Raw genomic sequence first — 56,058 nt, forward strand, 5'->3', positions numbered from 1 at the left:
CCGGGCGACGTGCGTCGCACGGCGCAACCCCTCGAAAGTGTCGATTTTGATATCAGGGTTGCCCGGCCGTGGCGGCCGGGTCTAGCATGGGTGCCACGACAACTGGGAGGCGTGGCGATGGCTGGCGGCTGGGCAAAGGATGGCGCGGTAAGCGAACAGATCGAGGCATCGATCTCGGACGAGCTGGCGCGTCTCAAGACGCGTCGTGCCCCGGTCGGCGAGAGCCTGACCCATTGTGCTGATTGCGAGGAGGAGATCCCCGAAGCCCGGCGACGCGCCATCCCCGGCGTGAAACTCTGCATCGATTGTCAGCAAGAGCGCGATGGGTCTCAGCAGCTTCGGGGCGGCGTCAACCGGCGTGGCAGCAAGGACAGCCAGTTGAAGTGATCTCGATGACGTGAGGTGAGGGGCTGCGGCTGGATGTGCCGAGCCCGATCAGGCGGGACGCAGCGGCAGCCGCATGACGTGTTGGGGGCCGGCAAGACCCCCGTCATGGATGTCACCGGTGTCGACAAATCCGGCCTGCAAATAGCTGCGCACCGCAATCTGGTTGCGGATGTTCACGGTCAGCACCAACGCCCGCGCGCCCGGGTAGAGGTGGCGCAGCGCATTCGGCAGCGCTGCCAATGTGGCGCGCCCGATGCCGCGCCCCTGATGGTGGTAGTCGATCATGAAGGCGCGCAGGCCGAGGTCGCCGTAATGGGCGAAGCCATAGGTTTGCGGATATTTCAGGTCGATCTTGAAAAACCCAACGGCCGCGCCCGCAGCGCGGATGGCGTAAAGGTCAATCCGGTCCTCCTGCGAGGCGAAGGCCATGTCGATGGTACCACAATAGACGATCTGCTCCGGAGCCACCTCGATGTGGCGGACCAGATCATGGTCGGACTTTTCAAGTCGCTGAAATTCGATTCCGGGTCGCGTCGTCATGGTGCGGTAAAGATGCATAAAAAAGACCCGCCGTCACGATGCGGCGGGCCTTGAGGGATCAATTTTAGAGTGTTTTCAGCATCGTTGCCATCGAATGGCTTCTATGCGGAAAGCCTTACTCTTCCATGGCTTCCAGCTCGTCGATCATCCCGGAGATCATCGACAGCCCCTTGTCCCAGAACTTGGGATCTGAGGCGTCCAGGCCAAAGGGCGCCAGAAGTTCCTTGTGGTGCTTGGAGCCGCCGGCTTTCAGCATATCGAAATACTTGTCCTCGAAGCCCTCGGCGCCCTCGGCGTAGACCGAGTAGAGCGCGTTCACCAGCCCGTCGCCGAAGGCATAGGCATAGACGTAGAAGGGCGAATGCACGAAATGCGGGATATAGGCCCAGAAAGTCTCGTATCCTTCCATGAAGTCGAACGCGTCGCCAAGGCTTTCGGCCTGAACGCTCATCCACAGGGCGTTGATGTCCTCGGGTGTGAGTTCGCCCTCGGCGCGGGCGGCGTGCAGTTTGCATTCAAAGTCATAGAAGGCGATCTGGCGCACGACCGTGTTGATCATGTCCTCGACCTTGCCGGCGAGGAGCACCTTGCGCTCTTCCTTGGTCTTGGCCTTTTCCAGCATCTTGCGGAAGGTCAGCATCTCGCCAAACACCGACGCGGTTTCTGCCAGCGTCAGCGGGGTGGAGGAGAGCATTTCGCCCTGATCGGCGGCCAGCACCTGATGCACGCCGTGGCCCAGCTCATGCGCCAGGGTCATCACGTCGCGCGGTTTGCCGAGATAGTTCAGCATCACATAGGGGTGCACATTGGTGACGGTGGGATGGGCAAAGGCGCCGGGGGCCTTGCCGGGTTTCACGCCCGCGTCGATCCAGCCCTTGTCGAAGAACGGCTCTGCCAACTCGCCCATGCGCGGATCAAAGGCGGCATAGGCCTCCATCACCGTGTCGCGGGCTTCGTCCCAGTCGACGATGCGGGTGGCCTCCATCGGCAGCGGCGCGTTGCGGTCCCAGACCTGCATACGATCCAGACCGAGCCATTTGCGCTTCAGCTCGTAATAGCGGTGGGAGAGCTTGGGGTAGGCGGCCACGACCGCCTCGCGCAGGGCCTCGACCACCTCGGGTTCCACATCGTTGGACAGGTGACGGCCCGTCTGCGGGCTGGGCATGCCGCGCCAGCGGTCGATGATCTCTTTCTCTTTGGCCTGGGTGTTGTGGACGCGGGCAAAGGTCTTGATGTTGTCGGCAAAGACGCGGGCCAATTCGCGGGAGGCGGCCTCGCGCTTGGCGCGGTCCTGCTCGGTCAGATGGTTGAGCGTCGCCTCGATGCCCAGTTCCTCGCCGTCGATCTCAAACGTGAGGCCGGCGATGGTTTCGTCGAAGAGTTTCTCCCAAGCGTCGCCGACGATGCCGAGGTCATGCATGAAGCGTTCCAGCTCGTCGGAGAGCTGATAGGGCTTCATGGCGCGGATACGGTCGAACACAGGCTTGTAGCGCGCCAGATCGGCATTGGCGGCAAACAGCGCGTCCAGCTTGCCGTCCTCGATGCGGTTGATCTCCAGCGTGAAGAACACCAGCGGGGTGGTGAAGACGGTCACCTTCTCCTGCACATCGGACAGGAACTTGGCGCGCCCCGCATCGGTGGTCAGCTGGTAGTAGCGCAGTCCGGCGTAGGACATGATGCGCCCGGCGATATTGTTGATCTTCTCGTTGCGCAGCACGCAGGCCAGCAGGCCGTCGGCGTCCAGATCGGCCAGCTTGCCCTCATAGTCGGCGGCGAAGGAGGCGCATTCCCCTTGCAGCCAGTCGAGGTCGCGGCTGAGTTCGGGGGCCTCTTCGGAGGTGTAGAGATCGCTGAGATCCCATTCGGGCAGCTTGCCCAGGCCATCAGCGCCGGAAGAGGCATTGGCATCGCGCACGGGGAAGGGGAGTTGGAACATGGGACCTCCGTCTGGTGTCTGGCAGGGGTGGGCATGCCCGCGAGGATGCGCGGCAGCGGCCTGAGCCTGAAAATCGGTTCCCGAAACACTTAGGTCTCTGTATCGGCAGGCACAAGCGCCGAGCGGAAGATGCCTGCTGAAACCACCGAACAGAGGGGGTTCGTTTCGGGCAAGGCCCGAAACGACCCGCGCCGCGCGCGCCCTGATCGGGCGCGCGCGGCGCGGGGGTGGCAAAGTCAGCGTCGCAGCACCAACTTGCCCTATCGAAAACGGATCAGCGGTGCGCGCGGAAATGTGCGGCGATGGCATCAAAAACGCGCGTCCGGGTGTCCGGTCGCTCCATCAGGATTTCGTGCTGGGCATCTGCGACCACATCCAGTTTGCCGCCGGGCCAGCGTGCCATGCGGTCATGCACGGCGTCGGTGGAGACGATCTGCTCGCTGTCGCCCAGGAAGGTGATGCAGGGCACATTCGGCGAGGCCTCCGCCCGAAGCGCCGCGCATTCCACCATAGCCTGTCCGAGCCACTGGACGGTCGGGCCGCCGAGAACAAGATCCGGCTGTTTTTCCATCTGCATCTGCAGGAAGGCGTACATCTCGGGGTCATTGGTCAGACTGTTGCCCTCGAACGGCGTGACTTGCACATATTGTTCGATGGTGGTGGTGGGCACCAAGCTCTCGCTCAGCCCCAGTCGAGCGCCAAAGCGGGTCAGGATCCGGGCCAGCGGACGCAGGGCAAAGGGAATGCGTATGCCCCACATCGGCGCGGTGAAGACACAGGCCGAAACGGGCAGGCCCTGATGCAGGGCGCGCAGGCCGATGGCGCCGCCCATGGAGTGGCCAATCATGTACCAGGGCTTTGGCAGATCGAGGGCCGTGGCATGGGCGAGCAGCGCGGCGACGTCCTCGTGAAAATCGGCAAAGCGGTCGACATGGCCCAGACGACGGTCCGCAAGGGCGCGATCCGCCAAGCCCTGACCCCGCCAGTCCACCGCGATCACGGCAAACCCGCGTGCGGTCATCTCGGTCGCAAAGGGGCCGTATTTTTCGATGTATTCGGTGCGCCCCGGGAACATGAGAATGGTTCCCGCAGCGTCCGATTGGGGCCGCCAATGGCCTGCGCGGATCCGCAGGCCATCACGTGTCGTCAGCCAATGGGCTGCGCCATCGTCGGGACCGCGCGCGATCTCGGCGAAGTATGGCGCGGGTGAGGTCTCTGCCATCGGCTGATCTTTCATGGCGGTCAGGACAGCGCTTGTGCCAGCTGCATCGCCACGCCCATGTCGCCGTCGATGGTCAGCTTGCCCCCCATGAAGGCGGCCGTCGGGTTCAGCTCACCGGAGAGGATTTCCTGAAAGGTCTCCGCATCGGCCGTCATGGTCACCTCGGCGTCGTCATCGGAGACGCGGGCGCCATTGGCATCCAGAATGATCGAGCCCATGTCGGTGATCTCGAACTTGGCAGTGCTGTCAAAGCCGCCGTCCATCTTTTCGTTCAGCGTCGCGGCTGCCTGTTCCAGAGTGTCGCTCATGTCGTCTTTCCTAAATCGGGTTCTGCGCCTCTGCACAAAACTGTGAAACTGATGGTCGGGGCACTGGTATTTGCACCCTGGACCGTTACCTTTCAAAGTATGGGCAGAACTTGCGCGAATCTCAAAGCTATCGTGGCGGCAATCTCGTTGTCCGTCATCCCCTCTCTATCATCTGTTGTCGCCGCACAGACAGCGGCGCCGGTGAACCTGTCGTCCTTGGGCGAAGATGCGCTGCTGGAACGGCTGCGGGATGCCGATCCCAATGATGCCGCCGCGCTGGAGCGCGAACTGCAGGCTGTCTGGAGCAGCAGCGGCTCGCCGTCGATGGATCTGTTGCTGCGCCGGGGGCGGGACGCGATGGAGCGGCAGGACTGGGCGGCGGCCATCGAACATCTGACCGCACTGACCGACCATGCGCCGCAGTTCGCCGAGGGCTGGTCGGAGCGCGCCCGGGCCTTCTTTAACGCAGAGCGTTACGGGCCGGCGGTTGCGGATCTGGAACAGGCGTTGGCCTTGAACCCGAATGATTACAACGCCATCTTTGCGCTTGGGCAGGTGTTTGAGTTCTTTGGCGATGCCAAGCGCGCCTATGCTGCCTATGAGCGCGCCAAGGCTATACATCCCAATCACGAGGAAGTAACCAAGGCGATGGATCGACTGTCCGTCGAAGTGGAGGGGCGGGCTCTGTGATGAGCGCGCTCTGAGCAGTGATCCCTGAATTTGATCCCCTGATGCCGGCGGTTGCCGGAGGACAGGGCGCGTGGAGTTTGATGCAATGACAGCTGCATCCCGGGTCATGGCCGTCCTTGGTCCGACCAATACAGGCAAGACCCACTACGCGATTGATCGCATGCTAGGCTATCGGACCGGGATCATGGGCTTCCCGCTGCGCCTGCTGGCACGCGAGGTTTATGACAAGATCGTAGGCTTGCGCGGTCCCTCGGTGGTGGCGCTGGTCACCGGCGAAGAGCGGATCGTGCCGCCGCGCGCGAAATACTGGATCTGTACCGTTGAGGCGATGCCCGAGGGCATGGGCTGTGATTTCCTTGCCATCGACGAAATCCAGCTTTGTGCCGATCCGGAACGCGGCCATGTGTTCACCAACCGGCTGCTGCATGCACGCGGCACGACGGAGACGCTGTTTCTGGGCGCGGATACCATGCGCGGGCCGATTTCTGCGCTGGTGCCGGGGGTGGAGTTCGTACGGCGCGAGCGGTTGTCGGAACTGGTCTATGCGGGCTCCAAGAAAATCAGCCGGATGCCGCCGCGCACCGCCATCGTCGGCTTCAGCGTCGACAATGTCTATGCCATTGCCGAACTGCTGCGCCGTCAGAAGGGGGGTGCGGCGGTGGTGATGGGGGCGCTCAGCCCGCGCACCCGCAATGCGCAGGTCGAGCTCTACCAGAATGGCGAGGTGGACTACCTCGTGGCCACCGATGCCATCGGCATGGGGCTGAACCTTGATGTGGATCACGTGGCCTTCGCCTCTACCTCGAAATTTGATGGCCGCCGCATGCGGGAGCTCGCGCCGAATGAGCTGGCGCAGATCGCCGGTCGCGCGGGGCGCGGCATGAGCCATGGCAGCTTTGGTGTCACCGGCGATGCCCGACCTCTGGATGAGGGCGTGGCCGAGGCGATCATGGAGCATCGCTTCACGCCGCTGAAGAAGCTCAACTGGCGGTCGGCGGACCTGCGGTTTGGCTCCATCGACGCGCTGATTGCCTCGCTCGAATCAAGCCCCGACCATGAGGTGCTGCTGAAGGCCCGCGAGGCCGATGACCTGATGGTGCTGAAGAGTTTTGCGCAAGATGCGACAATCCGCGACAGGGTGCGCGAGGCTCCGGCGGTGCGTCTGTTGTGGGATGTGTGCCGGATTCCCGACTTCCGCGGCATTAGCCATGCAGAGCATTCTTCTTTGCTTAGCGGCATTTTCGGCTATCTTCAGGATGGCGGTGTGGTGCCGGATGACTGGTTTGCCCGTCAAATTCGTCGGATTGACCGTACGGAAGGCGATATTGACACATTGTCGAAACGCTTGGCGTTTATCCGCACATGGACGTATGTGGCACAGCGAAAGGGCTGGCTGCGTGACGAAAGTCATTGGCGGGAGGAAACCCGCACTGTAGAAGACAGGTTGTCCGACGCCCTGCATATGCGTCTGACGCAACGATTTGTGGACCGGCGCACATCTGTTTTGATGCGCCGGCTCAAACAGAAGGAGGCCCTTTTGGCCGAAGTAAATGACCAGGGTGAAGTGACCGTCGAAGGCGAATTCGTCGGTAAGCTCGAAGGCTTCCGGTTCTCGCCGGACAAGACCGCACAAGGAGCGGAGGCAAAGGCGCTGAAATCAGCGTCGGTGCAGGCGCTCGCGCCGCAGTATCATCTGCGTGCGGACCGGTTCTACAACGCACCCGATACCGAAATTGATTACACCGATCAGGGCGGCCTGATGTGGGGTGAACACGCTGTCGGCAAATTGGTGGCCGGCGCAGATGCGCTGTCCCCGCAGATCGAGGTTTTTGTCGATGATGCCGCGGGTCCGGATGTGGCCCAGAAGGTTGAACGCCGCCTGCAGCATTTCATCTCGCGCAAGATCCAGGCTTTGTTCGAGCCGCTGATCAACCTGCAGAAGGATGAGGCCCTCTCCGGTTTGGCCCGTGGCTTTGCCTTCCGCATGGTGGAATCGCTGGGCATTCTGCCGCGCGCTGGCGTGGCGCAGGAGGTGAAGGATCTGGACCAGGACGCCCGTGGTGCATTGCGCAAGCATGGCATCCGGTTTGGCCAGTTCACCATCTTCATGCCGCTGCTGCTGAAACCGGCGCCGACCCGTCTGCGTCTGCTGTTGTGGTCGCTGGCCAATGGCTTGCAGGAATTCCCCGAAGCGCCGCCTCCGGGTCTGGTGACGGTTCCGTCGATGCCGGAAGCGCCCGAAGGCTACGATACCATGGCAGGCTATCGTGCTGCCGGGCAGCGCATGATCCGGATCGACATGCTGGAACGTCTCGCAGATCTGCTGCGGGCCGAGGACAGCCGGGGTGGCTTTGAAGCCAAGCCCGACATGCTGTCGATCACCGGCATGACGCTGGAGCAATTCTCCGATCTGATGCAGGGCCTTGGCTACCGCGCAGAGAAGGGCGAACGCACCAAGGTCAAGGCGGTCGATGCCGTGGTGACCGAAGGCGGGACACCTGCGGCGGATCAGCCGGTGATGGATGCGGCCGCCGAAGCGGAAGCCACACCAGCCGCAGCACCTGTCGACGCAGATGCAGCCGAAGCGGCTGCGGATGTGCCAGCCGGTACCGAAGAGATTGCGGATGAAGGCGTGGCGCCCGTCGCGGCAGAGCCTTCCGATGCTGATGTTGCGGAACCGATCGCGGAGACGGCAGATGCCGAAACCCCGGTGGGTGAGGCTGCTGATGCTGCGATCGAGGAGCCCGAGATCGAGGTGTTCTACACCTTCACCTGGGGGCGTACTCCGCGTCAGGGCGGCAATCAACGCGGTCAGCGTCGCGGCGAAGGTCGCGGTCAGAAAGCTGACGGCGCAGGCCGTGGCAATGCACGCGGTGGTGGCAAGCCACAGGGCAAGCCCGGTGGCAAGAAAGGCGGCCGTCCGGACCGTGGTGGTGACAAGGGGGCCAAGACCTATTCCTCCCGTCCTCCGCGCAAGGAAAAGCAAATCGACCCCGACAACCCCTTTGCCGCAGCGCTGATGGGGCTGAAACAGGACGACTGATTGCGTCATGAGTGATCACGCGGGCAAGATCCGGATCGACAAGTGGCTGTGGCATGCGCGGTTTTACAAAACCCGCTCGCTGGCAGCCAAACAGGTCGGGGCGGGTCATGTCCGCGTGAATGGCGCAAAAGTTTCAAAGCCTTCTCAGAACGTCTCCGTTGGGGACGTTCTGACTTTTCCCCAAGGGTATCTGGTGCGCGTTGTACGCATCGCCGCCCTGTCGGAGCGACGTGGCCCGGCCTCCGAGGCGCAGACACTTTACCTTGATATGACCGAGCCGCAGGACAAACCGCCTGCCAATCCCAAATTTGAGGGAAAAGGTCGCCCGGATAAGAAGCAGCGCAGGGCGCTTGGTCTTACTCGTGTCTGGGACGATCATTGACGGCTTGAAGCCTGCACGCTTGTGGATTAGCTAAACGTCCAGACACTGGAACGGGATCCAAGCCAAAATGACCTACGTCGTTACGGACAATTGTATTGCCTGCAAGTACACCGATTGCGTCGAGGTATGCCCGGTTGACTGTTTCTACGAGGGTGAGAACACGTTGGTGATCCATCCCGATGAATGCATCGACTGTGGTGTATGCGAGCCAGAGTGCCCCGCCGACGCGATCCGTCCGGACACCGAGCCGGATATGGACAAATGGGTGGAATTCAACCGCAAGTACTCCGAGCTTTGGCCGGTCATTGTCTCCAAGAAGGACCCGCTGCCGGGTCATGAGGAGAAAGACGGCGAAGAGGGCAAGCTGGAGAAATACTTCTCCGAAGCGCCCGGTGAAGGCGGCTGAGACAGCGCTGTTTCGGGGCATTTCGCGCGAAATAGGCGTTAAAGATTGACCCATACGTCATATTGACGTGCCCTGCCGCTTTCGGAGGGCGCGTTTTTGTGCTATATTTAACGGATGTAACGAAATACGTAGAATATCGCCCGCCGTGATGATCACATGATTCGTGTGTCTCTTGGTGGGCTGTCTGCGCCAATTCGATGCCCAGCGGCCCATGTTTCATGTGCCGCGCAGGTGAGTCGTGGCGTGGGCCAAGTCGGCATGGTTGCCGTGTCATCGCGAGGAAAGACCTGTATGACCAAATCGAAGAAGCTCGAGTTCCGCCCTAACGATTATATTGTCTATCCGGCCCATGGGGTTGGTCAGATTATGTCGATCGAGGAGCAGGAAGTGGCCGGCTACAAGCTGGAGCTATTCGTGATCACCTTTGAGAAAGACAAGATGACCCTGCGGGTTCCGACCCACAAGGCAGTCGACATTGGCATGCGCTCGCTGTCCTCTCCGGACGTGATCGCGCAGGCGATGAAGACGCTGAAGGGCAAGGCCAAGGTCAAGCGGGCCATGTGGTCGCGCCGGGCGCAGGAATACGAACAGAAGATCAACTCTGGCGATCTGATCTCGATCGCCGAAGTGGTCCGCGATCTGCACCGGACCGACGATCAGCGCGAGCAGAGTTATTCCGAGCGTCAGCTTTATGAAGCGGCGCTGGAACGTATGACGCGCGAAGTTGCTGCGGTCTCCGGTGGCGATGAAATCGCAGCTGCCAAACAAGTGGATGAGGTTCTGACCTCGCGCGCGGCAGCCTGATTTATTCAGTTCTGTGAACACAAAGGGCCGTCCCGGTGGGGCGGTCTTTTTTGTTGTCTGTACGCTGGACTGCGATCTGCTGCGTCAGAGCAGTGCCAAGAGCGCAAGCCCGGCAGCGATTTCGCAGAGCTGCTGTGTGGCGCCGAGGATATCGCCGGTCTGACCGCCGATCTTCGCCCGGGCAAGGGCACGCAGGCCGAGCACCACTGGCACCAGCAACAGGCCAACAGCCACCGCAGTCACGCCGATGCAGACAATGCCCAGACCTAGCGCAAGGACAACGCCGGCGACCACATGCGCGCCGTTTGGGCGGCCAACGCTGTGCGACAGGCCGGTGTCCCGCGCATGGGGCAGGCTGGCCATCATCACCGGCATCGCAGCGCGGCTGAGGACGGCCATGACCACCAGCGCCCAGATCATGCCAGCGCTCAGCAGTGCGGTCAGCGTCACCCAGCGCAGCCCGCAGCCCAGACCCAGTGCCAGCACCCCATAGGTGCCTATGTGGCTGTCTTTCATGATCTCAAGGCGTCTTGCCCGGTCAAAGCCACCCCAAAGCCCGTCCGCCGTATCCGCCAGCCCGTCTTCATGCATGGCGCCGGTGATCAGCACTTGCACCGCCAATGCGAGACCGGCGGTGATGGCAGGTGACCACCATCCCAGCGCCAGCTGTGCGGTCGCAAGCGCCAGAAGTCCGACGATCAGCCCCGCCAGCGGGAAGGCCCAGACCGCATGGGCCTGGCGGCCAAAGCGGCTTTTATGCAAATGCGGCAGGGGCAGGCGGGTCAGCAGCACCAGCGCAAGCAGTATATCCATTGCCTTGAAGTCGTTTTTTCGCATGGTGATGCCTCTGGCAGGTCTTCTCGGCGCGCGGCGCGGGGGGTAAACAGGTCAGACACCGCTTTACCTGCGCGGTGCGGTCCGACGCAACGAGGCTTTTCATGCTGCCAGAATTTAGCTCACTCTCCGCCTTTCGCGCGGCGCTTTCCAAGGCGCCTGTCGCCGATGCCACCGCGCGTGCAGGCTGCGAAGCCCGCAATGGTCAACTGACAAAACCACCGGGCGCATTGGGACAGCTCGAAGACGTCGCGATCTGGTACGGCAGCTGGCGCGGAACCGACAAGCCGGACATCTCGGCGCCACAGGTGATTGTTTTTGCGGGCAATCACGGCGTCACCGCACGGGGGGTTTCAGCCTTTCCGGCAGAGGTTACGGTGCAGATGGTTGCCAATTTCAAGGCTGGCGGGGCGGCGATCAACCAGCTTGCGAAACTCGCAGGCGCGCGCATGGATGTGCATGCGCTGGATCTTGATCGCCCGACGAGCGATTTCACCGCAGCTCCTGCAATGACCGAAGCGGAGTTCCTGTCGGCGCTACAAACCGGCTGGGCGGCAGTGGATCCGGCCTGTGACGTGCTGGTGGTTGGTGAGATGGGCATCGGCAACACCACCTCTGCCGCGGCCATCTGCCATGCGCTCTATGGGGGAGAGGCCGCCGACTGGACCGGTCGTGGGACGGGAGTGGATGATGCCGGGCTTGCGCTGAAGGCGCAGGTGGTTGCTGAGGGCGTGGCGCTTCACCAATCCGCAGACGGGCTGGATATTCTGCGCTGCCTGGGCGGTCGTGAAGTTGCAGCAATGGCGGGTGCGATCGCGGCGGCCCGCATGCTGCGCATCCCGGTGATCCTGGATGGGTTCATCTGTTGTGCGGCGGCGGCCTGTCTGGCGTGCGTGGCCGATGGGGCGCTGGATCACACCATCGCCGGCCATCAAAGCGCAGAGGGCGCCCATGCGGCCCTGCTGCAAAATCTCGGCAAGGCACCGCTGCTGTCGCTTGGGCTGCGCCTGGGAGAAGGCTCTGGTGCGGCATTGGCGATACAGGTGCTAAAGGGCGCAGTGGCCTGCCACACCGGCATGGCAACCTTTGCCGAGGCAGGCGTCTCCGACGGCTGAGTGCCGCACATCCGGGCAGCGCGGTTCAGCCTGAGAAGCTCATCGTGACCGTTTGACGTGTTCCTCCGCGAGGGACAGGAGCGCGGTTTCCAGATCTTTCTCCAGTTCCCGTGCGCGCTTGATGTAGGCGGGGTTTTCGCTGGCAGGGGTGCCGGGGATCCAGTGCCCCGCCAGCTCCCGGACAGTGTGCCGGTCATGTGCGTAGAAGGTCTGCTCTGCCTGTGCGGCCTCGTACTCGCTGAGGCCGATGTTCTCCAGAACATAGCGACCTGCGCGCAGCGAACTATCGAACATCTCGCGCACGATATCGTTGGCGCCCGCCTTGTAGAGTTCAAACACGTGGTTGCGATCATAGGCGCGGGCCACGATGTGAATATGCGGGTAGTTCCGCCGGGCATCGGCGACAAGCTTGGTGGCATTGTCCTGATCGTCCAGGGCAACCACCAGAACCTTTGCCTTGGCAATTCCGGCGGCCTTCAGCAGTTCCGGGCGGGTGGGGTCGCCAAGGAAACTCTTGACCCCGAAGCGGCGCATCAGCTGCACGGCCTGCATGTCACTGTCCAGAAGAACAGTCTTGAAGCCGCTGGCATTCACCAGGCGGTGCACAATCTGGCCGAAGCGACCAATCCCGGCGATGATGACGGTGCCTTCCTCGTCGATCTCATCAGGCGTGTGTTCCACATGCGCGTCCTTCATCCGGTTGGAGAGGATCTCGTAGAGGATGAACAGAAGCGGCGTGATCAGCATCGACAGCGCGATCACCAGCAACAATTTCTCGGACAGGTCCGGCGTCACCACGTTCAGTTGCAGTGAGAACGCCAGCAGGACAAAGCCGAATTCGCCTGCTTGTGCCAATCCGAGCGTGAAGAGCCAGTGATTGCGCCCTTTCAGGCCAAACGCCTTGCCGACGAAGTACAGCACAGTGCCTTTGGTCAGGATCACCAGAAGCGCCAGACCGATCACGTCACCCGGTTCGGCCAGAAATAGGCGGTAGTTGATGCCCGCGCCGACGGTGATGAAGAACAACCCCAACAGCAGGCCCTTGAACGGCTCAAGGTCACTTTCCAGTTCATGTCGAAATTCGCTGTTGGCCAGAACCACACCGGCGAGAAACGCACCAAGCGCCGGGGAGAGGCCGACCAGTGTCATCAAAAAGGAAATCCCGACAACGATCAGCAGCGCCAGCGCCGTGTACATCTCGCGCAGGTTGGAGGCATGGATGAAGCGAAACACCGGCCGGGTCAGATAGACGCCCGCGAGGATGACAAAGGCCACCGCCCCGATCGTCATCAGGGTCACCGCCCAGCCTGGCATGCCCTCGACCAGTGACAGGGAGTGATGTGCCGCATCTGCCGCACTATCGCCGCGTTGGATCGAGCCATCATGCGACAGAGATGTCAGTGGCGCTGTGGCGAGCAAAGGCAGGAGTGCGAGAATCGGGATCACCGCGATGTCCTGTGTCAGCAGAACGGAGAATGTCGCCCGACCGCCGCCGGTTCTGGTCAAACCTTTCTCGGACAGGGTTTGCAGCACGATCGCGGTGGAGGACAGCGACAGCGCGAGGCCTACGGCAAGTCCGACCTGCCAAGTGTGACCAAATGCGATGGCCGCCCCGGCCAGCAGACCCGTCGAGGCAAAGATCTGCAGACCTCCAAGCCCGATCAGATGGTGTCGCATCGCCCAGAGCGCGCGCGGCTCAAGCTCCAGACCGATCAGGAACAGCATCATCACAACGCCGAATTCGGCAAAGTGCTGCAAGTCCTCCGCTTCGGATCCAACAAGTCCGAGGATGGGGCCAATGATGATGCCGGCTGCGAGATAACCGAGAACCGATCCTAGGCCGAGGCGCGCGGCGATCGGTACGGCAATCACGGCGGCGGCGAGATAAATTGACGCTTGAGAGAGAAAACTGTCCATAAGATAATATTGCCAGATTTTGGAGACTTGGCATAGAGATAGGCGCGTTTCGTCGGTTCTTATCTCCCCGTGCGACAAAAAGAAATCAGCGTGGCTGATGTGCAGCATGTTGCAGGGCTGGATGAGGCGCCCGCGCGTCAATGCAATCTGCCCCCGAAGCGGCAGGCTCCGAGGGCAAATGTGTCAACCTAAGTCAGCGGGGGTTATTGCGCTTCGATCGAGCGGATTTCCTCGCCAAGCTTGGCGATATGTTCCAGCCGCTCCGAGATGCGTTCCTGAAAGGCCCCCAACTGGTCGATGATATCCGAGAGTGTTTCGCCGGAGGAGGGAAGGCGAGCGCTCTCGATCTTGCACAGCACACGGGTCGAGCTGAGGCCGAGGAAATGACGGTGCATGACCTGACAGGCGTTGATGATACGGTCTGCCTCGATATCCACCTCGGCCATACCCGACTGGGCAAAACTCGATTGCTGCTCTGCAAGGTCGGTGAGCAACCGGCGCTCAGTATCCATTTCGGTGTCGCCAAGGTTGCGCCGCTCGATTTTCAACTGGGCGTCGCATTCCGTCAGTATGCGCGTCAAACCAGCGATGAAGAGGCTGGAGTTCACGGAGTGTTTGACGGTGGCGAAGTTGGTGTTCTCGCCCATCACGTTGCGCTCGAACCAGTCTGACATTTCCCGCGACATTGCACCGTAGTTCTGGGAGAGAACGGTCACCGGCCCGCCCGATGGTTCGATGCGCGAGGCAATGACGCGCAGGTTATGCGGGATCGTGTGCATCGCCTCGAAGTCTTTTACGAGGCCGTGTGTCTCATCCAGCAGCTTCTCTGCATTGCGCAGCATATCGCGCAGATCGGAAATCTGCTGGTCAGGTTTGCGGCCCAGTCCTTCGTCACGGGCGATGAGTTCTTCGGCCAGCGCGTGGGATGCAAAGTGCTGATAGTCGTCAAACCCCCTCGAATGGACCCAGTCGAGCATGATTTGCATGCTTTCGGTGGGGGACAGCCCGCCCTCGGTCTCAGCTTTGACCATCTTGGCATAGAGTGCCTGAATATCGCTGAACAATTTGCTGGAGGGTTTGATGCGAGCAGAGAGATAGCCACCTTCACAGGGAACAACAGCCGCAAACACCCAATAATGCAGGCCGTCCTTCGCCTTGTTCTTTACATATGCACCGATGGTATTGCCGGATTTCAGCGTGTCCCAGAAGATCTGAAACAGGCCTTTTGGCGTGTCCGCGTGGCGAATGATCTTGTGTGGCGCGCCCAGGACCTCGTCCCATTCGTAGTGAGATACGCGCTGAAACACGTAGTTGCAGGCTTGGATAACACCACGCTCATCGGTCCTGGAGAAGAACACTTCATCCAACTCGAAGGGAGCTGCTCCGCTTTTTGGGCGGGTTTCAATGCGACGGTCGACAAAAGACACGAGGGCGATTCCATCTAATGATCAATTTGGACCCACCATAGCCCGCCAGAAGTTCACGTATTCTTAAACTGGTAGCGGGCTGTCGCCCTTTAACTGTGCCATTACGATTTGGCTGTGCACGCGTCCGACAGCGGGATGTGGCAAAACAACCTCGTGCAGCAAGGTGTTGAGCTCCTGCAGATCGTGACAATAGACGCGCAGCAGGTAATCCGCCTCGCCGGTCATGGTCCAGGCTGAGGTGATCTCGGGCCGACCGGCCACCAAGCGGGCAAAGCTGGCGGCATTGTCCGGCCCATGGCTGTGCAGGTGAACCTGCACGAAACACTGCACCGCAAGACCGAGTTTTCCGGGGTCGAGGCGGGCCACATAGCTCTGGATATAGCCCTCGGTCTCCAGGCGTTGGCGCCGCCGCCCCGCCTGGCTGGAGGAGAGGTGCAGAGCTTCGCCAAGCTCTTGCGCGGTGGCCTGGGCGTCCTTTTGCAAATGTGCGAGCAATTTAATGTCGATGGCGTCAAGCATGCGTGAATTCCCCGAATGTCTGCTTCATGGTGCGCGATTTGCGCGAAATGTAAAAGGGTTCAGTGCGAGATTGCGCAAAATATGCACCTCAGATGCGGTAATATGAGGCCAACGTAGCAAGCAACGCAGGAGATACGCATGGGACCCTTCCCCCACGACGCGCCGAAGTCCGTGATCAGCGACGAGAACCCCGCCGGCACCGACGGGTTTGAGTTTGTCGAGTTTGCCAGCCCCAACCCGGAGGAACTGCGCGAGCTGTTCACCAAAATGGGCTATGAGCTGGTCGGCCGCCACAAGACCAAACCGGGCATCGAGCTATGGCAGCAGGGCGATATCACCTATATCCTGAACGCCGAAAAAGGCACCTTTGCAGAGAAGTTCGTCGAGCTGCACGGCCCCTGCGCGCCGGCCATGGGCTGGCGTGTGGTGGATGCGCAGAAGGCCTTTGAGCATGCGGTTGCCAAGGGTGCGGAGCCTTATGAGAGCGCCGACAAGACCATGGATGTGCCCGCGATCAAGGGCATCGGCGGCTCGCTGATCTACTTCATCGACCAGTATTACGAGACCTCGCCCTATAATACGGAGTTCGAGTGGCTGAAGCAGTCCAAGCCGCGCGGCGTGGGGTTCTACTACCTCGATCACCTGACCCACAACGTGTTCAAGGGCAACATGGACAAGTGGTTCAACTTTTACGGTGATCTGTTCAACTTCAAGGAAATCCGCTTTTTCGACATCCAGGGCAAGTTCACCGGCCTCTTCAGCCGCGCGCTGACCTCGCCCTGTGGCCGCATCCGCATCCCGATCAACGAGGACCGCGGCGAGACCGGCCAGATCGTAGCCTATCTGAAGAAGTACAACGGCGAGGGCATCCAGCATATCGCCGTCGGCGCGCGCGACATCTATGATGCGACGGACGAGATTTCCGAGCGCGGCATCCAGTTCATGCCGGCCCCGCCAGAGACCTATTACGCCATGAGCCAGGACCGGGTGAAAGGCCATGAAGAGCCGCTCGACCGGATGCAGAAACACGGTATCCTGATCGACGGCGAGGGTGTGGTGGACGGCGGCGAAACCCGCATCCTGCTGCAGATCTTCTCCAAGACCGTGATCGGGCCGATCTTCTTTGAGTTCATCCAGCGCAAGGGCGATGACGGCTTTGGCGAGGGCAACTTCAAGGCGCTGTTCGAGTCGATCGAACAGGAGCAGATCAACAATGGCGAAATCGAAGCTGCAGAATAATCTGCCCGGTCGGTCCCCGAGGCGACCCACCCACAGGTAAACAAGAAAGCCGGGCAAGATGCCCGGCTTTTTTATGCAGTTCAGACCGTTGTCTCTTCCGGCCCGTTGTCCGCGACGTGCCAGTCAGACGAGATCTGGTTTAGCTGTTGGGCAGGTTGAGCGTCCTGTTGCGGCCGCCTTTCTGATATTGCAGCTGGCTGTCGCCGATTGCCACGATCCGCCCACCATCAATCCGGTCGCCGACCTTGACCTTCACGTAGCGTCCAGACGGCAACCGGACCAGCGCGCGGCGGGCCGAGGGTTTGCCATAGACCCCGATCAGGTTCACGCGCCGCAGGTTGAGCGCGCGTTGCACGGTGGCCTGTCGTGCCACAGAGGCGGAGGAGGGGATGGAGGGCGTAACCACCGCCGCAGGGGCCGAGACTGCGGCTGTCTGTTGTTGCTGCTGACGCCGCTTTGCGCGGTCCACGAGGTTGGCGAAGTTCGCAGGGCGTGCCCGGGGTTGCGGCGCGCGCGCAACGGCCAAGGCTGTGGCGGGTTGGCTTTCCTGTTCCTCGGTCTTCAGCGAGGCGGGCCGGGTTGGTGGGCGCTTGGACAGAAGCTCTGCACGTACAACGCCGCCGTGTTGCGCGCGTTCGGCCTGTTCCACCAGGTCATTTGGCCGTGTCCGGGGGCGCAGCTTTTGCAGCAGCGCAATGCGTGCGGTCGTGTCTGCCGCTTCCTGCTCTCGTGCAGAGGGGCGGTCCGGTGTCGCGGGCGGTGTGATCTCGGGGCGGCCGGAAAACACCATGATGCCGTCCGGATTCAACGTGCCCTCGGGCGTGGCTTCGACCAGCCCGCGCGCGTCGAGGTCAAAGGCGCGACCGGCTTCGGTCGGATTGGACACGGCGCCAAACGGGGTGTCGGTGTTGAGCGCGGTTCGTGCGGGCAGGGCGATGGCGTCCTGAGACAGTTCGGTATTGTCGATCGAGGCGACATACATGCTGTCGAGATCAATCAGCGGCGGCAATTCCGCGATATCCGGCACGCGTTGCCAGATCCCGGTTGCTGCATACTGGGCCGCTGCCTCAAGATCGGCGACCGTACCGTCCAACCCTTCGCCCGCATCGCCGGCGTCATCTGGCACCACACCATCTGCCAGCGCTTCAGGGTCGATGTCGGCCCCTTCATTGCTCGGGCCGTCTTGTGATATCTCCTGCGCCTGGCCGCTCTCGTCGCCAGTGCCGGAGATGTCGCGCGGCGCGGGCAGGGAGGCAATGACAAGATCCTGGCCGTCAATTGGCGCGACCTCATCGACCACGGGCGTTCCGAGGGCTTCAAGAACGGCGGCGTCGGTGACGGTCAAACCATCAGGATCGGCCTGCGGTGCCGCGACCTGACCGGTGTCGAAGTCCGCAGGCAGGGAAGCGTCATCGGACGGCAGGAATGGCGCATCGCTGGCGGACAGGCCCGGTGCGACAAGGCCTGCGGCCCGTTCGGAATCCTCGGCGGTGGCAAGTACCGGGGTGGCGACCGGGTCCTCGGTCTGGACCAGGTCCGCACGTCTGAGATCGGACCAGAGCTCGGGCAGTTCCTGAACCAAGGCCCAGGCGCCGAGCGCCGAGACGGTGGCCAGGGTGACCGCGACCAGACCGATGCGACCCGAGCGGGAGCGCAGAGATCGCGCCTGTGGCATCTGGCTGATGTCGTTCTGGGGCGGCGACACGGGTCTGGCGGCAGCGGGTGCCGTATCCGCCGCAGGTCTGGGCGGCGCGGAGGTCGTATGCGCCAGAACCGGTGTCGGCATGGACAGGCTCGGGGCGGGCGGAACGGAGGCGGTCGGCGACGATTCGGAGGCGTCTCGCTGCGGCCCGGTGGTAAGCGGTGCCTTTGAGCGGAGGTCTGCGCTTGCCGTTTCGGCGGTCTCCGGCCTCAGCACGACAGCCGCGGTTGGGCCTTCGGTTGGCGCGCGGCGCTGTGCGCTCAGCGGTGCTGTTTCGCCACGCGCACGGCGTGAGCTGAAACTCAGCGCCGCTGCGGCGTCTTGATCCTGCGCATCCTGGTTTTCGTCAGGCTGGGGCGACGAGAGGTCGTCCGGTGTGTTGGGGGGGCTGTCCAGCTCAGTGGCCTCCGCGCCGCTGCTCTGCGTCGGCTCTGCGGAGGGCGGTGCCGCAGGCAGAATGATGGGGCCGCCGGAATGCGGGGCAAGCGCGTCTTCGCCTCTGCCCATCGCGTCCACTTCGGGTTTTTTGAACAGGTCTGCCTGCGCATCTGTCTCGGCCTCACCGGCCTTGGCCGCGGGTTGATCGTCTTCAACAGATGCGTCTGCGGCATCGGTGGTCTGCGTGTCTGCGGAGTGGGCCACATCCGCGCTGCCTGCCGAGAGCTCCGAGGCTGGCGCCGCGCTTATGGAGGCCGCGTCGCTGTCCTCGAGGCTCAGGGGGTCAATCTCGACCACCGCGATATCATCTGGCTCAATCTCCAGCCCGCGCGCGGCGCGGGGGGTGCCAAAGAAAGGTTCGCCCAAGAACACATGGCCTTCTGGTGCGGCAACGAAGCTTACGGGGTCAAACCCATGTGCGAGCGCAAAGCTCTCGGCTTCCTCGAGGGTTTCGATCGCCACGGCTGCCACATGGGTCTCGGCACCATCCGGGCTGATATCAAAGGCGAGTTCTGACACGCTGTAGGGCGTTGCGCCTTCAAGTGCCTTGCGTGCCGACGTGATCCGCGCGTCGTTCGACCGCTCACCTGTCTGGATGGTCAGGTAGCGGATCTGCGCATCGGGCAGGATCAGCTTGCAGTGCAGGGACTTGCCGGGCAGGGCAGCGGTGGCCTTCGCACGCAGGGCCGCCAGGGCGGCGGGCATGTCCGGCGTGTCGGTCGGAATTTCGCCGACACGTTGCCATCCGCCCGCGCCACGCACCAGCAGCGCGATGCCGTCGAAAGAAAGAGAGAGCGCAAACTCTGGTTTCATCAGGTCATCAGTGTCTTTTGTCTGCGTGCCTCGCCCCTCAGGGAACCGTTGCATCCCGAAAGGCGAGCGCCATGAAAGACGGCCAACCAATCCGGGAAGCCCGTGCCGGGGCGCCGTTATTGTTGCGCAAACCATAGAGCAGTAACCCGCCGAGGGGAAGCAAAAGCACGAAAGCTCCCCTTGCGCGCGGGGATCTGCCACTCCCATGTAGACCTCAGATCGACACTAGCGGAGGATCCCAGATGTTGAACCAGAAAACCATGGCCCTGATGTTGGCAGGCGCTGTTGCGTTTGCCCCCCTGTCCCTGAGCGCGGAAGAGCTGCGCCAGTTGCATGTGACAGGAGAAGCGAGCATGGATGTCGCGCCGGATCAGGCCGTGATTACCCTTGGCGTGCGTGAACAGGCCGAAGAGGCCGGTGCCGCGATGGAGCAGGTCTCCGTGCGGATGAACGAGGTCATGACCAGCCTGGGCAACAGCGGTATCGCGGGCGAGGACATGCAGACACAGCACGTGTCGATGCATCCGGTCTGGAGCCAAGTCCGCCGCGACGGGCAGGACGAACGCAGCATCACCGGCTTTGAGGCCTCCAATATGCTGACGGTGACCCTGCATGACATTGATGGCATCGGTGGGGTGCTGGATGATGTGTTGCGCGCGGGCGCGAATGAGTTCCGCGGGCTGTCGTTCTCCTACAGCGAGCGGGACACCGCGCAGGATCTTCTGCGTACGCAGGCGGTTGAAAATGCGTTTCACAAGGCGCGCCAGCTGGCCGAGGCCTCAGGCATGGCGCTGGGACCAGTGCGCGAGATCCGCGATGGTGGATCTGCGGGTGGTGCGCCGATGATGGCGATGGAAATGGCGCGCTCTTCCGATATGCCGATCTCTGCCGGCACCGTGAGTTTGGAGCACAACGTCTCCGTCACATTTGACATCATGGAGCCGTCTGGCCCCAACTGATTTTGCGCCTAATGCGGTGTTGCAAAATGGAAAAAGGCCGGGATTTCCCGGCCTTTGCAGTTTTTTCGTCAAAGCGGCCTGGGCCCTGTGACGTTTCAGCCGGAGGCTTTCGCAAGCGCTTGATCGAGATCCCGGATCAGGTCGTCGGCGTCTTCGATCCCGATGGAAATCCGCACCACATTGGGACCGGCACCGGCCGCCTCCTGCTGTTCAGCCGTCAGCTGGCGATGGGTGGTCGAGGCCGAGTGGATCACCAGCGAGCGCGTATCGCCAAGGTTGGCCACATGGGAGAAGATCTCGAGACTGTCCACCAATTTGATGCAGGCATCGTAGCCGCCCTTCAGTGCCACGGTGAACAGGCCGCCGGTGCCCTTGGGGTAGCAGCGTTTGGCGCGCTCGGCATAGGGCGAGGAGGGCAGGCCCGCATAGGTCACGTGATCCACGCGCGGGTCGTTTTCGAGCCAAGCTGCCACCTTCTCGGCGTTTTCCACATGGCGCTGCATACGCAGGGACAGGGTTTCGATCCCCATCAACGTGTAATGCGCCGCCTGCGGGTTCATGGTCATTCCCAGATCGCGCAGCCCGATGGCGATGCCATGGAAGGTGAAGGCGAGGTTGCCGAAGGTCTCGTGGAACTTCAGCCCGTGATAGGCGGGTTCGGGCGCCGACAGGGCTGGGAACTTGTCCGAGGCCGACCAGTCGAACGTGCCGGAATCAACGATGCAGCCGCCGGTGACGGTGCCGTTGCCTGTCAGGTATTTGGTGGTGGAATGCACCACCAGCGTCGCGCCATGCTTGATCGGCTGGCAGAGGTAAGGCGTGGCGGAAGTATTGTCGACGATCAGCGGCAGACCAGCGGCGTCGCTGACATCGGCCACCGCGCGAATATCGGTGACATAGCCGCCGGGGTTGGCCACGGATTCGCAGAACACCGCGCGGGTGTCATCGTCGATGGCATCGCGCACGGCGTCGAGGTCGTCGAAATCGACGAATTTCGCCGACCAGCCAAAGCGCTTGATGGTCTGGCTGAACTGGGTGACGGTGCCGCCATAAAGCCGGGTGGAGGCCACCACGTTCTTGCCCGGGCTCATCAGGGCAAACAGGGCCATGATCTGGGCCGCATGACCGGAGGAGCAGCAGACCGCGCCGACACCGCCCTCAAGCGTGGCCAGCCGTTCCTGCAGCACCGCGACGGTGGGGTTGGTGAGGCGGGAATAGATGTAACCCACTTCCTGCAGGTTGAAGAGCGCGGCCGCGTGATCGGCGTCCCGGAACACATAGGAGGTGGTCTGGTAGATCGGAGTCTGGCGGGCACCGGTGGCCGGGTCGGGGCGGGCGCCTGCGTGAATTTGCAGCGTGTCAAAGCCGTAGGTGGGGCTGTCGGACATCTCGATTATCTCCCTTATGTCGCACTCAATATCAAGCTGGCGACAGAACACACCGGGCGCGGCCTTTGTGCAAGGGAAAGCGAGCAGGTTTCATCTGCAATTGTGACCTATGGATCGGCGCGGCGGCGCGATCTGAGGGTCAGCGCATCCAGAGGCCTTCGGATTTGATCCGGTTGCGGATCGCCTGTTCGCGGCGGGGCAGGTTGTCCTGATCGAACAGGGCGCGCACGCGGTGTCCCTTGCCCTGATAGACGAGACGTTTGATCGGCTCGTAGGTCTTCAGGACCTTCTTGATCTTGTTGGGCGCGCAGACCTCTTCCAAGGTGGCAACCACATGATCGCTCTCGCGCGCATAAAGCAGCGGGAAGGTGCGGTAGTGACAGCTGGTGTGCCCGTCCAGATAACCGTCGGGCAGGGTGTCGCGGCCGCCGCCAAAGGAATGGATGACCAGCGGCAGGGCCACCTGATCGAGCCAGGGATCGAGGGACTGGCCCACGATTTCCACGGGCGGGTCATCCCGGATGGATCGTGCATAGTCCAGGAAGCGTCTGCCAAAGGCGCGCGGGCAGGCACCGAAGAAATACCCGGCGTTGAAATAGAGATACCGCTTCCAGTATTCGTCCGGCTGGTCCAGGTCGAGGCTGCTGTCAAAGTCGAGGTTGAAGCGCCCGTACAGCGCACGCCAGATGTCGGCGTAGCCCGGTCCGTAGAGTGTGGGTGTGGGCCAGGTGCCTTCACGCCGCAGACTGGCGGAGGGGCGCGAGAAGTCGAACGGAACGTCGCCCAGGTCGCCAGTAATCAGCGTGTCGGTGTCAAAAAAGACAAACGGCTCGCCTTCTGGCAACACGGACAGGGCTTCGATCTTGTTGCCATAGGGGTAGGATTGGCCGAAGTGCTGTGACTCAAACGGCAAGATCTCTGCGTCCAGTCGTGACAGCGCCTCAAGCACCGGCTCATTGCGGATGGACGGGTCGCGGGCCCAGAGCGGACCGGGCCGCGGGACGGCGACGCACAACCGTCCGCGAAAGCTGGGGTTTGTCTGGCGCAATGATGCGGCGAAGAGCACGGCCTCGAACATCAGCCGACCGGACTGGCCTACGATCATGATGTTGTAGTTTTGCCCGGACATGGAACCGCTCGTGTCATTCTGGAAATGCTGACCTCTTCCTAACCACCGGGGCAGGGACGGTAAACACTCTTGCGTCCGATGTGTTGCCGGTCGGCGGTCTTAGGGCGTCAGCAGTCTGACGTCGGGAATACGGCTCAGCTGGTCGACATCGGCGTCATAGGCCTCTTCGATCCGGGCGATGAGCTCTGGCGTCCACTCTTCGATGTCCAGTTCCTCTTCAAGCGCCTCTTCGATGGCATATTTGTCGAGAAAGGCGGCGAAGATGCGACGTTTGTACATCTCTGTTATTTCGGGACGGTCATGCAGATAGGCGCGCATGCGTCGCATGCCTTCGCGCGTCATGATGGTGCCCAGCAGGTCCATGCCGCCCTTGACCTTGCTGTCGGCCTCCAAATTGCCCAGCTCGCGCAGGATTTGCGCCCAGATCATGGGCAGATCCTCGTAACACCAGAGCGTGATCGGAACATCCGGCACAGCGGCACGAATGCGGGCAATCATCGCCGACCAGCGCAGCTCTGCCGGGTTGGTGGTGCTCAGGACGTCCTGTCGGCGCCCGGGGCCCGCCTTTTCCAACAGTTTTGGTAAAAAACCGGTCGGGCTGCGGATTGCCATATAAAGCTCAAGATCGTCATTGGGAAAGAGCGCCTTGAGCGCTCGCATACGGTCCTCCGCCTCCGGATAGAGACGCTGACCGTCAAGCGCATCGCGCTGTGAGCCAAAGAAATGCGGGTTGGACAGCACCACGCGATCGGCGTGCTCTTCCTCCAGGATGGCGTCCCACAAGAGATCCTGCGCATCCTCCGACGGTGCGTGGTCCTTTGAGGCCGCCATGCACTCCTTCAACAGGGGGCGATACTTGGCAGGTCCCGGCACCGAAGTTCCACGCGCCAGAAAGCCCTCCTTGTTGCGCAGGAGGGTCTTCATCAGGCGATCTTCTTCTGTGCCATGCGCGCCGGCATGTATTATGACCTGCATTCTACTGACCTGTCTGTCGCGTTCTATCGCGTCTGAAGAATGCTATGCATAAATTGCGTCGAGTTTGCGGTCAAATCGCAACTTATCGATGGCCCAGCTGCAAAATGAGGAGCCCGTCCCGCCGGTGCAAATCCATCTCCGGTCTCGTTCATTTTGTCTCTTGCCAAGCCGCGCCAAAGTGATTATCCCGCCGCGAAAGGCCCCTATAGCTCAGCTGGTAGAGCAACTGATTTGTAATCAGTAGGTCCGCGGTTCGAGTCCGTGTGGGGGCACCATTTTACATTTCGATGTAAATCTCGACAAATCTGAAATGTTATAGTGGCTTTTGGAGCTTGCTAGCCGTTTTCGCAGTCGCATGCCGATGGGAATGGCCATTTTGCGTGTCGCACACACCCGTGCTCCGCTATAGTTGGACTTCATCAGGCACCCTCCTGCTTGCGCAGCTGGATCCTGTTTACGGCCAACCTCGTCTTCGGTGAATGTCCAGGCGTCTTCGTCGACGCCAAGAGGGCGACCGCGCGGTTCGACCGCCTTGTCCACCATTGCGTTGTTGTCGAAACTGGCACACGGAACTGGTGCTTCAGAGCCCGCGGTGAGACGGTATCGCGCTTGCCCGATAGGGTGAAGGCGACACCGGTTCGGGCCATCTGCGGGTGTGTACGAGAGTGAGGGATGCCCAAAGCGGCCAAGAGCCGTGGTCAGAGCGGATGTTCCACATGTCGTCCTGCGTGATGGCGAAAGAGCACCGGGTGGGCGTTGGGAGGACGCTCTCCCACACTGCCGAGACACGCGAGCAGGCGTGTCGCCCTGATCACACCGGAATGGCATACCAGAACCGGCAAGGTGGGCCCGGCGGAGGCGCAACAGTCACTGATCGCTGCATGGACGCGCAGGATCATGTCGTTCCATCCATCGCCGCCGTCGGGCGTTTCGTCTCGGGGGGGCAACCGGGTAAGCGGGCGTCCTTCGAAGACTCCCCAGTCGCGTTCTCGTAGCCCCGCATGCGGCGTTGTGACACGATCAGGAAAGCCAAGCTGGGCGGTTTCCTTAGCGCGCGCCATCGGGCTGCAGAACACTGTAATCGGTTGCTCCCAGGTCAACGTGGCCAGGCTGCGGGCCTGACTGCGGCCATGGTCTGTCAGCGCGACGTCCAGGCGGCCGGCGATGATGCTGTCGCGGTTGGCCGTCGTCTCGCCATGGCGGATCAGGCAGATCGTGCGCGGCGGGAGGGGGGGCAGATCTTCCATCACAATGTCACCGTCTCATGCAGGAAAACCTGCGCCTCAAAGCCATTTTCCACCAGGTATTCCTCTGGCAAGGTGCAGAAGGCCGGTGCAAACCGCGTCGCACCAAGGCGCCGGATCATGGCGATCTGATCCGACAACGGCGGGTGGACGTTCCAGCGGCGGAAATAGCCGCCCTCAACGGTTTCGACACCACGGGCATGGGCGGTCATATGTCCGGTGAAAACCACATGCGCGTCGCGACCCAACCGCCCGCTTTCACGCCACGCACGGACATAGGCCCAGGCGGCCCCGCCGTCGGCATTGGGCGTGTCGCAGATCAGAAACCGTGCCTCGTCCAGTGGGCCGCGCTCCAGCAACGGAGCGATTTCCTGTGCGCGATCCGCGACACCGCCAGAGGCAAGTGCGGCGCGCAATGTCATGCAGCATTCCGGGTCCAGCAAAACCGCCTCTGGTCCGAAGCGGCGCATCAGATGCAGCGCGAGTTCGCCGGCGCGCCCCGAGGGCGGCACGGGAAACAGGACCTGACCGGGCAATGTGTCGATCAGCGCGTCAAGGTCGGCGAGGCGTTGGGATTGAGTCACATTGCTCAGGTGATAGGAGCAGTCGATGATCGCGGTGGCCGCCTTGGGTGGCAGATCAAAGGCGAACCATGCGCTTTCCTCCGACCAATCACCCGAATAGAACAGCCCTTCACCCAGATCAAAATGGAACCACACGCCGCCAAGCGCGTGCCCATTGAGGCCGGTGGTCAGGCGAATGCCGTCGATCAGCGTCTCGCCGCGTTCTGGCAGCTCGATCACCTGCGCCGATGGGGGAAGGGCCTGTGCGGTACGGCGGGTGGCGTAGATCGGCAGGCCTGCCTCTACCGCGTAGGCCGCGCCGCCGATGTGGTCGATATGGTCGTGTGTTACAAAGACCGCATCGACGCCGTCGAGCCAGCTGGGGTCGAATTTCGCATTGGCCTCGGGACCAAACCCGCAATCCAGCAACCAGCGCTGACGCCCGGTGTTCAGGCGCATGGCGGCGGGGCCCTTGTCTCCGATGCCGGAGAGAACGGTAATGGTGCTCATGTGTGTCTCCGGATCAGGCGGCGGCAAAGGCCCAGGGGGCCGTCAGCGCGAGGCCGATGTGTTCGCCCGGCGCGTAGCGGGTGTTTGACTGGGTGACGAGAGGCTCGCCGCTTGCAGCCACCAGATCGAGCCGGTAGCGCCCGCCCAGATAGGTCACACGTTCCACGCGGGCGCGGATGTCGCCGGTCTCGGCAATCGTCAGGTTTTCCGGGCGTAGACAGGCCATCTCCGGGGTTGGGGTGTCCGTTTCAACCCTCAGCCGCGTGCCGAGCAAGGTGGCCTCACAGGCGCTGTCAGAATGGCTGGTCCCAGTCAGGGGCACAACGGCGCCATCGCCGATGAATTCGGCGACAAAGCGACTTCGGGGGCGGGCATAAAGCGCCTCGGGCGTGTCCAGCTGCATGATGCGCCCCTCATTCATCACCGCGATCCGGTCCGCCATCGCCATGGCTTCGGCCTGATCGTGAGTGACATACACCATGGTCGCGCCCGTGCGCTGGTGAAAGTCGCAGAACACGCCCTGCATGGAGGCCCGGAGTGCGACGTCGAGGTTGGCGAGCGGCTCATCCAGCAGCACGGCAGTGGGATCAGACACAAGGCAGCGCGCCAGGGCAACGCGCTGTCGTTGCCCGCCAGAGAGGTCGGAGGGCATGCGGTCGCCATAGGGACCGAGGGCCGTGGCCTCCAGAGCGGCATCGATACGGGCCTCGCGATCAGACTTTGACAGTTTTCTGATTTCCAGCGGGTAGCCCACGTTACGGCGCACCGTCATATGCGGCCAGAGCGCGTAGGACTGGAACACATACCCGATGTTGCGCTCTTCCGGCGGCACAATCAGGCGCGTGTCTGCGTTGGCGACCTCGCGATTGCCGATGCGGATCGATCCTGCGCTGGGCTGTTCAAACCCGGCCAGCAGACGCAACAGCGTGGACTTGCCGCAGCCAGAGGGGCCGAGCAGGGCCAGAAATTCCCGATCATTCACACGTGTGGTAACCGATTGCAGGGCGGGGGCGCCGCCGAAATGTTTGCCGATGTTTGTGAGGGTCAGCTCTGCCATGGGACAACTCCTTTGGGCAGGCGGCGAGATGTAAGCTGGATCACCGCCATCAGGATCATGACGACAAAGACGATGGTCATGGCGACGGCAGAGGCCATCACCGTCTCGCCGCTGTCGTCGAGGTTGAAAATCACCACGCCAAGGGTTTCCGTGCCCGAGGACCACAGCAGGGCGGACACGGTCAGTTCGTTGAACGCGGTCAGAAAGACGAGGATCGCCCCCGCAGCGGCTGCCGGTGCAGAGAGCGGCAGCACGATATCGCGCAGGCGGCGCCAAAGCGGTGCACCAACAGATTGTGCGGCCTCGTTCATTGCGGGATCAAGCTGTCGCAGGCTGGATTGCACGGGCCGAAACATCACCGCAAAAAACCGGGCGAGATAGGCGAGGAAGATAATCCAGATCGTGCCATAGAGCGTCAGGTCGGTGAAGGGCAGGTTGATCAGCAGCAGGATCATGGCGATCGCCAGCACCACACCGGGCAGCGCATAGGGCAGGTCCAGAAGACTGTCAAAGGCGCGGCTCAGGCGGGTTTGATGGCGGTCCATCAGCCAGGCCAGTGGCAGGCACAGGGCCATCAACACAACGGCAGCGCCGATCGACAGACCAAAGGAATTCACAAAGGCCCGCCGGGTCGAGGGCTGACGAAACAAGGCCTCATACCACCCATCAAGCGACACCGTGTCGAGCCGAAGTGGCACGCCGTAGGCGGGCACCAGCGATGTTGCGAGCAATCCCATCATCGGCAGCACCAGAATCCCGGCAATCACCAGCCAAAGCGTGATTTCGACCGGCAGGCGTGCCCGTCCCAGCGGTATTGCAAGCGGGCGGCCGGTACTGCCGACCAGATGCACACGTTGGCGGCGTTGGAAAAAGCGCTGTATCAGAATGCCGGTGATGGCCACGATGCCGATCAGGATCGCCAGCACTGCGACCTCTGCCAGAACGGTTGTGCCCATGCCCGCAAGCCGTTGATAAATCAGGGTCGGAAGGGTGGCGTAACCTGCGGGAATACCAAGCATTGCGGGGATGCCGAAATTGCCAAGCGCGGTCACAAAGGTGATTGCTACTCCGGCCAGCAGGCTCGGCAGTGTCAGGGGCAGCACCACTTGCCACCAGATGCGAAACCCGCGCGCGCCCGAAATCCGTGCGGCTTCGACCACTTCTTGGGGGATCGCGCGCAGACCAGCGCGCAGGGTCAGGAAAATGATCGATGTATGCTGGATCCCGAGGAGCAGAATGATCCCCCCAGGCGAATAAAGCGGCTGCGGCGCGCCAAGGGGCGGGGCAAGGCCAAGCGTCTTCAGCAAGACCGAGGACGGTCCCATCATCTGCGTCCAGGACAGGGCGGTGATCTGCGGTGGGATCATCATCGGGATCATCAGGCAGAACACCAGCGCAGCCTTGCGCCGCAGATCCGTCAGGGCCACCAGAAAGGCAAAGACACTGCCGATGAGAACGGAGATCACTGTTCCCAATCCGGCCGTCACAAGCGAATGACGCAGGGCGGAGTGGGTCGCAGGTTTGGCCAACACCTCGGAGAAGAACGTCAGGTTGAGGCTTCCGCCCGCGGTGACACCTTCAAAGAACAGTCGCGCGACAGGGGCGAGGGTCACCAGGATGGCCAGCCCGAGAATAAGCGACAGCAGCCGGCCCTCGGACCGGCTGCTGCTGGGATTTGCGGATGCGAGGGTCATTCGGCGCCGAAAAGCTCTGCGAATTTCGCCTTGTTGGCGTCGGCTGTGGACAGCGCCTGTGCCGGATCAAAGGACATCAGCTTGATGTCGTCACGCGCCGGGAAGCCTGCGGGCACGCCCATGTCGTTGCGGGCCGGGATGTAGCCCATGTCGAGAACCAGGTCCTGACCTTTCTGGGACAGCACGAAGTCGACGAACTTCTGCGCGGCATCGGCATTCTTCGCGGTGTCGAGGATCGCGACAGGTTCGGTCACATAGGAGACACCTTCCTGCGGGAAGACGAATTCCACCGGGGATCCGTCGGCCTTGTTGCGGATCGCTAGGAAGTCGACAACGACGCCATAGGGTTTTTCACCCGAGGCCACGGCCTTGAAGGTGCCGCCGTTGCCGCCCTGTGCGCGCGCCTCGTTGGAGGCGAGATCGGTGTAGTAATCCCAGCCCAGAGCCTTGTCGCCGGTCAGGGTCGCCAAGTGAATGAGCGCGGCACCGGAATAAAGCGGCGAGGGCATCGCGACCTGCCCCTTGAGGGAGGGATCGGCCAGATCGGACCAGGAGGTCGGCTGGACCTCGGCGCCGGTGTTGTAGACGATGCCGGTGGTGATCAGCTTGGTCGAGTGATAGAACCCCTCGGCGCTGTAGAGCGCGGGGTCATAGGCCGCGGCTTCCGGCGATTGGTAGGCCTTCAGGTGGCCGTCCTGTGCCATGCCCTCAAGCGTGACGGTGTCTGCGATCAGCAGGACGTCGGGCTGCGGGTTGCCGGCTTCGATTTCCGCCATCAGACGGGCCATCAGCTTGGTGGTGCCGTCGCGAACCCACTCAACCTCGATCTCCGGGTTGGCTTGGGTGAAGGCATCGACGGTCATTTGCGCGTCAGCATTGGGTTGCGATGTGTAGAGGGTCAATGTCTCGGCAAACGACGCAGATGCGGTCAGGGCGAGGGCGGCGGCGGACAGAAGGGGTTTCATCCGAAATCTCCAATTTGGCTTTCGTTCGAAAGTTATGACGCTGCCCGTATCCACTGAGTCTGAAACGGTTTTGTGACGGTTTGGCAAAGAAAATATTATCTTGCTCGCTGCTGAATGCGCTTGCTAGGACCGTGGGGTGACTTGTTCACTTTCAAAGGAAAGCGAATGCGACGAAGCGAGTTAAATCGGCGGCGAGACGCCATCATCGGCCTGTTGTGTGACATTGGCGAGATGTCTGCCGCAGCGCTCGCCGGACGGTTGGAGGTTTCGGTTCAGACCATTCGCGGCGATCTGCGCGATCTGGATGAGGCGGGGCTGGTGCAGCGGCGGAACGGTGTCGTGCGCCTGCGGCAGCAGTCGGAGAACATTGGCTATGCGCCGCGGGTCAGCATCGCACGGGGAGAGAAGCAGCAGATCGCCCTCGAGGTACAGCACCTCGTGGCGGACGGCGCACGGGTGGCGCTGGGCACGGGAACCACGGTCGAGGCCTGCGCCCGGATGCTTGCGGCGACGCGCAAGGATCTGTTTGTGGCCACCAACAACATGCATGCGGTGATGGCCCTACAGGGGGCGTCCGGTGCGACCGTTTCGCTGGCCGGAGGCGCCGTTCGGTTGCGCGATCTTGACCTGATCGGCACAGCCAGTCGTGAATTTTTTGCAAATTATCTCGCGGATATTGCGATCTTCAGCTGTGGGGGCGTGTCTAGTGCGGGCGAGGTGCTGGACTATAACACCGATGAGATCACGGCACGGGTTGCGGTCTCTGGCTGCGCTCAGCGGAAGGTTCTGGTGATGGACTGTGCGAAATTTGGTCGCGAACTGCCCTGTCGCAAACACATGCTCTGGGACTACGATGTCATTGTTACCGGAGCGGAATTCCCATCAACGCTCTTGGCGCGCTGCGCGGCGGAGGGATGTCGGGTGATCCAGGTGGAACGATCCGCAGAGCCGATGCGCGCGCCCCTCTGATCGATATATAAACTGGGCTTAGCGCAGATTTTTGCGGCGTCAATTTTCTGACAAGCCAAATCATAATAATTTTAATAAATTTTGAAAATCATTTCACTCGAATGGGCTGTGGGTGATTAAGGTTTCGGAAATAACTCTGCAACATCCTGCTGAAGTAGGCTGATAATCCAAAACGGATTCTTGGTAATGTCTCTATTCAGCAGGATGGTGAAATGACGAGTGTTTATATTAAAGCCGCATTTGCGGTCGCAGCCATGGTCTCGATGTCGGCCTGTGGTGGCGATGTGCGATCTGATTATGATGCGTTCAATAGTGTCAGTACCCGATTGAATGTCGATAACGATCTGTCCAGCCTGACCCGCGTTGCGATTGCACCAACGCAAGAACAAAGCATGAACGCGTATCTGACAGGCTATAGCTGGTGGGATAACACGCCGCGTGGATCAGCCCAGATTGCGCGCCCGGTCATCCATCGCACCGCTGGTGGTGTCGGGACATACAAGGATCCCATCACGCTCGCCGTCGGGCACCGAAAAACCGGTGGCCGCAGTATCATGGACTACAAGCCGGGAACGCGCTTCTATATCGAAAACCTGAAGAAATACGCCATTGTCGAAGATATGTGTGGCGATGGACCTCGCCCGCAAGAGGGGCCGTGTCACACCGGACATCGCGGGCATGACTGGATTGATATCTATGTGGGGGGACGCCGCATGGACGAGGCCTCGGTGGATGCCTGCATGCGCCGGATTACCGGGATCCAGTCGGTTATCCTCAATCCGCGACCGGGCTATCCGGTTGTACCGGGCGAGATTGCCTCCACCGGGTGCCGCACGTTCTGATGGCATGGGCAGGTCACATTAAAACCGCTCAGCCAGTGGTATTCAATTTATGCGCGATTGCTTGCAGGATGATGCTGTTGGTATTGAGGTCGGTGTAATTCTTGGTGGCGCGGCCCGTCTTGACGAAAATGCTGGACGCAAACCCATTTTGTGTTTTTGCGGTGTCGCGGACGTAATGCGTCAATCTATCAGAATAATCATGGGGCTGCATCGCCGACCATAAATAGGCCGCCTTGCTGCTGACCGCGAGGAATTCGTCACGGAATTCAGGCGTTCGATATTCCGGTTCTCGACCAACGGTGTCCATTGCCCAGGTCCGGCTTTGCGCGTCGAGTTGCAACCCTTGGTACAAGAACCACGGCGCGCTGTCGATCGGACCTTCGGAGACGCAGATCATGCGACCTGTCTCGCGATAGTCCTCAAGCTGGGTGGTGAACAGCACGTCGGCCAGATATGCGCTTTCGTCACTCATGCCCAGTTCCAGGCCCTCCAGCAGGAGCGGCTCGGCGCCGATCGGGCCGATACCCACCACCGCTTCGAGAAGTGCTATCTGGCCATCGTTGACGGAGCGCCCCGAAAGCACCTCATAGGGAGATCGCACCTGATGCCCCCAACGCCGAAACGCCAGAGCCGAATAGTGGGCACTGTGTGAGATATAGGAGCTGTGCAGCGCCCCGTCGGTGACGGAGAATATCTCGCCATCACGGATCACCTGATCCAGATCATAGGACGCAACCAGCTCCTCCAGCTGATCTCCGAATGTGCTGTGGCGACGCAGGTTGTCGAGGGACGCAAGCAAGCGTCCGGCGTCGCTGCCATCAAAGTTTTTGTTCCCCCAGCGGGTGCGATCCGTGCGAATCCATCCCTGCGGCAGGCGCCGATCCTGTGAGACGCGGCCTGCGATATTGGGCAGAATCTTGGCGATTGCGGCCGCAAAATCCTTTGAGCTGATCAAGCCAATCTGCGAGGCCGCGACCAAGCCGTTGATCTGGCTGCCCACGTCCCACATCGTGACCGCCTCGTGCAGACGCCCGCCGGGCGAGAAATCCACGGTGGATGGGCACAGCCCCGTCTCCGGATGCGTGAACTGGTCGAGGTAGCGCCACGCCGCCTTGGCATCGTCAAGCAGGGTGTCTCGGGCGCGTTCCGACAGTCCGCCAGCAGGGGGCACAAGTTCTGGTCGGGCCGCTGCCACGCGCCTGTGGCGCATGGGAACGGGCCCTTTGGGGACCACGCGTCGCGCCAGGTCATTGATCGAAATGCAGGTGGTGATGGCGTCCGCGCGCAGGGTTTCCAAGTGACGCTTCAGCGCATCCGTTGCGTCCTGCGTGGCAAAATCTTCGGGGCGCAGCAGGACAACCATGTCGTCGACGCCAGCAAATGCCGCAGCGAGCGTGTCGGCTGTCACGGGCGTCTGGATGGTGCGTTGGGGCAGCGTCAAGACGCCCTCGGCGTCCAGCCCTCTTCGTGTCTGAGGGCTGGGGGCAATACGAACCGCGATGCCAGCTGCAAGTGGGCGGGTGGTGCGAATGGATGTGGTGCCGTCCGATTGCGATGCGATCAGGCGGATCGGGTGGGGCGCAGGCGGCGAAGGGGCTTCGCTCTCGGCGGGCGTAGGCGGTTCGGTGGGCACCCACATTCCAAGGTCCGCGTTCGGAGTGCCGGGGTCGATACCGGGGCCACGAGAGAATGGCAGCTCCATCTCGGTCAGCAGATCGAGAAGCGCATCGTGACCGGCCTGATCTGTGCCGGCGCTGCGCAACGGGTCAGTGACATGCAGGCAGACGAAGCGGTTGAACTGATAGGCATCCCGCAGTTGTAGGTCGGACACGGGCAGCACCGACGCGGTTCCGTCCAGCTCTTGTTGGGTCAGACGTTCGGCATAGGCCGCGGCTGCGGCCTTCAGGTCGTCCAGCGGCAGTTCTGAAAAGGCCCGTGCGGAGAGGTAGGCCACAGTTTGGGTCGGTGTCGTCCCGTCCTCTGCTGGTGGGGCATCTGCAGCAAGATCAACGCGGCTGCCACCAAACAGCCGGGCCACACCGTTCTGCCAGGTTTCGGAGCGCACCGGGGCACTTTCTTCTGGAAGGCAGAGAATATTGAAGACCCCGGCCGTGCGCACCGCGATGGGGGACATCGGGCTTGCCACATCGTGACAGGCCAGGGTCTGAACTCGGATGGGGAGTCCGAGTGTTCGTTCCACGGGTTGCAGCATGCCATGCAGGGCTGCGACCGCGTCATGTGCGGCGCGTGCCTGAAAATGCTGCGACAGCGTGGCGAGTTCTGGCAGAAAGGGCGCGATCTCGATGCCGCTGCCCCCCAGCAGAAAGCCGGAGAGTAATCGTGCCAGCGGGCTTTGTGGGCCCAGTGGGTGTCCCTGATCGTCGAAGGGTGAAACCAGGCAGGTCACTGGAATATTGCGGGCCCAGAACGCATCGAGCACGGCGATCAGATGCGGCGCGGACGTGCTGGCATCAATGCCGGCAATCACCGGGTAGGTCTGCGGCGCAACCGCTCCGATGAAACCGGAGGCAAAGGATTTCACCGGAATGAGCGCCGCCCCTGCGGCGACCGCTGATGTCAGGAATGTTCTGCGTTTCATGAGCCGCTCGTTGCCAGGGCGTAGTCCCGTCCCAAGCGCTTCTGCGTGCCCCAGCTGAACAGACGTCCAGTGATGGCGCGCAGGATGGCCCGGATGACCGAATAGTAGAGCAACGGACGGTAAAAAATACGTTGAAGCGGGAACAACAGCAGGGTCCACAGGCTCTCGTCCTTGTCGCGCGCCAGCGCAAAGGCTGCGATCAGCAACTCCAGCACGGGCAAGGTCAGGTAGGCCAGTAGGTACTGCGCGGGTTGCGAGCCGAGCATGCCTGTGCTTTCGCCGCTCCAATCGCCGGACAGCAGCTTGTACAGCATGATCGCCACAAACAGATCCGCAAGCGGGGCCAGCAGTGGAAACAGATAGCCGAAGATGAACATGTCGGGGATCGAAACCAGGCCGACCGCGCGTCCTTCGAACAGGGCTTTCTTGTGCTTCCAGGCGCTCTGGAACATGCCGAACGACCAGCGCAGGCGTTGCTTCAGAAGCTGACCTACGCGTTCGGGGACTTCGGTATAGCCCCGCGCGTCGGGTTCATAGACGATGCGATAGCCAGCCCGGTTGACCTTGATTGTCAGGTCGGTGTCCTCGGTCATGGTCTCATCGCTGAACAGCCCGGCCTTGCGCAGGGCGGAGACGCGCCAGGCACCCAGCGCACCTGGCACCACGAGGATGCCGTTGATGAGGTCAAAGGCCTTGCGCTCGACGTTTTGCGACGTGGCGTATTCAAAGGCCTGCATGCGGGTCAGAAGGTTGACCTTGTTGCCCGCCATGATCTTGCCTGCAACCGCACCGATCTTGGCGTCGTTGAAGTGCTTGACCAGATGGCGGATTGCACTTTTTTCGATCTGCGTGTCGGCATCGATGCAAACGACGATATCCGAGGACACATTCAGCATGGCGCGGTTCAATGCGCTCCATTTGCCCTGGTTGGGCTGAGAGATCACGCGCACGTCCTGCTTGTGGCTGAAGGAAAACACCTCGTTGAGCGTGTTGTCAGAGGATCCGTCATCCACAACGATAATCTCGATGTTCTTGTAGTCACTGGCGCGCACACTCTCGATGCACTTGCGGATGACTTTTTCCTCATTGTAGGCAGGGATGACCACTGCAACGCTCGGGTCGATCAGCGAAACGGGGCTGCGGCCGCGCCAGTTCAGGATCGACAGCAGCAGGATCGCAAGGGAGCGGATGACGCCGATCCCCAGTGCCACCCAGAACAGGGTGACAATTGCCGACTGCACCCAGACCACCATCGAAAAGGACACCCGGTCGAATGTCTGGTAGCCCCCTTCCGCAACGGGCATCAGTTCTGCGCGTGTCGCACCTATCAGTTCCGCCAGCGTGGTAAACTCATAGCCCTTTGCGGTCAGCTCGCGGATGAGGAGCGCCGTTGCCTCGACCGAGGCGGCGCGATCCAGTCCGCCATCGTGCAAGAGGATCACGTTGCCGGCGTTCTCTTCGACCTGCTTCACGACATAGTCGGCGATTTCACGGCCGCTCCACCCGGACCAGTCGTGGGGGACGATATCCATGCCGACCACCTGCAAGCCGCGCTCCCAAGCGATTTCGAGCGCAGCAACACGGTCGGCGCTGATCGGGCCTTTGCTGCGCTGAAATGGTTCGCGATAGAGCATCGGTTTGCGGCCTGCTGCACCGGCGACCACCTTGTCCAGCATCGCATATTCCAGCGTTGCGCGGGTCTGTGACACCTCGTCCATGCGCGGGTGCGAAAAGGTATGCGCACCAATTTCATGGCCCTCGTTGATCATGCGGTTGAGTACGTCAGGCGCGTCCATCACGCTCTTGCCGGTCACGAAAAAGGCCGCGGGCGTATCTGTGTCTTTCAGAATGTCGAGGATTTGTTGAGAGAACACCGGGTGAGGCCCGTCATCGAACGTCAGCACCAGCTTGCGCCCCGCGGGCTTGCCGTAGCGCTCCAGCGCGTAGGGGCGGGGCAGGATGTCATACTCCTGCGCGCTCACCCGTCCGGTGACCTCATCCATGCGCACTTGCCGGATGCCGGGCGATTGGCGATGCGTGAGCCGCAGCAGGGCACCTTCGCCCGTGTAGCTCACATGGTTTTCCAGCTTCACCAGAGCCAGCCCCGCGCTCAGCGCATCCGGCGTCTTGTCGCGGGACCGCAGAACCGTCCAGACACCGGGATCTTCCATCCCCAGTGACCAGATACCGGTCGCGGAGATGCCCAGATCTGCCAGCGTCTTCAGTTGGTTGTGCAAGGTGGCGGCGTCCTGCATCCAGATTTTATGCGTGCGGCCGATCTCGTCGCGGTAGGAGGCAAAGCTGCCGGAGGTCTTGCTGCTGAAGCGGACGTCAGCGTCGGCCTCTGCAATCTGTTCCATCGCGGCGGCGTAGGAGAGCGTCTTGGGCATCGGGGTTCCCGACACCCATTCGACCGCAAAACTGCCAAGGGCGACCACCAGCTTGTCTTTGCCAAGCGTCTCAAGCGCCAGGCCTGCGGTTTCTGAAAGCCAGGGATCTGCCGCAAGCGGCGAGGGGGCGGCCCCGACCCAAGGGTCAAGGAACAGCTTCAGGATCACCTTGTCGAACAGCGCCATGGTCTCCGCGTCCTGCCACACCGCATTGCTGCCGCTCAGTATGACGCAGGACGCCATGCCGTTGTCCTGAAAGCTGCTGCTCAGGGTTTGCAGGAACGGCTGAAGCGCTGGCAGATCGCTCTGCTGCACATCCTGAAAATCCAGACAGGCGCCATGTGCGTAGAGCGGCTTCAACTCGTCCAGAATTTGCCGCGTGGTGCTCTGTGCGACATCCGCTGTGCCGAGGGATGCGTAGAAGGCGGGTTTGTCCTCGCCTGCGTCGATAGAAATGCTCGGCATGAGAACCGGCGTGTGCGCGGCGCTGGAGCGATAGTCCTCGACCGGCGCGCGGTTGGATGCGTCCTCCACTGTGAGGGTCGGCGCGTTTCCATCCGCTTCGATCTGCAGCCAATCGGGCACCAGCACGCCGAGCTGGTTGCAGCTGTCGTCAAGCGACAGGTGTGCGCCGTCTATGTCGCTTGGGAGGTGCCCGAACATGACGGGCGATGCCGGATCTGCCATGGCCGCGAAGTAAGGTTGGCTTGGTGCGTCGCAGGCTGTTTCCGGCGGCAGATAGGGCCGCGTTGAGGCAAGACGCAATGCGTCGGGCGTGTCGGTGCGCGGGCTGCTGAGGACTGTTTGCAGCGCCTCGTTTCCACGCCAGTAGCCATTCAGCTCCTGAACCGCAGATTGCCAGGAAAAGGCCCCGTTGAAGAGCAGGCACACCCAGCTGACAAAGGAGATCAGACCAAAGGCAAGGACCATTCGGAAGCGGCGAATGCGGATGCGGCGCGGATCGTCAAAGACTTTCCGCCCTTCTTGCTCCACCGCCAGCTTTTCATAATGAAAGGCAAAGCGGCTCAAAGGGAGACCTCCCCGGTGCCGTCAGGCACTATGGTAACGCGCGACAAGCCACGGCTTGCCACAAATGCACTTTGCGCAATGTCTGACACGGTTCCCCACAACCTGAATTAAGCCTCCAGCCACCACTGGTCGCGATGCGACAGGAGTCCCCACCCCCGTTCCGCAGCAGCTGCGAAGCTGTTTGTTTGATGTCAGCAGTGTCCCGCCGACGATCATTAGAGTCAAAATTCTCTTAATCTTAAAGTGAATTTACATCAAATTCTTATGATATGTTGGTGATAATCCTCGTTCAGCGATGCGATTGTTCACGATCCTGACGCCAATCTAACCTTTGGGTCGGGGAGAGCTAAGCCAACGAATCGCATTTTGACCACTTGCGCGCCCATTGTCAGCGACACCGGGCTCTGGCACTCTTTGCCGCGCGGCGGCCTGTGCAGGCCTTGGGGGCGAGTGGGGCAGGGCATGCATTACATCAATATTTCCGATCTGGTGGATCGGGACTGGCGGTTTCTGGAACCCGTCTCTACTGCGCCCGAGCTGAGTTGGGATATGCGGTATGGGCGGCCGCAAAACCGTCTGGAGCGGCTGGTTACCCGTCCTGCAGTAGCGCGCTACCGGGCATGCATGTCTGCGGTGTGGTCCGCACGTCGGCGCTCCGATGCGGTTCTGGTGTCGCATCTGCCGAATGTCACGTTGGCCACCGCGGGTCTGGCCCGGCTGATTGCGCCCGGGCGGCCACATGTCGCTTTTGCCTTTAACTACACGCATTTGCCAGAGGGGCGTCGCCTGGCTCTGTCGCAACGCTACTTTCAGGATGTGGCAGAGTTCGTGGTCTTCTCGCGACATGAGGTTGGTCTTTATGCGGATCTCTTTGATCTGCCCCCCTCGCGGTTTACCTTCTTGCCTTGGGCCATGCAGACCCCCGAGGTCGCGTCCCATCACCCGCCACCCTTTGAGGGCGCATATATCAGCGCGATCGGTGGGGAGGGGCGTGACTATCACGTCTTGGCAGAGGCGATGCGGGCGGCGCCGGATCTGCAGCTGGCGATCGTGGCCCGTCCGGCCAGTATCGAAGGGATCTGCTTCCCAGAGAATGTGAAGGTCTTCACCAATCTGCCGGGGCCTGTGACCTGGGCGATCGCGCAGAAGTCCTGTGGCATGGCGATCCCGTTGCGCACGGATCGCACGCCCAATGGACATGTGACACTGGTTGGGGCGCAGTTGCTGGGGGTGCCACTGGCGGTCACGCGATCAGCGGGGGTGGCGGACTATGTGGACAGCGAAACCGCGTTGCTGGTCTCACCGCAGGATGCGGGCGAAATGGCCCATGCGCTCAGGGCTCTGACCGAGGACGCCGAGGCTGCTCAGACCCGCGCCGCCCTCGCGCAGAAACGCGCAGGTTTGCGCAGTGATGTTGCGGTCTGGCTGCGCTACTTTACAGAGCTTGATCTGCGATTGTCCGACGGTCAGCTGTGATGTATTTGGGCCGCATCGTTCAGCTGCGCAACGCATATCCCTAGCGCCGGCAGTCTCGACTGGATGCGCAGTGGCGACTACGATTCCAGTTCAGCGCGTAGACTGGCGGGGTTTGGCAGGCTCAGGTGAGGCGATCACCAATCTTGAGGTCGCCGGTGGTCAGCACGGGGGCGGCATCCATGTCGTCTGCGTTCAGCATTGCCGCAACCCGCTCGAGCGAGGCCAGAAGCTGCGCCTGTTCCCAATCCTTGAGTTGCTCGAAGGCGCGCACATATCTTTGCTGCAGCGCGTCCGGCGCCGCTTTGACCGCCTCGCGTCCAGACGGTTGCAGCACCACATTGGTCTGCCGGCGATCCGCGTCAGACCGCATCCGGGTCGCCATGCCGCGAGAGACGATCTTGTCGACCAATGTTGTCACAGTGGCCTGCGCGACCCCCATCGTCTGGGCCAGCTCCTTCGGCGTGGCGCTGCCACCGCTGGTCGCCAACAGCTGCAGCACGCGCAACTGAGCCGGCGTTAGGCCGGAGGCCTGCGCCAGATTGCGGGAATACAGCTCGGTCGCGCGCAGAATACGTCTGAGCGCGATCAGGCTTTCATCTGTTCGGTCGCGGGGCCTGTCATTCATAACGCTCTAAAATGTCATGGATGGCGATTTCCTTCAATACGCTAAGTATCGTCGCAACATTTTCTCAGGTTAAAGCAGTATTTTTCGGCCTTCATTTGTCTTGCTAAGGAGTTTTTCCCTGTGAAAACAGTGATAAACACGCCGGGGGAATAAAATTGCTGAGGTTCTTGAAGTTTTTACCGCTTCACTATATTTAGAAAGGCGAACGATAATGGAGATGGTAAGCGATGCCCAAAGACATCCTGCAGACTGAGACCGAAAGCCCCCGAACTTGCCAGCCCCGCCTGCGCAAGCCAAATGCGACGGACGGGGCCGAGATTTGGGAGCTGGTCAAGGCCTGTGAGCCTCTCGACCGCAACTCCATGTATGCCAACCTGATCCAAGCGGATCATTTCCGCGACACTTGCGTGGTGGCGGAGCTGGACGGCGAAATTGTCGGCTGGATTTCCGGCCATTTGATCCCGGGCGATGATGCGTTCTTCGTCTGGCAGGTCGCGGTGGGTGAAGCCGCGCGCGGCATGGGACTGGGCAAGAAGATGCTGAAGGCGCTGATCGCGCGTGACGGCATTTCTGACGCTTCCGTGCTGAAAACAACCATCACCAAGGACAATGCGGCCTCCTGGGGCCTCTTCCGCAGCTTTGCCCGAGACATCGGCGGCGAACTGACAGACGAGCCGCATTTTGAGAAAGAGGCCCATTTCGATGGCGCGCATGACACCGAACACATGGTGTCCATCACGCTTGAAAGTGATGCCAAGGTCCTGAAGCGCGCGGCCTAACTCCTCTCTCCTCATCCAGAATTTATCTTATCCGAAAAGGATTCCCCCATGCCCAAAGACATGGCAACCAATTCGTCTATCTATGTGAGCCGCGAAAGCAATGCGCGCTCCTACTGCCGTTCCTTCACCGCGTCTTTCGACACTGCACGCGGATCCGAGCTGTTCACCGAGGATGGCACCCGCTACATCGACTTCCTCGCGGGCTGTTCTTCGCTGAACTACGGCCACAATGACCCGGACATGAAAGACGCTCTGGTCGAGCATATCCTCAAGGACGGTATTACCCACGGTCTCGACTTCCACACCGAAGCCAAAGAAGCCTTTCTGCACAGCTTCAGCGATCTGATCCTGAAGCCGCGTGGCATGGATCACAAGCTGATGTTCACCGGCCCGACTGGCGCAAACGCCGTTGAAGCGGCAATGAAGATCGCCCGCAAGGTCACTGGCCGCACCAATGTGATTTCCTTCACCAACGGCTTCCATGGTGTGACCATGGGTGCGCTGGCGGCGACAGGTAACGGCTACCACCGTGGTGGTGCCGGCATGGACAAATCCGGCGTGACCCGCGTGCCCTTCGACGCCTATGTTGATGGTCTCGACAGTGCCGCGCTGCTGGACAAAATGCTCTCCGATCCGTCCGGCGGTATCGACGCCCCGGCGGCGATCATGCTGGAAGTCGTGCAGGGCGAGGGTGGCCTCAACGCCGCCTCCGCTGAGTTCGTCAAAAAGCTTGAAACCATCGCCCATGCCCATGGCGCGCTGCTGATCATTGACGACATTCAGGCTGGCTGTGGCCGCACCGGCACCTTCTTCTCCTTCGAGGAGATGGGCGTGAAGCCCGACATCATCACCATGGCAAAGTCGATCTCCGGCTTTGGTCTGCCGATGGCGCTGGTTCTGGTGCGCCCGGAGCATGACGTGTTTGGCCCCGCTGAGCACAACGGCACCTTCCGCGGCAACACCCATGCCTTCGTGACCGCCCGCGTGGCGATCGAGAAGTTCTGGGCTGATGATGCCTTCACCACCGAACTGGCCCGCAAGACCGAACTGGTCACCAGCGCGCTGCAGGAAGTGGCCAGCCACATCCCCGGCGCCTACCTCAAGGGCCGTGGCCTGATGCAGGGTGTTGATGTGGGCTCTGGCGAGCTGGCCGGTGACATCTGTGCCCGCGCCTACGAGCTGGGCCTGGTGGTGGAAACCTCCGGTCCCAACGACGAGGTCGTGAAGATCCTCGCGCCGCTCACCACCTCCGAGCAGCTGTTCTGTGAAGGCTTCGCCATTCTCAGCACCGCCGCCCGCGAAGTGTTCGCAAAATCCAAAATTGCCGCGCAATAACTCGAAGACCGGAGATTAAGACCCATGATCGTACGCGATTTCAACGAACTGAAGACCTCCGACCGTACTGTTGCGGATGCGCGCTGGACCTCCACCCGCATGTTGCTGGCCGATGACGGGATGGGGTTCTCCTTCCACATTACCGTGCTGGAAGCGGGATCGGAGCATCAGTTCCACTACAAGCACCACTTCGAGAGTGTCTACTGCATGAAGGGCAAAGGCTCGATCACGGATATCGCCACCGGCGAGACCCATGAGATCAAGCCCGGCGTCATGTATGCGCTGAACCTGCATGACAAACACATCCTGCGGGCCGAAGAAGAACTGCACATGGCGTGCTGCTTCAACCCGCCGGTGACCGGCACTGAAGTCCATCGCGAAGACGGCTCCTATGCTCCTGCGGAGGAGCTGGCCTGAGACACAGGTGACGCATGACACATACCGTTGAAAAAATCGGCGGGACTTCGATGTCCCGCGTGAACGAGCTGGTGGATACGCTGTTTACCGGTGGCCGCGGCGCGGCTGGCCTTTATGGCCGCGTCTTTGTGGTCTCCGCGTTCGGGGGCATTACCAACCTCCTGCTCGAACACAAGAAGACTGGTGAGCCGGGCGTCTATGCCCGGTTTGCCGACGCAGAGTCCGACCATGGCTGGCATGAGGCGCTCAGCCGTGTGGGCGACGAGATGCGCAAGGCCCATGAGGCGGTGCTCGAAAATGCCGGTGACGTGACGCAGGCAGATGCCTTTGTCGCCGAACGCATCGAGGGCGCGCGCAACTGCCTGATCGACCTGCAGCGCCTGTGCAGCTATGGCCACTTTCGCCTGGCTGAACACATGCTGCAGATCCGCGAACTGCTGTCGGGGCTGGGCGAGGCGCATTCCGCATTCGTTACCGCGCTCCTGCTGCAGCGTGGCGGCGTCAATGCGCGCTTCGTGGATCTGTCCGGCTGGCGTGACGAGGGCGATGTGACGCTGGAGGAACGTATTTCCAAGGCGCTCGAAGATGTTGACCCCGCCACCGAGATGCCCATCGTCACCGGCTACGCGCAATGCGTCGAAGGGTTGATGCGGGAGTTTGATCGCGGCTATTCCGAAGTGACCTTCTCCTGTCTGGCAGCCCTCACCGGCGCCAGTGAGGCGATCATCCACAAGGAATTCCACCTCTCCTCCGCTGACCCGAAACTGGTGGGCGCAGGCGTGGCGAAAAAGCTGGGTCACACCAACTATGATGTGGCGGACCAGATGTCGAACATGGGGATGGAGGCGATCCACCCCAAGGCGGCCAAGACCCTGCGTCAGGCCGATGTGCCGCTGCGCGTCACCAATGCGTTCGAGCCGGAAGATCCCGGCACGCTGATCGACGACAAGCCGGCAGAAAGCCCGGCGGTGGAGATGATCACCGGCCTTGATATCATCGCGCTGGAAGTGTTCGAACAGGATATGGTCGGGGTGAAGGGATATGATGCCTCGATCCTTGAGGTTCTGACGCGTCACGATGTGCGCATCGTCTCCAAGACCTCGAACGCCAATACGATCACCCACTACCTCGACACCTCGCTGACCGTACTGAAGCGGGTCGAAAAGGATCTGGCACGGATTTATCCCAACGCCGAGATTTCGGCGCGGCTTTTGTCCATGGCCTCGGCCATCGGACGCGACCTCAAGGGGCTGTCTGTGCTGACACGTGGTCTGCAGGCGATCGCCGATGTTGGGCTGGCCAGCCTTGGGGCCTCGCAGGGGCCGCGCAACGTGGACGTACAGTTCATCGTTGAGCGTGAGGATCTGAAGCCGGTGATCAGCGCCCTGCACAAGGTGCTGATCGAGGACAAGTCTGCCAAGCAGGACAAAACGTCCAAGGCTGACAAGCCGATCAAAGCGGCAGCCTGAGGCAACGTTTAGCATTCGCTTCTGACAGGGGGGATGCAGTAGATGCATGAAAAGGGGCGCCATATGGCGCCCCTTTTCATGCTGAATATGTGGTTTGACTGTCAGAGCGGTTCTTTCGCAAAACCCTTGCCGTGGATTGGCCCGGTGGGCAATCCGGTGGGAGAGCCCCCCGATTGTTCAAACGTGATCTCATAGAGCTGCTCCGGTCCCGGCGGTGGCAGCCCGTCAACCGCAAGCGCGGTGCCGCGGTTATCGGCAAGCAGGCCAAGCGAGACTGGCGGGCCGTCGTCTTCCGGTTTGGTCCAGACCTGCATCACCTGTCCCTCCGGTACGGCGGTCTGCCCCAGCAGGGTAACGCGAGTCAGGTTTGCCTCCGTGCCTTCAACCAACGCCACGGCCTCGCCAGTGGTGTCATTGATCAGCACCGCAATCACGGTCGGATCGGGACGCGTCATCACGACCCAGCCAAGTGCCAGCGCCAACATGACCGAGGCCGCCAGTCCGGTGCAGGCCGCCATGAACCATGACCGCGGCGCATGGGGCTCATTTGCGGGCAGGATGGTATCTGTTTCGGCGTCGAATTCCGGCACTGTTCCGGGGGGCACGCCAACCGCAGAACCTCGCTCGTCCAGGCGCAGTGTCACCCGGTCCCACATATCTGCGGGCAGCGTTTCCGGCGTTGCGGTGTCGTCCAGTTCGGCAAGCCGCATACGCGCATGGCTCAGGGCGGCGGCGGCCTCCGGATCCTGCAGGGCGCGGGCTTCCAGCTCTGCGGCTTCGGCCTCATCTGCAAGGCCAAGGGCAACCTCCATCGCCAAATCCATCAGGGATTGATGATCGCTCATGCCAAACACTCCCGCAGTGCGATCAGTCCACGCCGTACCCAGGCCTTGACCGATCCGAGCGGTGCCTGAAGGCGGCCCGAAATCTCGCCATGGGTGTAGCCCAGCACATAGGCCTGCAGGATGGCGACCCGTTTGGGAGGCTCCAGCCGGTCGAGGCAGCGGCGCAGGTCGCTGTTCATGTCCAGCCTGCCATAGGCGTCCATCACGACCTCCTCATCCTGCCGTCGCTCCAGTATGTCGGCACTTTCAGCGATTTCCCAGCTCTCCTTGCGCAGCATCGTCAGGCATTGGTTGCGCAGAATGGTGGTGATCCAGCCGCGCGCGCCGCCCCGGCTGGCATCGAATTGATGGGCTTTGCGCCAGACGGAGACAAAACACTCCTGCAGGGCGTCTTCCGCCAGATCCCGACGCCGTAGCATGCGCAGGGCAATACCCAGCAGGCGTGATCCTTCCTGATCCATGATTGCGCGTAGCGCGGTCCTGTCGCCCAATGCGCAGGCCTCTATCCGGTCTGCCAAGTCGCTCAATCGCCTGTCCTCGTCCATCTGCGCATTCAATGCGTCCATTGCCTCATGCGTTGGCCCCGCAGAGGGGGAGAACGGCATGCTTTGGTGAACCGTATGAGGGCAGGGGGATGCGGTCAACGTCATGATGTCTTGAGAAATCAGTGAGCCGGGGGGCATCAGGTATTGACCCGACGGCCCCCGGGGAAACGGTTCCCCGTGATGAACTGCATCACGGGGAGATACTCGTACTAACACAACCTTAGCACGAATTACGTTCCGGGGTGCAACCCGAAAATCACATGGCGGTCATGAAGGTGATGTCGCGCAATGGCGCGTCGGCCTCCTTGATCTCCCAGCTTTCAAGGATTTCGCCAGTTTCCAGCGACACTGTGTTCAGCATGCCGTCGGTCGCCAGCCATGCCGTGTTCTTGCCTTCTGCGTCGGTCGCGATATCAAAGGCATAGCTGTCGCTGCCGTCGATCCCGAGTTTGCCGATTGCCGCCAATGTGCCGTCGTTGGGCGAGGTCTGCTGAATCAGCGCCACGATGGTTGCGTCGATGTCGTACATCGCAGTGGTGTCCGGCTGACCGTAGGAGTTGATATAGGCCGCCGCGACGATGGCCGGGGCCTCGCCCGCGTGCATGTCGGCACCCTCAAACGCCAGCGAGCCGTCCACGGTCACAGCACCGCTCTCGATGTCCACGCGGTGGTTGGTGGTGCCGCTCATGAAGCGCAGCTTGTTGGCCTTGGGGTTGAAATCCACGATTACCGGCGCGCCCTCGGCGATCGGCAGTTCCTTGTCCATGGTGGAAATCACCGTGGCTTCGCCGGTCATCGGGTCAATCTCGACAATGTCAAAGGTGGAGGTGACGCCGATCAGCTGGCCCGTGGCCGGACGCAGATCGATGCCAAGCAGCTTGTCGACGCCCTTGACCGGCATGGAGCCGGTGACACCTGCGGTCTCGGCGTTGATCATATGCAGCATGTTGTCGCCGCTCAGCCCGATCGCCATCGGTGCGGCGTGGTCGTCAGCCTGCGCCAGCTGCGCGGTTGCGAAAATGGATGCGGTCACAAAAGCGGTCTTAAGGGAATGCATAAAAAGCTCCTCTCTGTTTGACGAAAACGCGGACCATCCGCGTGCTGTCAGGGAGGAGACTCCGCCAGGGCCGCATTTGGATGCAGCCGATGGCGAATTTTTTCGAAAAAAATTTCGGACGTGCGCTCAGGCGGGCGACGGGGCCTCGCCGATGCGGGTGATCGCGTGGACCTGTTCGGTGGCCAGACGCAGCGCCGCGCCGGTGCTGGACATCATTGCGGGCAGCACCATCCATTCCAGCGTCCACATGGCGCCGGAGCGTTCCTGCTCATGCACCATCGCCTGATGCATCAACGGCAGTTGGCCTGCGGTGTAGCGCGCCAGCGTCACCAACAGCTCTGCCGTCACGGGGTTCTGTTTATGCGCCATGGCAGAGCTGCTGCCACCGCCCTCCTGCGCCAGCGCATCGACGCCCTGCTGCGCCATCAGGCAGATATCCTGCCCGATCTTGCCGAGGCTGCCGGTCAGGGCTGAAAGCCAGCTGGCGTATGTCGCCAGCCCGTCGCGCTCCGTGTGCCAAGCGCGCTCAGGCGCGCTCAGCCCCAGTTCGGTCGCCATGAGACGGGCGATGGCGTCGCCATGGGGATGGCTGCGCTGGCGGTCCCCCACCGGACCGCCGAACTGCAACAGCTCCACCTCGGGGCGCAAGACCTCCAGCCGTGCTCGGTGGCGCTCCACAGGCGCGGCCCATGTGGTGATCCGGTGCCCGGCAGTGATCGGCAATGCCGCCTGCATCCGGGTGCGCGCCATCAGAGCGTTCTCACCTTGTGTCCGCCCCAGCTCCTCCAGTGCGGCGCTCAACGCGTCCAGCCGGGACAGGTAGATCGCGTTTGCCGCACGGATCGCCAGCACCAGCGCGGTGTCGATCAAGTCCTGACTGGTGGCACCGGGATGGATCGCAGCGGCAAGCTCGGCCCCCGCATGGGCCTTCAGCTGCCGCACATAGCCCGGCACCGCCATGCCATCGACCATCAGATCCGCCTGCAATGCTGCCGTGTCGGGGGTGAAATCCGTCATCGCCGCCAACGCCCGCCGTGCGAGGTCATCCTCGACCTGACCCACTGCGGCGGCGGCGCGGGTCAGCGCCATCTCGAAGCCCAGAAAGGCCTCCGCCGTGGCAGCACCGGAAAACAGCCCGGTGATCGCCTCATCAGCAAAGAGGCCGGCAAAATAGGGGTTGGTCGAGGTCAGCGGGTTCACGGGGCAAACACTCCTTGAATGCGGCGATGGGGAAAGGAGATCAGCCGCGCAGTGGCACGTCAAGGATCTCGCGGGCCTGCTGCCACGTGGCGACGGGGCGTTCATACTTGTCGCACAGTTCCGCCGCGCGCCGGATCAGCGCCGCATTGGAGGGCGCCAGCGTCTGGCGATCCAGCCGCACGTTGTCCTCCAGCCCCGTGCGCGTGTGACCCCCGGCGGCAATGGCCCATTCGTTGACCACCAGCTGATTGGCCCCGATGCCTGCCGCGCACCAATTGGCCTCCGGTGCGCGGCGTTTGACCAGATCGACATAGAGGTCAAAGACCTCCTTATCGGCGGGCATGGCGTTCTGCACCCCCATCACGAATTGCACATAGAGCTTGCCATAAAGCGCACCCTCCCGGTGCAGCCGGATCGCCTGCAGGATATGGCTGAGGTCAAAGGCCTCGACCTCCGGCGTGATGTGATGCGTTTGCATCTCGGAGGCGAGCCAGTCGACCAGATCCGGCGGGTTCTCGTAGACGCGGGTGGGGAAATTGTTCGACCCCACCGACAGGGAGGCCATGTCGGGCTGCAACGGCAGCATGCCGCCGCGCGTCTTGCCCGCGCCAGATCGCCCGCCGGTGGAGAACTGCAGGATCATGCCGGGGCAGTGTTTCTCCAGCCCTTCCTTCAGCGCCGCGAATTTCTCCGGATCGGAGGAGGGGGTCTGGTCGTCATTGCGCACATGGGCGTGGCAGATGCTGGCGCCAGCCTCGAACGCCTCATGGGTGCTCTCGATCTGTTCGGACACGGTGATCGGCACCGCCGGATTGTTGGCCTTGGTGGGCAGCGAGCCGGTGATCGCCACGCAGAGGATACAAGGGTTGCTCATGATCTGGCCTTAGATGTCGAAAAACACGGTTTCATTATGCCCCTGAAGGCGGATGTCGAAATGGTAGTGATTGTCGCCCTGATCCTCGCCAATCAGGGTTTTGACGCGGGTCTGGTGTTCGATGCGGCTCAGGATCGGGTCGGCGGCGTTGGCGTCTGCCTCGTCGGGGAAATACATCCGCGTGTGCAGGCCGAGGTTGATGCCCCGCGCCACGATCCAGAGCGTCACATGCGGCGCCTGCATCCGCCCATCGACAAAGGGCACCGCGCCGGGCTTGACCGTGTCAAAGGCAAACTCGCCCGTCGCCATATCGGAGGCACAGCGCCCCCAGCCGGTGAAGTTTGGATCTGCCGTGCCGCGCGTCTCGGCAGGGGAGTTGAACAGCCCCGCCGCATCTGGCTGCCAGATCTCGATCATCGCATCGCGCAATGGCGTGCCGGTGCCGTCGATGACGCGGCCGGTGATGCGGATACGCTGACCCTGCACGTCGCCGGTGATCATCTCATGGCCGAGGTCTTGCGGATAAACACCTTCGATCTCGGCGAAATTCGGCGTGCAGCCTATGTGCACGTAAGGTCCGGCGGTCTGCGACGGGGATTCCTTCAGCCGCTCCAAAGGTTGCACCATGGTCAAAGCCCCTCCATGCGGTTTTCAAACAATGTCTGGCGTCGCCCGCGCAGGGTGATGTCGAACTTGTAGGCCCGCGCATCCATCGGCATCGTGCGCGCCATATCCAATGCCGCCACCAGGCTCTCGATCCCCTCGCGGGTCGGGATGGTGTCGACGATGGGACAGTGCCAGATCAGCGGGTCGCCCTCGAAATACATCTGGGTGATCAGGCGCTGGGCAAATCCCGCACCAAAGATGGAAAAATGGATGTGCGCCGGGCGCCAGTCGTTCATCGTGTTGGGCCAGGGGTAGGGGCCGGGCAGGATGGTGCGGAATTCGTAAAACCCCTGTTCGTCGCTGATGCAGCGCCCGCAGCCGCCAAAGTTCGGATCCAGCGGAGCCAGGTAGCTTTCCTTCTTGTGGCGATAGCGCCCACCCGCATTGGCCTGCCAGACCTCAATGAGGGCACCGGGCACACCGCGGCCAAATTCGTCGCGCACTTGCCCATGCACGATGATGCGCGGGCCGATTGCCATGCCACCGTCCTCGGCAAAGTTCAGGATCAGGTCGTTGTCTCGCTCGCCCAACATATCGTGGCCGAACACCGGCCCGGTTTCCTCGACCAAAGTGGTGGGAAAGGACAGCGGCGCATGGCGCGGGCCGCGCGCCACCGATGTCTTGTAGTCGGGCGTGAGGCTGGGCGGATGCCAGCGCCGGTCGCGGTTTACATAGCCGTTGGTCATTCTTCGCCCGCTTCCTGTTCCATTTCAGCGTAAGTCTCCTTGGCCAGTTTCAGCGCGTGATTGGCGCGCGGCACCCCTGCGTAGATCGCCACATGTTGGAATACCTCCAGCACGTCGCTCTTGTTGGCGCCAGTGCGGGCGGTGGCGCGGATATGCATCGGGATCTCGTCGAAATTCCCCAGCGCGGCCAGCAGTGCCAGCGTCAGCATCGACCGCTCCCGGTCGCTGATCGCCTCGCTGGCCCAAACATTGCCCCACGCGGTCTCGGTGATCAATGTCTGGAACGGCGCATCAAATGCGGTCTTGGCGGCCTCGGCCCGGTCCACATGGGCGTCACCCAGCACCTTGCGGCGGATCTGCATGCCGCTGATGTAGCGGTCGTTGGGGGGCTGTTTAGACATGGCCCAGCTCCTTCAGGAAATCGGTCAGCGCGCCAGCATAGGCGTCGGGGGCTTCGACACAGGGCAGGTGGCCCGTGTCCTCGATCAGGGTGAAGCGGGCGTCGGCGATCAACTCCAGCGTTGCTTCCACCAGCGCCGGCGGGCTGGCGCCGTCCTCACTGCCGGCAATGCCCAGCACCGGCTGGGTCAGCGATTGGCTGGTCGCACTCAGATCAGCGCCCGCGATGGCCTGGCAGCAGGCGACGTACCCTGCCTGCGGCGTGCGCTCCAGCATATGCCGCCAGGGAAGATGCGCCTCCGTCTGCAGGAAGTCGGGCGCAAACCAGCGCTCTAGGATCATATCCGTCAGGGCCGCAATCCCGTCCGCCTCGATCGCGGCAATCCGGTCCTGCCACATCTGCGGCTCGCCCATTTTGGCGGCGGTGTTCGACAGCACCAGTGCCGAGATGCGTTCCGGCGCGCGCACGGCCAGCGCCTGGCCGATCATGCCGCCGATGGAGAGGCCAACAAAGACGCAAGTCTCGACGCCCGCATGCTCCAGAAGCGCCAGCGCATCGCCCGCAAGGGTGTCGATGGAATAGGGGCCAGGCGGGCAGCTCGACAGCCCATGGCCGCGCATGTCGTAGCGGATCAGCCGCAGGTGCTGCGGCAAACGCTCCACCACCGCGTCCCAAAGCCTCAGATCGGTGCCAAGGGAATTGGCAAAGACCACCGCAGGCCCCTCCGGGGGGCCATCCTCGCGCCAGTGCAGCGCCGCATCTGTCAACTGCGCCACCCGCATCAGTAGGGCAGCCCGACGTAATTGGTGGCCAGCACCCGCTGTGCGTCCTCATTGTCACGCAGGAAGGCCAGTTCCGCCGCCTGCATCTTCACATCAAACGGGCTTTGGTCCGGAAACCGATGCAGAAGCGAGGTCATCCACCAGCTGAACCGCTCCGCCTTCCAGACCCGAGCGAGGGCTTTTTCAGAATAGCGGTCAAGGCCTTCGCTGTCCTTGTCGTGGTAGAATTGCAGCAGGCCGGTATAGAGATAATGCACGTCCGAGGCGGCGGTGTTCAGCCCCTTCGCCCCGGTGGGAGGCACGATGTGGGCGGCATCGCCACAGAGGAACAGCCGCCCCCAGCGCATCGGCTCGCTGACGAAGGACCGCAGCGGTGCGATGGATTTCTCGATCGACGGGCCGGTCACCAGCGCCTCGCCCACCTCGGCAGGCAGGCGGCGGCGAAGGGTGTCCCAGAACCGCGTGTCGGTCCAATCGCCCACGTCATCGCCCAGCGAACACTGCACGTAATAGCGGCTGAGGCTGGCATTGCGCATCGAACACAGCGCAAAACCGTCCTCGGAATTGGCGTAGATCAGCTCGTCGTTGACCGGCGGGGTTTCCGACAGGATGCCGAGCCAGCCGAAGGGGTAGACCTTTTCATACTCGGTGCGCACGGAGGCCGGAATGGTGCGGCGGCTGACGCCATGGAATCCGTCACACCCGGCGATGAAATCGCAATCAATGCGCTGTTCCTGCCCGTCCTTGTGAAAGGTCACATAGGGCGCATCGGTGTCCGCGTGGTGAATGGCTGCATCCGACACGTCAAAAATCGTCTGCGCGCCAACCTTTTCGCGTGCCTCATAGAGATCGCGGGTGACTTCGGTCTGACCATAGAGCACCACCGATTTGCCGATCAGCGCCTGAAAATTGATCCCGAACAGGTCTTGGTTGTGCGAAATCAGTGTGCCCTCATGGCGAAAGCTCTCCCGGTCCAGCCGCGCACCGACACCGGCCTTGTGCATCAGCTCCACCAGCCCCTGTTCCAGGATCCCCGCGCGGATGCGGCTGAGGACATGCGCCTTGCTGCGCCGTTCCAGCACTACGGTGTCAATACCCGCAAGATGCAGCAGCTGTCCCAGCAACATGCCCGACGGTCCGCCGCCGACGATCACCACCTGAGTCCGCATTGATGTCCTCCCTGTTTCCAGATGAGCGTATCATGCCGTTTCGGTATTCAAAAATGAGTTATCCGCGAATATACATATCGATATGGTAAACTATCAACGTTCTCGGCAGGTGAAGGTCCGGCATATGCAATGCCTGTCGGAGGTGGTGGCGCGTGGCAGTCTCAAGGGCGCGGCGGAGCATCTGGGCCTGACCCAGCCAGCGATGTCGCGCACCCTGAAGGAGCTTGAGGAGATCCTCGGCACCACGCTGCTGCTGCGCAGTCGCGCCGGGGTGGAGCTGACCGAGGCGGGCGAGGTCTTTGCGCATTTTGCGGCGATGAGCCTGGCGGCGCTGGATCACGGGCTGGAAAGTGTCGACCGCACCCGTGGCGGCGTGCTGCGGCAGGAAGTCACCGTGGGGGCCTTGCCGAGCGTGGCCGCGGGGTTGCTGCCGAAGGTCGCCGAGGGGTTCCGCCGTCTGGCACCGGAAGCGGTGCTGCGGCTCTCGGACGGGCCGCATGGCATGTTGGTGGACCTGTTGCGCAGCGGCGCGGTCAGCATGGTGATCGGGCGGCTTGGCGATCCCGCGTCGATGCAGGGGGTGTCCTTCACCCAGCTTTATACCGAGGAGGTGGTCTGCGTGGTGCGCCCGGGTCATCCCTGTCTGGCGGCGCCCGACCTGAGCGACCTGGCCCGCTGGCCGGTGATCTTTCCGCCCACCACCGCTGCCATCCGCCCGCAGGTGGAACGCTGGCTGATCAGTCACGGGCTGTCCGAACCGCCGCAGCGGATCGAGACGGTCTCCGGCGCCTTTGCCCGGGTGCATGCGCGGGACACGGATGCGATCTGGATGATCTCGCATGGGGTGGTCCGCAACGAGCTGGCGGACGGGCGGCTGATCCGGCTGCCGTTTGACACCTCGCTCACCAAGGGGCCGGTTGGGCTGATGCAGCGTCAGGATGCGGAGCCGACACCGCTGGAGCGGCTGTTCGTGAAGGCGCTGCAAGAGGCGATCGGCGCGCTGGGCTATGATGTGAGCTGAGCTATCGTGTGCCGACCGGGGAGAGCTTCCGCGCCCGCAGGTGCCCAGCCCGCGGCAGGATCCGTTGGCGACCTTGGGCCCAGCGCCCGGACAGGGTCCGGGCGCAAGGGGGCGCTGCCCCCTCGGGCCTTGCGGCCCTCACCCCCGAGATATTTGGGAAAAGATGAAAGGCAGGGTAAGCGCACGCCGCGCGTCAGCGCGGCGCCGGGCCCAACCGGGCAAGGGGATCTGTGATCCCTGCTGGACGGGCGGGAGTGCCCCCGGCGTGGCGGTTAGGACTGGCGAATTGTGCCCTGCGTTTGGTCAGCTGGGAGGTTTGCCGCGATACTTCTGGGTTAAGTCAGCTGGCACGTCATCCGCCTCATAGACTCCCAACAGGATGCCCTTGCCGCGCGAGGCCCCACGCCCGGAGATGATCTGCGCGTCGGAACGGGTGAGGCGCTGCGACATGCGTCGTCCCCATTGGCCCAAACGGGCATACATCAGATCGATCACCGCGCCATGATCGGCGCTGCGGCCAAGGTCGTGAAGCTCTTGCGGGTCGTTTCTCAGATCAAACAGCATTGGCGGCAGGCCACCTTCGGCGTGCATGAACTTCCAGCGCCCGTCGGTGATCATGAACAGTCGCGCATCGCGGGGGGCAATCCCCAGCTTCACGCTCATCGGCGTGCCGGAATAATCGTATTCGCTGACCGCATACTCCCGCCATTCTTCGGGCGTCTGGCCATGCAGCCACGGTGTAAGTGCGCGGCCCTCCAGGATGTGATCGGCCACCTCGCCGCCTGCGGCCTCCACGAAGGTGGGCAGCAGGTCGATGTTTTCCACCAGCGCGTCGCAGGAGGTGCCACGGGTGGCATCGGCCGCGCGCCGGGGATCATAGACGATCATCGGCACTTTCACGGAGGGTTCGTGAAAGAGATCCTTCTCGCCCAGCCAGTGATCGCCCAGATAGTCCCCATGATCCGAGGTCACCACGATCATCGTGTCTTCCATCCGGCCCGTGTTCTCTAGGTACTGAAACAGTCGCCCCATCTGGTCGTCGCATTGCTTGATGAGGCCCATATAGGCCGGGATCGCCGCCTGTCGGACTTCTTCGCGCGAGAAGGCCTGACCGATGGCATTGCCCATGAAGGCGCCGTAGACTGGGTGCGGATCGTCGCGCTCAGCGGGGTCTTTGACGGCGGGCAGCACATGCTCCGGCCCGTACATGTCGTGATAGGGTGCGGGCACGATATAGGGCCAATGCGGCTTGATATAGCTCACATGCGCGCACCATGGCCCTTGGGCCTGCTCAATGAACTCGATGGTCTTGGTGGTGAGCCACGGGGTCTCGCTGTCTTCCTCCTTGATATTCGCGGCCTTGCGCGCATTGGCCATGAACCAGCCAGACGCCATCTCTTCGCCCTCAAGCCCCGCGTTGGCGAAGTCGTGCCAGGGGTTATGGCCCGCGTAGCCCTTCGATTTCAGGTACTCATTATAGGGGCTGCGTTTTTGGTCATAGAACCCGTCTGGACCTTCGGCCCAGAGACCATCGTCCCGGATCCAGACGTCAAAGCCACATTCCGCCTGGCGTGCGCCAATCACGCTGTCGGGGCTGAGGCCAAGGCGGGCCATGCCTTCGGTGTCGGCATTCATATGTGTCTTGCCGATGAGCCAGCAGCCCATGCCCGCCTTGCGCAGATGATCGCCCATGGTCCATTCCCCCACCCGCAAGGGCGAATTGTTCCACTGCGCCCCGTGGCTGGACACATAGCGCCCAGTGTAGCAGCTCATCCGGGCCGCGCCGCAGATGGGCGACTGCACATAGGCATTGGTAAACCGCACGCCGCGCTGTGCCAGCCGGTCGATATGCGGCGTCTCCAGATGCGGATGACCGGCGCAGCTCAGATAGTCGAACCGCAGCTGGTCGAACATGATGAAGAGGATATTCATGGCGCGCGCTGCTCCCGTGGTGTCGGCACCAAGCCTAGAAGAGGGCAGAGGGCGCAGAAAACCTTTGTCAAATCGTGCCGCAGGGTGGCATGAGGGGCCATGCTGAAGGAAAACCGCTCACTTGATCGCGGGATCGAGATCCTGGAAACGCTCGCGCGCGAGGGCGCCATGTCGCTGGCGGATCTGCACCGCGCCACCGGATTGCCCAAGAGCACCATCCGGCGGTTGCTGCAGACGCTGATCCAGCGCAAGATCGTGCGCCGCTCGCTGGCGGATCAGCTCTATCGCACGCTGTTGGTGTTTCCCGATATCTCCGGCGAGGTGATGCCGAAGGGTATGTTGCAGATGGCCGATGCGGCGATCCCGCGGGCGCTGGCGCTGACGCAGCAGATCGGCTGGCCGTCAGACATCCACATCCGCGAGGCGCGCAGCATGCGCATCATCGACAGCACCCGGCAGGCCAGCAATTTCCACGTCGAACAGGGTCAGATCAACCGTCAGGTCAGCCACTTCGGCTCAGCCACAGGGCTGGCCTGTCTGGCGGCAATGGGCGACGGCGAGATTGCCGCCATCTATGAGGCGCTGAAAACCGACCGGCACTGGGGGCCGGTGCGTTTTGGCCTGGACCTTGCCACGCTGATGCAGCGGATCGCGCAGATTCGCGCCCAGGGCTATGCCGAGCGGCTGCCGGCGCATCTGAGCGACCGGGAGTGGGACACTGACCTGCGCGCCATTGCGGTGCCGA

General features: G+C 62.1%; 50 protein-coding genes and 1 tRNA gene (1 of these 51 only partly in view). 20 read left to right on the forward strand and 31 right to left on the reverse strand.

The genetic code is table 11. From position 1 onward, the window contains the following. The first annotated feature begins 117 nt into the window (after nt 1-117). Nucleotides 118-387 (forward strand): DksA/TraR family C4-type zinc finger protein, encoded by a 270-nt coding sequence (locus R0J92_RS01815; protein ID WP_317386827.1) that lies wholly within the window; start codon nt 118-120, stop codon nt 385-387. 48 nt (nt 388-435) lie between these two features. On the opposite strand, the gene R0J92_RS01820 is transcribed toward R0J92_RS01815, so the two are convergent. From R0J92_RS01820 to R0J92_RS01835, 4 genes are all read right to left on the reverse strand, one after another. Then, the gene (locus tag R0J92_RS01820) at nt 436-927 is read right to left on the reverse strand and encodes a GNAT family N-acetyltransferase (protein WP_411050532.1); all 492 of its coding nucleotides are present in this window, start codon (nt 925-927) and stop codon (nt 436-438) included. A 115-nt stretch (nt 928-1,042) separates the two neighbouring features. Beyond that, nucleotides 1,043-2,863, reverse strand: a complete 1,821-nt coding sequence (locus R0J92_RS01825) for a M3 family oligoendopeptidase (protein ID WP_411050533.1) — start codon at nt 2,861-2,863, stop codon at nt 1,043-1,045. A 274-nt stretch (nt 2,864-3,137) separates the two neighbouring features. Continuing rightward, entirely contained in the window at nt 3,138-4,100 is a 963-nt protein-coding gene (locus tag R0J92_RS01830; RefSeq protein ID WP_411050534.1) for an alpha/beta hydrolase, read from the reverse strand. A 5-nt stretch (nt 4,101-4,105) separates the two neighbouring features. Continuing rightward, on the reverse strand, nt 4,106-4,393 hold the full coding sequence (locus tag R0J92_RS01835; protein ID WP_106162265.1) for an SCP2 sterol-binding domain-containing protein: 288 nt from the start codon (nt 4,391-4,393) through the stop codon (nt 4,106-4,108). A 132-nt stretch (nt 4,394-4,525) separates the two neighbouring features. Between R0J92_RS01835 and R0J92_RS01840 the strand changes: the two genes are divergently transcribed. The 5 genes from R0J92_RS01840 (at nt 4,526) to R0J92_RS01860 (ending at nt 9,718) form a co-directional block, all read left to right on the forward strand. Further along, nucleotides 4,526-5,083, forward strand: a complete 558-nt coding sequence (locus tag R0J92_RS01840) for a tetratricopeptide repeat protein (RefSeq protein ID WP_106162341.1) — start codon at nt 4,526-4,528, stop codon at nt 5,081-5,083. Nucleotides 5,084-5,168: 85 nt separating this feature from the next. Continuing rightward, nucleotides 5,169-8,126 carry a helicase-related protein gene (locus R0J92_RS01845; RefSeq protein WP_411050535.1) on the forward strand — a complete coding sequence of 986 codons (2,958 nt, stop codon included), beginning with the start codon at nt 5,169-5,171 and terminating at the stop codon, nt 8,124-8,126. Nucleotides 8,127-8,133: 7 nt separating this feature from the next. Then, a complete protein-coding gene (locus R0J92_RS01850; RefSeq protein ID WP_106162266.1) occupies nt 8,134-8,508 on the forward strand; it encodes an RNA-binding S4 domain-containing protein in 375 nt (124 codons plus the stop codon). A 67-nt stretch (nt 8,509-8,575) separates the two neighbouring features. After that, nucleotides 8,576-8,914: a ferredoxin FdxA gene (fdxA, locus tag R0J92_RS01855; RefSeq protein WP_106162267.1), complete on the forward strand. Its 339-nt coding sequence runs from the start codon at nt 8,576-8,578 to the stop codon at nt 8,912-8,914. A 291-nt stretch (nt 8,915-9,205) separates the two neighbouring features. Then, entirely contained in the window at nt 9,206-9,718 is a 513-nt protein-coding gene (locus tag R0J92_RS01860) for a CarD family transcriptional regulator (protein ID WP_106162268.1), read from the forward strand. 84 nt (nt 9,719-9,802) lie between these two features. On the opposite strand, the gene cobS is transcribed toward R0J92_RS01860, so the two are convergent. Then, nucleotides 9,803-10,555 (reverse strand): adenosylcobinamide-GDP ribazoletransferase, encoded by a 753-nt coding sequence (gene cobS / locus R0J92_RS01865; RefSeq protein WP_411050536.1) that lies wholly within the window; start codon nt 10,553-10,555, stop codon nt 9,803-9,805. Between the two features lie 101 nt (nt 10,556-10,656). Here cobS and cobT point away from each other — a divergent pair, with 101 nt between their 5' ends. After that, nucleotides 10,657-11,667 carry a nicotinate-nucleotide--dimethylbenzimidazole phosphoribosyltransferase gene (gene cobT / locus R0J92_RS01870; RefSeq protein ID WP_411050537.1) on the forward strand — a complete coding sequence of 337 codons (1,011 nt, stop codon included), beginning with the start codon at nt 10,657-10,659 and terminating at the stop codon, nt 11,665-11,667. Between the two features lie 39 nt (nt 11,668-11,706). Here the strand turns inward: cobT and R0J92_RS01875 are convergent, their stop codons facing one another. From R0J92_RS01875 to R0J92_RS01885, 3 genes are all read right to left on the reverse strand, one after another. Continuing rightward, nucleotides 11,707-13,584: a monovalent cation:proton antiporter-2 (CPA2) family protein gene (locus tag R0J92_RS01875; RefSeq protein WP_411050538.1), complete on the reverse strand. Its 1,878-nt coding sequence runs from the start codon at nt 13,582-13,584 to the stop codon at nt 11,707-11,709. Between the two features lie 203 nt (nt 13,585-13,787). After that, nucleotides 13,788-15,011, reverse strand: coding sequence for a chemotaxis protein (locus tag R0J92_RS01880; RefSeq protein ID WP_317386819.1), 1,224 nt, complete (start codon nt 15,009-15,011; stop codon nt 13,788-13,790). A 63-nt stretch (nt 15,012-15,074) separates the two neighbouring features. Beyond that, nucleotides 15,075-15,530 (reverse strand): Lrp/AsnC family transcriptional regulator, encoded by a 456-nt coding sequence (locus tag R0J92_RS01885; protein ID WP_106162273.1) that lies wholly within the window; start codon nt 15,528-15,530, stop codon nt 15,075-15,077. 138 nt (nt 15,531-15,668) lie between these two features. Here R0J92_RS01885 and hppD point away from each other — a divergent pair, with 138 nt between their 5' ends. Next, nucleotides 15,669-16,769 carry a 4-hydroxyphenylpyruvate dioxygenase gene (hppD, locus tag R0J92_RS01890; protein WP_411050539.1) on the forward strand — a complete coding sequence of 367 codons (1,101 nt, stop codon included), beginning with the start codon at nt 15,669-15,671 and terminating at the stop codon, nt 16,767-16,769. Between the two features lie 139 nt (nt 16,770-16,908). Here hppD and R0J92_RS01895 read toward each other — a convergent pair whose 3' ends face one another. Further along, complete coding sequence (locus tag R0J92_RS01895; RefSeq protein WP_411050540.1) at nt 16,909-19,722, reverse strand: hypothetical protein; 2,814 nt, start codon at nt 19,720-19,722, stop codon at nt 16,909-16,911. Between the two features lie 242 nt (nt 19,723-19,964). Between R0J92_RS01895 and R0J92_RS01900 the strand changes: the two genes are divergently transcribed. After that, entirely contained in the window at nt 19,965-20,681 is a 717-nt protein-coding gene (locus R0J92_RS01900) for an SIMPL domain-containing protein (protein ID WP_317386816.1), read from the forward strand. Between the two features lie 95 nt (nt 20,682-20,776). Here R0J92_RS01900 and R0J92_RS01905 read toward each other — a convergent pair whose 3' ends face one another. The 3 genes from R0J92_RS01905 to R0J92_RS01915 form a co-directional block, all read right to left on the reverse strand. Then, nucleotides 20,777-22,069, reverse strand: coding sequence for an O-acetylhomoserine aminocarboxypropyltransferase/cysteine synthase family protein (locus tag R0J92_RS01905; protein ID WP_317386815.1), 1,293 nt, complete (start codon nt 22,067-22,069; stop codon nt 20,777-20,779). Between the two features lie 139 nt (nt 22,070-22,208). Beyond that, entirely contained in the window at nt 22,209-23,198 is a 990-nt protein-coding gene (locus R0J92_RS01910; protein ID WP_411050541.1) for a hypothetical protein, read from the reverse strand. Nucleotides 23,199-23,297: 99 nt separating this feature from the next. Continuing rightward, on the reverse strand, nt 23,298-24,173 hold the full coding sequence (locus R0J92_RS01915; RefSeq protein WP_106162279.1) for a hypothetical protein: 876 nt from the start codon (nt 24,171-24,173) through the stop codon (nt 23,298-23,300). Between the two features lie 199 nt (nt 24,174-24,372). Here R0J92_RS01915 and R0J92_RS01920 point away from each other — a divergent pair. Together R0J92_RS01920 and R0J92_RS01925 are read left to right on the forward strand one after the other, a co-directional pair. Next, nucleotides 24,373-24,448, forward strand: a tRNA-Thr gene (locus R0J92_RS01920). Between the two features lie 160 nt (nt 24,449-24,608). Continuing rightward, nucleotides 24,609-24,842, forward strand: coding sequence for an ATP-binding protein (locus R0J92_RS01925; protein ID WP_411050542.1), 234 nt, complete (start codon nt 24,609-24,611; stop codon nt 24,840-24,842). Nucleotides 24,843-24,871: 29 nt separating this feature from the next. Here R0J92_RS01925 and R0J92_RS01930 read toward each other — a convergent pair whose 3' ends face one another. From R0J92_RS01930 to R0J92_RS01950, 5 genes are read right to left on the reverse strand one after another with little or no spacing between them, the layout of a single operon-like run. Next, nucleotides 24,872-25,420, reverse strand: coding sequence for a histidine phosphatase family protein (locus tag R0J92_RS01930; protein WP_411050543.1), 549 nt, complete (start codon nt 25,418-25,420; stop codon nt 24,872-24,874). Beyond that, entirely contained in the window at nt 25,420-26,490 is a 1,071-nt protein-coding gene (locus tag R0J92_RS01935; RefSeq protein ID WP_411050544.1) for an MBL fold metallo-hydrolase, read from the reverse strand. Before R0J92_RS01935 ends, R0J92_RS01930 begins: the two co-directional genes overlap by 1 nt. A gap of 13 nt (nt 26,491-26,503) precedes the next feature. Further along, a complete protein-coding gene (locus tag R0J92_RS01940) occupies nt 26,504-27,547 on the reverse strand; it encodes an ABC transporter ATP-binding protein (protein ID WP_411050545.1) in 1,044 nt (347 codons plus the stop codon). Then, the gene (locus R0J92_RS01945; RefSeq protein ID WP_411050546.1) at nt 27,535-29,241 is read right to left on the reverse strand and encodes an ABC transporter permease; all 1,707 of its coding nucleotides are present in this window, start codon (nt 29,239-29,241) and stop codon (nt 27,535-27,537) included. Before R0J92_RS01945 ends, R0J92_RS01940 begins: the two co-directional genes overlap by 13 nt. Next, entirely contained in the window at nt 29,238-30,206 is a 969-nt protein-coding gene (locus R0J92_RS01950) for an ABC transporter substrate-binding protein (protein WP_411050547.1), read from the reverse strand. Before R0J92_RS01950 ends, R0J92_RS01945 begins: the two co-directional genes overlap by 4 nt. A 165-nt stretch (nt 30,207-30,371) precedes the next feature. Between R0J92_RS01950 and R0J92_RS01955 the strand changes: the two genes are divergently transcribed. Beyond that, complete coding sequence (locus R0J92_RS01955; protein WP_411050548.1) at nt 30,372-31,175, forward strand: DeoR/GlpR family DNA-binding transcription regulator; 804 nt, start codon at nt 30,372-30,374, stop codon at nt 31,173-31,175. Between the two features lie 212 nt (nt 31,176-31,387). Then, entirely contained in the window at nt 31,388-32,017 is a 630-nt protein-coding gene (locus R0J92_RS01960) for a hypothetical protein (protein ID WP_411050549.1), read from the forward strand. Nucleotides 32,018-32,045: 28 nt separating this feature from the next. On the opposite strand, the gene R0J92_RS01965 is transcribed toward R0J92_RS01960, so the two are convergent. Together R0J92_RS01965 and R0J92_RS01970 are read right to left on the reverse strand one after the other, a co-directional pair. Next, the gene (locus tag R0J92_RS01965; protein WP_411050550.1) at nt 32,046-34,616 is read right to left on the reverse strand and encodes a DUF3131 domain-containing protein; all 2,571 of its coding nucleotides are present in this window, start codon (nt 34,614-34,616) and stop codon (nt 32,046-32,048) included. Further along, nucleotides 34,613-38,035: a glycosyltransferase gene (locus R0J92_RS01970; RefSeq protein WP_411050551.1), complete on the reverse strand. Its 3,423-nt coding sequence runs from the start codon at nt 38,033-38,035 to the stop codon at nt 34,613-34,615. The genes R0J92_RS01965 and R0J92_RS01970 overlap by 4 nt, the downstream gene beginning before the upstream one ends. A 462-nt stretch (nt 38,036-38,497) precedes the next feature. On the opposite strand from R0J92_RS01970, the gene R0J92_RS01975 reads away from it, so the two are divergent. Beyond that, nucleotides 38,498-39,511, forward strand: a complete 1,014-nt coding sequence (locus R0J92_RS01975; RefSeq protein ID WP_411050552.1) for a hypothetical protein — start codon at nt 38,498-38,500, stop codon at nt 39,509-39,511. A 121-nt stretch (nt 39,512-39,632) separates the two neighbouring features. On the opposite strand, the gene R0J92_RS01980 is transcribed toward R0J92_RS01975, so the two are convergent. Continuing rightward, nucleotides 39,633-40,136, reverse strand: coding sequence for a MarR family winged helix-turn-helix transcriptional regulator (locus tag R0J92_RS01980; RefSeq protein WP_106163074.1), 504 nt, complete (start codon nt 40,134-40,136; stop codon nt 39,633-39,635). Between the two features lie 227 nt (nt 40,137-40,363). Between R0J92_RS01980 and ectA the strand changes: the two genes are divergently transcribed. From ectA to R0J92_RS02000, 4 genes are read left to right on the forward strand one after another with little or no spacing between them, the layout of a single operon-like run. Beyond that, nucleotides 40,364-40,915 (forward strand): diaminobutyrate acetyltransferase, encoded by a 552-nt coding sequence (ectA, locus tag R0J92_RS01985; RefSeq protein ID WP_106163073.1) that lies wholly within the window; start codon nt 40,364-40,366, stop codon nt 40,913-40,915. A gap of 48 nt (nt 40,916-40,963) precedes the next feature. Next, a complete protein-coding gene (ectB, locus tag R0J92_RS01990) occupies nt 40,964-42,250 on the forward strand; it encodes a diaminobutyrate--2-oxoglutarate transaminase (protein ID WP_106163072.1) in 1,287 nt (428 codons plus the stop codon). Between the two features lie 24 nt (nt 42,251-42,274). Beyond that, nucleotides 42,275-42,667 (forward strand): ectoine synthase, encoded by a 393-nt coding sequence (locus R0J92_RS01995; protein WP_106163071.1) that lies wholly within the window; start codon nt 42,275-42,277, stop codon nt 42,665-42,667. Between the two features lie 14 nt (nt 42,668-42,681). Then, nucleotides 42,682-44,136 (forward strand): aspartate kinase, encoded by a 1,455-nt coding sequence (locus R0J92_RS02000; RefSeq protein ID WP_106163070.1) that lies wholly within the window; start codon nt 42,682-42,684, stop codon nt 44,134-44,136. A 101-nt stretch (nt 44,137-44,237) separates the two neighbouring features. On the opposite strand, the gene R0J92_RS02005 is transcribed toward R0J92_RS02000, so the two are convergent. From R0J92_RS02005 to pobA, 10 genes are all read right to left on the reverse strand, one after another. Beyond that, a complete protein-coding gene (locus R0J92_RS02005) occupies nt 44,238-44,981 on the reverse strand; it encodes an anti-sigma factor domain-containing protein (protein ID WP_411050553.1) in 744 nt (247 codons plus the stop codon). Next, entirely contained in the window at nt 44,978-45,508 is a 531-nt protein-coding gene (locus tag R0J92_RS02010; protein ID WP_106163130.1) for a sigma-70 family RNA polymerase sigma factor, read from the reverse strand. Before R0J92_RS02010 ends, R0J92_RS02005 begins: the two co-directional genes overlap by 4 nt. 274 nt (nt 45,509-45,782) lie before the next feature. Beyond that, the gene (locus tag R0J92_RS02015; RefSeq protein WP_411050554.1) at nt 45,783-46,583 is read right to left on the reverse strand and encodes a DUF4394 domain-containing protein; all 801 of its coding nucleotides are present in this window, start codon (nt 46,581-46,583) and stop codon (nt 45,783-45,785) included. A gap of 126 nt (nt 46,584-46,709) precedes the next feature. Next, the gene (locus tag R0J92_RS02020) at nt 46,710-47,783 is read right to left on the reverse strand and encodes a 3-carboxy-cis,cis-muconate cycloisomerase (RefSeq protein WP_411050555.1); all 1,074 of its coding nucleotides are present in this window, start codon (nt 47,781-47,783) and stop codon (nt 46,710-46,712) included. Nucleotides 47,784-47,823: 40 nt separating this feature from the next. After that, on the reverse strand, nt 47,824-48,657 hold the full coding sequence (locus tag R0J92_RS02025; protein ID WP_411050556.1) for a 3-keto-5-aminohexanoate cleavage protein: 834 nt from the start codon (nt 48,655-48,657) through the stop codon (nt 47,824-47,826). Nucleotides 48,658-48,666: 9 nt separating this feature from the next. Beyond that, complete coding sequence (gene pcaG, locus R0J92_RS02030) at nt 48,667-49,284, reverse strand: protocatechuate 3,4-dioxygenase subunit alpha (protein ID WP_411050557.1); 618 nt, start codon at nt 49,282-49,284, stop codon at nt 48,667-48,669. A 2-nt stretch (nt 49,285-49,286) separates the two neighbouring features. After that, on the reverse strand, nt 49,287-50,009 hold the full coding sequence (pcaH, locus tag R0J92_RS02035; RefSeq protein ID WP_411050558.1) for a protocatechuate 3,4-dioxygenase subunit beta: 723 nt from the start codon (nt 50,007-50,009) through the stop codon (nt 49,287-49,289). After that, nucleotides 50,006-50,410, reverse strand: a complete 405-nt coding sequence (gene pcaC, locus R0J92_RS02040) for a 4-carboxymuconolactone decarboxylase (RefSeq protein WP_411050559.1) — start codon at nt 50,408-50,410, stop codon at nt 50,006-50,008. Before pcaC ends, pcaH begins: the two co-directional genes overlap by 4 nt. Continuing rightward, complete coding sequence (gene pcaD, locus R0J92_RS02045) at nt 50,403-51,191, reverse strand: 3-oxoadipate enol-lactonase (protein WP_411050560.1); 789 nt, start codon at nt 51,189-51,191, stop codon at nt 50,403-50,405. Before pcaD ends, pcaC begins: the two co-directional genes overlap by 8 nt. Then, nucleotides 51,191-52,360 (reverse strand): 4-hydroxybenzoate 3-monooxygenase, encoded by a 1,170-nt coding sequence (gene pobA / locus R0J92_RS02050; protein ID WP_411050561.1) that lies wholly within the window; start codon nt 52,358-52,360, stop codon nt 51,191-51,193. The genes pcaD and pobA overlap by 1 nt, the downstream gene beginning before the upstream one ends. A gap of 82 nt (nt 52,361-52,442) precedes the next feature. On the opposite strand from pobA, the gene pcaQ reads away from it, so the two are divergent. Further along, nucleotides 52,443-53,381, forward strand: a complete 939-nt coding sequence (gene pcaQ, locus R0J92_RS02055) for a pca operon transcription factor PcaQ (RefSeq protein ID WP_411050562.1) — start codon at nt 52,443-52,445, stop codon at nt 53,379-53,381. 303 nt (nt 53,382-53,684) lie between these two features. Here the strand turns inward: pcaQ and R0J92_RS02060 are convergent, their stop codons facing one another. Continuing rightward, on the reverse strand, nt 53,685-55,313 hold the full coding sequence (locus R0J92_RS02060; protein ID WP_411050563.1) for a sulfatase-like hydrolase/transferase: 1,629 nt from the start codon (nt 55,311-55,313) through the stop codon (nt 53,685-53,687). Nucleotides 55,314-55,412: 99 nt separating this feature from the next. On the opposite strand from R0J92_RS02060, the gene R0J92_RS02065 reads away from it, so the two are divergent. Beyond that, on the forward strand, nt 55,413-56,058 hold the 5' portion of the coding sequence (locus R0J92_RS02065; RefSeq protein WP_411050564.1) for an IclR family transcriptional regulator. The gene runs 161 nt beyond the window's last position; 646 of the gene's 807 nt are visible here — the first part of the coding sequence; the start codon lies at nt 55,413-55,415; its stop codon lies beyond the right edge, outside the window.

The organism is Tritonibacter sp. SIMBA_163, from assembly GCF_046535935.1.
Lineage (GTDB): Bacteria > Pseudomonadota > Alphaproteobacteria > Rhodobacterales > Rhodobacteraceae > Epibacterium > Epibacterium scottomollicae.

What these genes read in the sequence shown, in the direction of transcription:
- R0J92_RS01835 (WP_106162265.1), bottom strand. Translation starts at nt 4,393, where the DNA reads ATGAGCGACACTCTGGAACAGGCAGCCGCGACGCTGAACGAAAAGATG.
- R0J92_RS01955 (WP_411050548.1), top strand. Translation starts at nt 30,372, where the DNA reads ATGCGACGAAGCGAGTTAAATCGGCGGCGAGACGCCATCATCGGCCTG.
- R0J92_RS02000 (WP_106163070.1), top strand. Translation starts at nt 42,682, where the DNA reads ATGACACATACCGTTGAAAAAATCGGCGGGACTTCGATGTCCCGCGTG.
- R0J92_RS02015 (WP_411050554.1), bottom strand. Translation starts at nt 46,583, where the DNA reads ATGCATTCCCTTAAGACCGCTTTTGTGACCGCATCCATTTTCGCAACC.
- R0J92_RS01910 (WP_411050541.1), bottom strand. Translation starts at nt 23,198, where the DNA reads ATGTCCGGGCAAAACTACAACATCATGATCGTAGGCCAGTCCGGTCGG.
- R0J92_RS01980 (WP_106163074.1), bottom strand. Translation starts at nt 40,136, where the DNA reads ATGAATGACAGGCCCCGCGACCGAACAGATGAAAGCCTGATCGCGCTC.
- R0J92_RS01945 (WP_411050546.1), bottom strand. Translation starts at nt 29,241, where the DNA reads ATGACCCTCGCATCCGCAAATCCCAGCAGCAGCCGGTCCGAGGGCCGG.
- R0J92_RS02005 (WP_411050553.1), bottom strand. Translation starts at nt 44,981, where the DNA reads ATGAGCGATCATCAATCCCTGATGGATTTGGCGATGGAGGTTGCCCTT.
- R0J92_RS01915 (WP_106162279.1), bottom strand. Translation starts at nt 24,173, where the DNA reads ATGCAGGTCATAATACATGCCGGCGCGCATGGCACAGAAGAAGATCGC.
- R0J92_RS01860 (WP_106162268.1), top strand. Translation starts at nt 9,206, where the DNA reads ATGACCAAATCGAAGAAGCTCGAGTTCCGCCCTAACGATTATATTGTC.
- hppD (WP_411050539.1), top strand. Translation starts at nt 15,669, where the DNA reads ATGGGACCCTTCCCCCACGACGCGCCGAAGTCCGTGATCAGCGACGAG.
- R0J92_RS01905 (WP_317386815.1), bottom strand. Translation starts at nt 22,069, where the DNA reads ATGTCCGACAGCCCCACCTACGGCTTTGACACGCTGCAAATTCACGCA.
- R0J92_RS01935 (WP_411050544.1), bottom strand. Translation starts at nt 26,490, where the DNA reads ATGAGCACCATTACCGTTCTCTCCGGCATCGGAGACAAGGGCCCCGCC.
- R0J92_RS01895 (WP_411050540.1), bottom strand. Translation starts at nt 19,722, where the DNA reads ATGAAACCAGAGTTTGCGCTCTCTCTTTCTTTCGACGGCATCGCGCTG.
- R0J92_RS01875 (WP_411050538.1), bottom strand. Translation starts at nt 13,584, where the DNA reads ATGGACAGTTTTCTCTCTCAAGCGTCAATTTATCTCGCCGCCGCCGTG.
- R0J92_RS02060 (WP_411050563.1), bottom strand. Translation starts at nt 55,313, where the DNA reads ATGAATATCCTCTTCATCATGTTCGACCAGCTGCGGTTCGACTATCTG.
- R0J92_RS01995 (WP_106163071.1), top strand. Translation starts at nt 42,275, where the DNA reads ATGATCGTACGCGATTTCAACGAACTGAAGACCTCCGACCGTACTGTT.
- R0J92_RS01845 (WP_411050535.1), top strand. Translation starts at nt 5,169, where the DNA reads ATGACAGCTGCATCCCGGGTCATGGCCGTCCTTGGTCCGACCAATACA.
- cobT (WP_411050537.1), top strand. Translation starts at nt 10,657, where the DNA reads ATGCTGCCAGAATTTAGCTCACTCTCCGCCTTTCGCGCGGCGCTTTCC.
- fdxA (WP_106162267.1), top strand. Translation starts at nt 8,576, where the DNA reads ATGACCTACGTCGTTACGGACAATTGTATTGCCTGCAAGTACACCGAT.
- pcaC (WP_411050559.1), bottom strand. Translation starts at nt 50,410, where the DNA reads ATGTCTAAACAGCCCCCCAACGACCGCTACATCAGCGGCATGCAGATC.
- R0J92_RS01965 (WP_411050550.1), bottom strand. Translation starts at nt 34,616, where the DNA reads ATGAAACGCAGAACATTCCTGACATCAGCGGTCGCCGCAGGGGCGGCG.
- cobS (WP_411050536.1), bottom strand. Translation starts at nt 10,555, where the DNA reads ATGCGAAAAAACGACTTCAAGGCAATGGATATACTGCTTGCGCTGGTG.
- R0J92_RS01930 (WP_411050543.1), bottom strand. Translation starts at nt 25,420, where the DNA reads ATGGAAGATCTGCCCCCCCTCCCGCCGCGCACGATCTGCCTGATCCGC.
- R0J92_RS01820 (WP_411050532.1), bottom strand. Translation starts at nt 927, where the DNA reads ATGACGACGCGACCCGGAATCGAATTTCAGCGACTTGAAAAGTCCGAC.
- R0J92_RS01825 (WP_411050533.1), bottom strand. Translation starts at nt 2,863, where the DNA reads ATGTTCCAACTCCCCTTCCCCGTGCGCGATGCCAATGCCTCTTCCGGC.
- pcaQ (WP_411050562.1), top strand. Translation starts at nt 52,443, where the DNA reads ATGGTAAACTATCAACGTTCTCGGCAGGTGAAGGTCCGGCATATGCAA.
- pcaG (WP_411050557.1), bottom strand. Translation starts at nt 49,284, where the DNA reads ATGGTGCAACCTTTGGAGCGGCTGAAGGAATCCCCGTCGCAGACCGCC.
- R0J92_RS01975 (WP_411050552.1), top strand. Translation starts at nt 38,498, where the DNA reads ATGCATTACATCAATATTTCCGATCTGGTGGATCGGGACTGGCGGTTT.
- R0J92_RS01940 (WP_411050545.1), bottom strand. Translation starts at nt 27,547, where the DNA reads ATGGCAGAGCTGACCCTCACAAACATCGGCAAACATTTCGGCGGCGCC.
- R0J92_RS01815 (WP_317386827.1), top strand. Translation starts at nt 118, where the DNA reads ATGGCTGGCGGCTGGGCAAAGGATGGCGCGGTAAGCGAACAGATCGAG.
- R0J92_RS01960 (WP_411050549.1), top strand. Translation starts at nt 31,388, where the DNA reads ATGACGAGTGTTTATATTAAAGCCGCATTTGCGGTCGCAGCCATGGTC.
- R0J92_RS02025 (WP_411050556.1), bottom strand. Translation starts at nt 48,657, where the DNA reads ATGAGCAACCCTTGTATCCTCTGCGTGGCGATCACCGGCTCGCTGCCC.
- R0J92_RS01950 (WP_411050547.1), bottom strand. Translation starts at nt 30,206, where the DNA reads ATGAAACCCCTTCTGTCCGCCGCCGCCCTCGCCCTGACCGCATCTGCG.
- pcaD (WP_411050560.1), bottom strand. Translation starts at nt 51,191, where the DNA reads ATGCGGGTGGCGCAGTTGACAGATGCGGCGCTGCACTGGCGCGAGGAT.
- pobA (WP_411050561.1), bottom strand. Translation starts at nt 52,360, where the DNA reads ATGCGGACTCAGGTGGTGATCGTCGGCGGCGGACCGTCGGGCATGTTG.
- pcaH (WP_411050558.1), bottom strand. Translation starts at nt 50,009, where the DNA reads ATGACCAACGGCTATGTAAACCGCGACCGGCGCTGGCATCCGCCCAGC.
- R0J92_RS01850 (WP_106162266.1), top strand. Translation starts at nt 8,134, where the DNA reads ATGAGTGATCACGCGGGCAAGATCCGGATCGACAAGTGGCTGTGGCAT.
- R0J92_RS01900 (WP_317386816.1), top strand. Translation starts at nt 19,965, where the DNA reads ATGTTGAACCAGAAAACCATGGCCCTGATGTTGGCAGGCGCTGTTGCG.
- R0J92_RS01830 (WP_411050534.1), bottom strand. Translation starts at nt 4,100, where the DNA reads ATGAAAGATCAGCCGATGGCAGAGACCTCACCCGCGCCATACTTCGCC.
- R0J92_RS01885 (WP_106162273.1), bottom strand. Translation starts at nt 15,530, where the DNA reads ATGCTTGACGCCATCGACATTAAATTGCTCGCACATTTGCAAAAGGAC.
- ectA (WP_106163073.1), top strand. Translation starts at nt 40,364, where the DNA reads ATGCCCAAAGACATCCTGCAGACTGAGACCGAAAGCCCCCGAACTTGC.
- ectB (WP_106163072.1), top strand. Translation starts at nt 40,964, where the DNA reads ATGCCCAAAGACATGGCAACCAATTCGTCTATCTATGTGAGCCGCGAA.